Annotated in this window: 48 protein-coding genes and 1 pseudogene (1 of these 49 cut by a window edge); 30 read left to right on the top strand and 19 right to left on the bottom strand. The window is 69.3% G+C overall.

Features of this window, described 5'->3' with window-relative positions; translation table 11 throughout:
- Window positions 1-472, top strand: the 3' portion of a protein-coding gene (locus BMZ45_RS07505; protein ID WP_091634573.1) for a phage baseplate assembly protein V. 83 nt of this gene lie to the left of the window's left edge; 472 of the gene's 555 nt are visible here — the last part of the coding sequence; its start codon lies off the left edge, out of view; its stop codon occupies window positions 470-472.
- A 43-nt stretch (window positions 473-515) separates the two neighbouring features.
- On the top strand, window positions 516-836 hold the full coding sequence (locus tag BMZ45_RS07500; protein WP_091634570.1) for a hypothetical protein: 321 nt from the start codon (window positions 516-518) through the stop codon (window positions 834-836).
- A 13-nt stretch (window positions 837-849) separates the two neighbouring features.
- Here BMZ45_RS07500 and BMZ45_RS07495 read toward each other — a convergent pair whose 3' ends face one another.
- Window positions 850-1,695: a helix-turn-helix domain-containing protein gene (locus BMZ45_RS07495; RefSeq protein ID WP_091634568.1), complete on the bottom strand. Its 846-nt coding sequence runs from the start codon at window positions 1,693-1,695 to the stop codon at window positions 850-852.
- Between the two features lie 81 nt (window positions 1,696-1,776).
- Here BMZ45_RS07495 and BMZ45_RS07490 point away from each other — a divergent pair, with 81 nt between their 5' ends.
- Window positions 1,777-2,181, top strand: coding sequence for a hypothetical protein (locus BMZ45_RS07490; RefSeq protein ID WP_091634564.1), 405 nt, complete (start codon window positions 1,777-1,779; stop codon window positions 2,179-2,181).
- Window positions 2,182-2,473: 292 nt separating this feature from the next.
- Here BMZ45_RS07490 and BMZ45_RS07485 read toward each other — a convergent pair whose 3' ends face one another.
- Window positions 2,474-3,661: an NAD(P)/FAD-dependent oxidoreductase gene (locus BMZ45_RS07485; protein WP_091634561.1), complete on the bottom strand. Its 1,188-nt coding sequence runs from the start codon at window positions 3,659-3,661 to the stop codon at window positions 2,474-2,476.
- Window positions 3,662-3,665: 4 nt separating this feature from the next.
- Window positions 3,666-4,223, bottom strand: a complete 558-nt coding sequence (locus BMZ45_RS07480) for a YaeQ family protein (RefSeq protein ID WP_091634559.1) — start codon at window positions 4,221-4,223, stop codon at window positions 3,666-3,668.
- A gap of 91 nt (window positions 4,224-4,314) precedes the next feature.
- On the opposite strand from BMZ45_RS07480, the gene BMZ45_RS07475 reads away from it, so the two are divergent.
- Entirely contained in the window at window positions 4,315-5,202 is an 888-nt protein-coding gene (locus BMZ45_RS07475) for a pseudouridine synthase (protein ID WP_091634556.1), read from the top strand.
- A gap of 21 nt (window positions 5,203-5,223) precedes the next feature.
- On the opposite strand, the gene BMZ45_RS07470 is transcribed toward BMZ45_RS07475, so the two are convergent.
- The 5 genes from BMZ45_RS07470 to BMZ45_RS21570 all read right to left on the bottom strand — a co-directional run bounded on the left by BMZ45_RS07470 (window position 5,224) and on the right by BMZ45_RS21570 (window position 11,202).
- Window positions 5,224-5,979, bottom strand: a complete 756-nt coding sequence (locus BMZ45_RS07470; protein ID WP_091634553.1) for a type 1 glutamine amidotransferase — start codon at window positions 5,977-5,979, stop codon at window positions 5,224-5,226.
- Between the two features lie 656 nt (window positions 5,980-6,635).
- Window positions 6,636-8,717 (bottom strand): DEAD/DEAH box helicase, encoded by a 2,082-nt coding sequence (locus tag BMZ45_RS07465; protein ID WP_091634550.1) that lies wholly within the window; start codon window positions 8,715-8,717, stop codon window positions 6,636-6,638.
- 304 nt (window positions 8,718-9,021) lie between these two features.
- The gene (locus tag BMZ45_RS07460) at window positions 9,022-10,374 is read right to left on the bottom strand and encodes a metal-dependent hydrolase family protein (protein ID WP_091634548.1); all 1,353 of its coding nucleotides are present in this window, start codon (window positions 10,372-10,374) and stop codon (window positions 9,022-9,024) included.
- Between the two features lie 52 nt (window positions 10,375-10,426).
- Complete coding sequence (locus BMZ45_RS07455) at window positions 10,427-10,915, bottom strand: YaiI/YqxD family protein (protein WP_091634545.1); 489 nt, start codon at window positions 10,913-10,915, stop codon at window positions 10,427-10,429.
- Between the two features lie 128 nt (window positions 10,916-11,043).
- A complete protein-coding gene (locus BMZ45_RS21570; RefSeq protein ID WP_175488979.1) occupies window positions 11,044-11,202 on the bottom strand; it encodes a hypothetical protein in 159 nt (52 codons plus the stop codon).
- Between the two features lie 115 nt (window positions 11,203-11,317).
- Here BMZ45_RS21570 and BMZ45_RS07450 point away from each other — a divergent pair, with 115 nt between their 5' ends.
- The 9 genes from BMZ45_RS07450 (at window position 11,318) to BMZ45_RS07410 (ending at window position 20,807) form a co-directional block, all read left to right on the top strand.
- Window positions 11,318-11,995 (top strand): glutathione S-transferase, encoded by a 678-nt coding sequence (locus tag BMZ45_RS07450; protein WP_091636322.1) that lies wholly within the window; start codon window positions 11,318-11,320, stop codon window positions 11,993-11,995.
- 1 nt (window position 11,996) lies between these two features.
- Window positions 11,997-13,553: a protein adenylyltransferase SelO gene (locus BMZ45_RS07445; RefSeq protein ID WP_091634543.1), complete on the top strand. Its 1,557-nt coding sequence runs from the start codon at window positions 11,997-11,999 to the stop codon at window positions 13,551-13,553.
- A gap of 1,180 nt (window positions 13,554-14,733) precedes the next feature.
- The gene (locus tag BMZ45_RS07440; protein WP_091634540.1) at window positions 14,734-16,638 is read left to right on the top strand and encodes an ATP-binding cassette domain-containing protein; all 1,905 of its coding nucleotides are present in this window, start codon (window positions 14,734-14,736) and stop codon (window positions 16,636-16,638) included.
- Between the two features lie 99 nt (window positions 16,639-16,737).
- Window positions 16,738-17,310, top strand: coding sequence for an SRPBCC family protein (locus tag BMZ45_RS07435; RefSeq protein WP_091634538.1), 573 nt, complete (start codon window positions 16,738-16,740; stop codon window positions 17,308-17,310).
- Entirely contained in the window at window positions 17,307-18,014 is a 708-nt protein-coding gene (locus BMZ45_RS07430; RefSeq protein WP_091634535.1) for an AraC family transcriptional regulator, read from the top strand. Before BMZ45_RS07435 ends, BMZ45_RS07430 begins: the two co-directional genes overlap by 4 nt.
- Window positions 18,015-18,055: 41 nt before the next feature.
- Window positions 18,056-19,162 (top strand): hypothetical protein, encoded by a 1,107-nt coding sequence (locus BMZ45_RS21565; RefSeq protein WP_091634532.1) that lies wholly within the window; start codon window positions 18,056-18,058, stop codon window positions 19,160-19,162.
- 31 nt (window positions 19,163-19,193) lie between these two features.
- Window positions 19,194-19,790, top strand: a complete 597-nt coding sequence (gene thpR / locus BMZ45_RS07420) for an RNA 2',3'-cyclic phosphodiesterase (RefSeq protein ID WP_091634530.1) — start codon at window positions 19,194-19,196, stop codon at window positions 19,788-19,790.
- Window positions 19,787-20,173, top strand: coding sequence for a hypothetical protein (locus BMZ45_RS07415; protein WP_091634528.1), 387 nt, complete (start codon window positions 19,787-19,789; stop codon window positions 20,171-20,173). The genes thpR and BMZ45_RS07415 overlap by 4 nt, the downstream gene beginning before the upstream one ends.
- 25 nt (window positions 20,174-20,198) lie before the next feature.
- Window positions 20,199-20,807 (top strand): YdeI/OmpD-associated family protein, encoded by a 609-nt coding sequence (locus BMZ45_RS07410; protein WP_091634525.1) that lies wholly within the window; start codon window positions 20,199-20,201, stop codon window positions 20,805-20,807.
- 37 nt (window positions 20,808-20,844) lie between these two features.
- Here BMZ45_RS07410 and BMZ45_RS07405 read toward each other — a convergent pair whose 3' ends face one another.
- Window positions 20,845-21,735 carry an endonuclease/exonuclease/phosphatase family protein gene (locus tag BMZ45_RS07405; RefSeq protein WP_091634523.1) on the bottom strand — a complete coding sequence of 297 codons (891 nt, stop codon included), beginning with the start codon at window positions 21,733-21,735 and terminating at the stop codon, window positions 20,845-20,847.
- A 2-nt stretch (window positions 21,736-21,737) separates the two neighbouring features.
- Complete coding sequence (locus BMZ45_RS07400; protein ID WP_091634520.1) at window positions 21,738-23,504, bottom strand: M14 family metallopeptidase; 1,767 nt, start codon at window positions 23,502-23,504, stop codon at window positions 21,738-21,740.
- Between the two features lie 181 nt (window positions 23,505-23,685).
- Between BMZ45_RS07400 and BMZ45_RS07395 the strand changes: the two genes are divergently transcribed.
- The 3 genes from BMZ45_RS07395 (at window position 23,686) to BMZ45_RS07385 (ending at window position 26,719) form a co-directional block, all read left to right on the top strand.
- The gene (locus BMZ45_RS07395; RefSeq protein WP_091634518.1) at window positions 23,686-24,315 is read left to right on the top strand and encodes a glutathione S-transferase family protein; all 630 of its coding nucleotides are present in this window, start codon (window positions 23,686-23,688) and stop codon (window positions 24,313-24,315) included.
- 148 nt (window positions 24,316-24,463) lie between these two features.
- On the top strand, window positions 24,464-26,092 hold the full coding sequence (locus tag BMZ45_RS07390; RefSeq protein ID WP_091634515.1) for a POT-type proton-dependent oligopeptide transporter: 1,629 nt from the start codon (window positions 24,464-24,466) through the stop codon (window positions 26,090-26,092).
- 24 nt (window positions 26,093-26,116) lie between these two features.
- Window positions 26,117-26,719, top strand: coding sequence for a rhomboid family intramembrane serine protease (locus BMZ45_RS07385; RefSeq protein ID WP_091634512.1), 603 nt, complete (start codon window positions 26,117-26,119; stop codon window positions 26,717-26,719).
- A 302-nt stretch (window positions 26,720-27,021) separates the two neighbouring features.
- Here BMZ45_RS07385 and BMZ45_RS07380 read toward each other — a convergent pair whose 3' ends face one another.
- Window positions 27,022-27,219 carry a hypothetical protein gene (locus BMZ45_RS07380; protein ID WP_139215427.1) on the bottom strand — a complete coding sequence of 66 codons (198 nt, stop codon included), beginning with the start codon at window positions 27,217-27,219 and terminating at the stop codon, window positions 27,022-27,024.
- 258 nt (window positions 27,220-27,477) lie between these two features.
- On the opposite strand from BMZ45_RS07380, the gene BMZ45_RS21105 reads away from it, so the two are divergent.
- The 5 genes from BMZ45_RS21105 (at window position 27,478) to cfa (ending at window position 31,756) form a co-directional block, all read left to right on the top strand.
- Window positions 27,478-28,434: a transcriptional regulator gene (locus BMZ45_RS21105; RefSeq protein WP_175488978.1), complete on the top strand. Its 957-nt coding sequence runs from the start codon at window positions 27,478-27,480 to the stop codon at window positions 28,432-28,434.
- A gap of 61 nt (window positions 28,435-28,495) precedes the next feature.
- Entirely contained in the window at window positions 28,496-28,768 is a 273-nt protein-coding gene (locus tag BMZ45_RS07365; protein ID WP_057159140.1) for a GNAT family N-acetyltransferase, read from the top strand.
- Window positions 28,769-28,847: 79 nt separating this feature from the next.
- Window positions 28,848-29,561: a pseudouridine synthase gene (locus BMZ45_RS07360; RefSeq protein WP_091634501.1), complete on the top strand. Its 714-nt coding sequence runs from the start codon at window positions 28,848-28,850 to the stop codon at window positions 29,559-29,561.
- 97 nt (window positions 29,562-29,658) lie between these two features.
- Entirely contained in the window at window positions 29,659-30,492 is an 834-nt protein-coding gene (locus BMZ45_RS07355) for a DUF3298 and DUF4163 domain-containing protein (RefSeq protein WP_175488977.1), read from the top strand.
- A gap of 103 nt (window positions 30,493-30,595) precedes the next feature.
- Window positions 30,596-31,756, top strand: coding sequence for a cyclopropane fatty acyl phospholipid synthase (cfa, locus tag BMZ45_RS07350; protein ID WP_091634498.1), 1,161 nt, complete (start codon window positions 30,596-30,598; stop codon window positions 31,754-31,756).
- A gap of 77 nt (window positions 31,757-31,833) precedes the next feature.
- On the opposite strand, the gene BMZ45_RS07345 is transcribed toward cfa, so the two are convergent.
- Window positions 31,834-33,273, bottom strand: coding sequence for an amino acid permease (locus BMZ45_RS07345; protein ID WP_091634496.1), 1,440 nt, complete (start codon window positions 33,271-33,273; stop codon window positions 31,834-31,836).
- A gap of 157 nt (window positions 33,274-33,430) precedes the next feature.
- Between BMZ45_RS07345 and BMZ45_RS07340 the strand changes: the two genes are divergently transcribed.
- The 3 genes from BMZ45_RS07340 (at window position 33,431) to BMZ45_RS07330 (ending at window position 36,414) form a co-directional block, all read left to right on the top strand.
- Window positions 33,431-34,492 (top strand): hypothetical protein, encoded by a 1,062-nt coding sequence (locus BMZ45_RS07340; RefSeq protein ID WP_217643168.1) that lies wholly within the window; start codon window positions 33,431-33,433, stop codon window positions 34,490-34,492.
- Between the two features lie 82 nt (window positions 34,493-34,574).
- Window positions 34,575-34,880, top strand: coding sequence for a hypothetical protein (locus BMZ45_RS07335; protein WP_056174225.1), 306 nt, complete (start codon window positions 34,575-34,577; stop codon window positions 34,878-34,880).
- Window positions 34,881-35,100: 220 nt separating this feature from the next.
- Complete coding sequence (locus BMZ45_RS07330; protein ID WP_175488976.1) at window positions 35,101-36,414, top strand: glycerophosphodiester phosphodiesterase family protein; 1,314 nt, start codon at window positions 35,101-35,103, stop codon at window positions 36,412-36,414.
- 593 nt (window positions 36,415-37,007) lie between these two features.
- Here the strand turns inward: BMZ45_RS07330 and BMZ45_RS07325 are convergent.
- Together BMZ45_RS07325 and BMZ45_RS07320 are read right to left on the bottom strand one after the other, a co-directional pair.
- Entirely contained in the window at window positions 37,008-37,859 is an 852-nt protein-coding gene (locus BMZ45_RS07325) for an NAD-dependent protein deacetylase (RefSeq protein WP_091636312.1), read from the bottom strand.
- A 250-nt stretch (window positions 37,860-38,109) separates the two neighbouring features.
- Window positions 38,110-40,314, bottom strand: coding sequence for a M3 family metallopeptidase (locus BMZ45_RS07320; RefSeq protein WP_091634493.1), 2,205 nt, complete (start codon window positions 40,312-40,314; stop codon window positions 38,110-38,112).
- A 253-nt stretch (window positions 40,315-40,567) separates the two neighbouring features.
- Here BMZ45_RS07320 and BMZ45_RS07315 point away from each other — a divergent pair, with 253 nt between their 5' ends.
- From BMZ45_RS07315 to BMZ45_RS07300, 4 genes are all read left to right on the top strand, one after another.
- A complete protein-coding gene (locus tag BMZ45_RS07315; RefSeq protein ID WP_091634491.1) occupies window positions 40,568-40,948 on the top strand; it encodes a VOC family protein in 381 nt (126 codons plus the stop codon).
- A 76-nt stretch (window positions 40,949-41,024) separates the two neighbouring features.
- A complete protein-coding gene (locus BMZ45_RS07310; RefSeq protein WP_254776577.1) occupies window positions 41,025-43,109 on the top strand; it encodes an amidohydrolase family protein in 2,085 nt (694 codons plus the stop codon).
- A 1,021-nt stretch (window positions 43,110-44,130) separates the two neighbouring features.
- Window positions 44,131-46,443 (top strand): TonB-dependent receptor, encoded by a 2,313-nt coding sequence (locus BMZ45_RS07305; protein WP_091634485.1) that lies wholly within the window; start codon window positions 44,131-44,133, stop codon window positions 46,441-46,443.
- 168 nt (window positions 46,444-46,611) lie between these two features.
- Window positions 46,612-47,094 carry a glutathione peroxidase gene (locus BMZ45_RS07300; protein ID WP_091634483.1) on the top strand — a complete coding sequence of 161 codons (483 nt, stop codon included), beginning with the start codon at window positions 46,612-46,614 and terminating at the stop codon, window positions 47,092-47,094.
- A gap of 314 nt (window positions 47,095-47,408) precedes the next feature.
- On the opposite strand, the gene BMZ45_RS07295 is transcribed toward BMZ45_RS07300, so the two are convergent.
- Entirely contained in the window at window positions 47,409-48,605 is a 1,197-nt protein-coding gene (locus BMZ45_RS07295) for an acyltransferase family protein (protein WP_091634481.1), read from the bottom strand.
- A 154-nt stretch (window positions 48,606-48,759) separates the two neighbouring features.
- Here BMZ45_RS07295 and BMZ45_RS07290 point away from each other — a divergent pair, with 154 nt between their 5' ends.
- Window positions 48,760-49,695: a LytTR family DNA-binding domain-containing protein gene (locus tag BMZ45_RS07290; protein ID WP_091634478.1), complete on the top strand. Its 936-nt coding sequence runs from the start codon at window positions 48,760-48,762 to the stop codon at window positions 49,693-49,695.
- A gap of 7 nt (window positions 49,696-49,702) precedes the next feature.
- Here BMZ45_RS07290 and BMZ45_RS07285 read toward each other — a convergent pair whose 3' ends face one another.
- From BMZ45_RS07285 to BMZ45_RS07270, 4 genes are all read right to left on the bottom strand, one after another.
- The gene (locus tag BMZ45_RS07285) at window positions 49,703-50,296 is read right to left on the bottom strand and encodes a TlpA disulfide reductase family protein (RefSeq protein WP_091634476.1); all 594 of its coding nucleotides are present in this window, start codon (window positions 50,294-50,296) and stop codon (window positions 49,703-49,705) included.
- The gene (locus tag BMZ45_RS07280) at window positions 50,293-51,102 is read right to left on the bottom strand and encodes a ferredoxin--NADP reductase (RefSeq protein WP_091634473.1); all 810 of its coding nucleotides are present in this window, start codon (window positions 51,100-51,102) and stop codon (window positions 50,293-50,295) included. Before BMZ45_RS07280 ends, BMZ45_RS07285 begins: the two co-directional genes overlap by 4 nt.
- Window positions 51,103-51,189: 87 nt before the next feature.
- Window positions 51,190-51,990 (bottom strand): hypothetical protein, encoded by an 801-nt coding sequence (locus BMZ45_RS07275; RefSeq protein ID WP_091634470.1) that lies wholly within the window; start codon window positions 51,988-51,990, stop codon window positions 51,190-51,192.
- Window positions 51,987-52,610, bottom strand: a complete 624-nt coding sequence (locus BMZ45_RS07270; protein WP_091634467.1) for a hypothetical protein — start codon at window positions 52,608-52,610, stop codon at window positions 51,987-51,989. Before BMZ45_RS07270 ends, BMZ45_RS07275 begins: the two co-directional genes overlap by 4 nt.
- A 178-nt stretch (window positions 52,611-52,788) precedes the next feature.
- On the opposite strand from BMZ45_RS07270, the pseudogene BMZ45_RS07265 reads away from it, so the two are divergent.
- Window positions 52,789-55,098, top strand: a pseudogene (locus BMZ45_RS07265) (Tex family protein); the annotation flags it as partial.
- Window positions 55,099-55,383 lie beyond the last annotated feature (285 nt).

The following is a 55,383-nucleotide window of genomic DNA, read 5'->3' as shown; positions in this document are numbered from 1 at the left end:
GCTCGACAACGTCGACCCGCTGCGCCTGGGACGGGTCCAGGTGCAGGTGCCCGACGTGTTCGGCGCGGGCAACGGCCGCTGGGCGATGCCTTGCGTGCCCGTGGCCGGCCATCAGAGCGGCGTGTTCCTGCTGCCGCAGGTCGGCGCGCCGGTCTGGGTGGAGTTCGAGCAGGGCGACGCCGAGCTGCCGATCTGGGTGGGCGGCTACTGGGTCGATGCGGCCGAACTGCCGCCGCTCGCGCACGCGGGCCTGGCGATCGCGCCCAGCCTGGTGTTGCAGACGTCTGGGCAGAACGCGATCGCGATCTCCGACCTGCCCGGGCCCGACGGCGGCATCCTGCTGCGCACCCAGAGCGGGGCGATGATCGCGATCAACGAAGCCGGCATCACCATCAGCAACGGCCGCGGCGCCAGCATCGTGCTGGCCGGGCCGATGGTGTCGGTGAACGAAGGTGCGTTGACGGTGGTATGAGCCTGCGCACGGCCATCGACAGCGCTGACGCGAGGCCGCGCGCATGCCCGGCGCGTTGATGCACGTGGGCGCGGCCGTCACCTGCGCGCACGGCGGGCCGGCCACGCCGACCGCGCCCTACACCCGCGTGACCTTGAGCGGGCGCGCGGTGATCACGGTCGCCGGGTCCTACAGCATCGCCTACTGCAACCTGCCCAGCGCCGCCGCCGCGTTGCGCTGCGTGGCCGGGCAATGGCTGACGGGCAGCACGCGCGTGCTCGCCGGCGGACGCGCGCTGGCCTTGGACAGCAGCCCCTCGCTATGCGTGCCCAACGGCGCGCCGATGGTGGTGCTGGATTGCCAGACCCGGGTGAGCGCGATCTAGTCGCCGCGCGCGTCTAGTTCGCCGCCTCGGCTTCGGCGGCTTGCAGCGCGCGCAGCGCCTGCGCGGTGGCGGCATCGGCGGGGAAGAAAGCTTCGATGGCGAGCTCGGCCAGGGTCACGTCCAACGGCGTGCCGAACACGGTGGTGGTGCTGATGTAGGCGTGCTCGCCGCCGTCGGCGCTGCGCAAGCGCAGCGGCACCGCGACGCTGAGCGTGGTGGGCGGTTCGACCTCGTCGGCATCCGCGCAGGGGTAGGCGGCGAGTTCGTCGTGCAGCTCGCTCAGCACCGGATCGCCGGTGGCGTCGGCCTGATGGCGCAGGCGGTGCAACAGGTGCGCGCGCCACTGCGCCTGATTCACGATCAAGGGCGCCAGGCCCTGCGGGTGCAGGCTCAGGCGCAGCACATTGATCGGCGGCTGCAGCAGGTCGGCGGGTATGCCCACCAGCATGCGTTCGATGGCGCGGTTGGCCGCCAGCAGGTTCCAGTGGCGGTCGATGGCCAGCGCGGGGTAGGGCTCGTGCCCGTGCAGCACCAATTGGATCGCCGCGTGCGCTTCGTGCAGCGCGGGATCGTCCAGCGAGCGCTGCGCGTACATCGGCGCCAGCCCGGCCGCGGTCATCAGCTGGTTGCGCTCGCGCAAGGGCACGTCGAGGCGGTCGGCCAGGCGCAGCAACATCGCCCGGCTCGGCAGCGAGCGTCCGGTTTCGATGAAGCTGACGTGGCGGGTGGAGATGTCGGCCATGCCGGCCAGATCCAATTGGGTCAGGCGGCGGCGCTGGCGCCAGTCGCGCAATTGTTCGCCTACGGGTCGGGTCGCGTTCATGGCCGAACGATAGCCCAGGGCGACGGGTTCGGACATGACCTCGCAGGTAATCGACCGGCGGCGGGTCCTGCGCTGAGATAGCGGCGAACCCAAACCGACCCAAGACAGGAGCACGCCATGAATGCCGTCGCCCACGCCCCTTCCTCCCATCTGTTGCGTCGTGCGATACGGCTCGACGCCATCGGCAGTTCGGCCCTGGCCGCGCTGTTGATCGCCGCCTCCGCACCGATGTCGCAGTGGCTGCATCTGCCGCAGGGTCTGCTGTTGGGCGCCGGCCTGCTGATGCTGCCCTACGTCGCCTATCTGGGCTGGCTGTTGACGCGCGAGCGGATCTCCGCGCCGCAGGCCTGGTCGGTGATCGCGATCAACGCCTGCTGGGCCATCGACAGCGCGATCCTGCTGCTCAGCGGCTGGGTTTCGCCGAACGCATCGGGCCTGGCCTTCGTGATCGCGCAGGCGCTGGCGGTGGTGGTGTTCGCCGAGCTGCAGTACTTCGGCCTGCGCAAGCAGCAGCGCGGCTGAGCGGGGCCCGGATCTCCCTCTGCCTTCATGTAGGAGCGGCGCAAGCCGCGACCGCGTCACTTCGCTGCGGCGATGGCGCGGTCGAAGGGATGGATGACGGTCGCGGCTCGCGCGGCTCCCACCCCAAAGCGCAGCGCCCCTTGCTTGCTGTGGGAGCGGCGTGAGCGGCGAAGGATGTGTCAGATCGAGGCGAGATTCGGCCTCTTGGTGCTTCGATCGCGGCTCACGCCGCTCCCACAGAAGGCGGAGCTCTGCTCCCACAGCAAGCGCGGAGCCGGTAGCGGCCTTCGGCTCAGACCGCGATGCCGGCCGCGTGCCCCGAGGCCCAGGCCCACTGGAAGTTGTAGCCACCCAGCCAGCCGGTCACGTCGACCACTTCGCCGACGAAATGCAGGCCCGGCACGCGCCGCGACTCCATGGTGCTGGAAGACAGCTCGTCGGTGTCGACGCCGCCCAGGGTGACCTCGGCGGTGCGGTAACCCTCGGTGCCGCTGGCGACCAGGGCCCAGTCCTGCAGCGTCGCCGCCAGCTGCTTCAACTCCGGCGGCGTGTACTGCTTCATCGGCTTGTTGCTCAGCCACAGCTCGCACAGGCGCTGGGCGAAGCGTCGCGGCATCGCATCCGACAGCACCGTCTTGAGTTCGGCGGCCGGGCGTTCGAGTTGCTGCGCGCGCAGCCAGGCCGCGGCGTCCTGGCCGGGCAGCAGGTCCAGGCGCAGTTCGTCGCCGGGCTGCCAGTAGGACGAGATCTGCAGGATCGCCGGACCGCTGACGCCGCGGTGGGTGATCAGCATCTGATTGCTGAAGCTGCGGCCGTTGCAGCGCGCGGTCACCGGCAGGGCGACGCCGCTGAGGTCGGCCAGGCGTTCCTGATGCTTGCCGCTGAGGGTCAACGGCACCAGGCCCGCGCGCGTGGGCAGCACGTTATGGCCGAACTGGCGGGCGAGTTCGTAGCCGAAACCGGTCGCGCCCATGCTCGGGATCGACAGCGCGCCGGTGGCGACCACCAGCCGCTTTGCCGCGAAAGCGCCGCGCGTGGTGTGCAGGCGGAACGGCGCCTCGCCGTCGGCGTGCAGCACGCGTTCGACGCTGCACGAGGTCTCGATGCGCACGCCCGCGTCCGCGCATTCGTCCAGCAGCATCTTGACGATCAGCTTGGACGACACGTCGCAGAACAGTTGGCCGAGTTCCTTCTCGTGGTAGGCGATGCCGTGGCGTTCGACCATATCCACGAAATCGGCCGGCGTGTAGCGCGCCAGTGCCGACTTGCAGTAATGCGGATTGGCCGAGATGAAGTTGGCCGGGCCGGTGCCGGTGTTGGTGAAGTTGCAGCGCCCGCCGCCCGACATCAGGATCTTCTTGCCGACCCGATTGGCGTGCTCGATCACCAGCACGCGTTTGCCGCGCTGGCCGGCGGTCAGCGCGCACATCAGCCCGGCCGCGCCGCCGCCTAGGATCAGGACGTCGTAAAGCTCCGCCATGCGTTCAGGCGGCCTGCGTGCCCACGCCCTGGCGCACCGACGGCGTCAGCGTGAGCGCCACGCGATCGTTGCTGAGCGCGACTTCGCCGTCCTGGATCTGGCAGTCGAGGCGGAAGCTGCGTTCGACCATCGCCGCCATCGCCTCGACCGAGTCGCTGTCGATGTCGAGCACGGTGAGGTTCTTCAGGCGGCGCAGGATGGCGACGTTCTTGTCCCACCAGATATCGGCCGCGCGCCCGCCGTAGTTGACCACCACGACCTGGCGCGCGCGCCCGCAGGCCTTGCGGATGCGCGACTCGTCGGGCTGGCCGACGTCGATCCACAGCTCGATGTCGCCGGTGTAGTCGCGCAGGGCGAGGTCGGGCTCGTCCTCGCTGCTCAGGCCTGGGCCGAATTCCAGCCGCTCGTGCGCGTTCAGGGCGAAGGCGAGCATGCGCACCATCAGCCGCTGCTGGGTTTCCGAGGGGTGCTGGGCCAGGGTCAGGGCGTGGGCGGCGTAGTAGTGCCGGTCCATGTCGCTGATTTGCAGTTCGATCTTGACGATGGTGGCGTTGGGCGCCATGGACGGACCTGCGGAGTGAAAAACAGCGCGCATTCTAGGCCCTGCGCGCCAGCGCCGCCTGAGCGGGGGCCCGCTGGGCGAGAATGCGCGCATGCCGGCATCCCCTTTCGAGCCCGTCGACGGCGTCGTCGCCAGTCGCCTGCAACTGCCACCGGGCCCCTGGGCGACCGTGCTGGACGGCCTGTGCGCGCGCTTCCCGGCGATCGACCGCGCGCAATGGCGCGAGCGTTTCGCGCGCGGGCGCGTGCTGGACGCGCAGGGCCGGCCGCTGGCGGAGGATGCCCCGTACCGGGTCGGCGCCGAGATCCGCTACTTCCGCGAGGTCGCCGCCGAGGTCGAGATTCCGTTCCAAGAGCGGGTGCTCTACGCCGACGCCCATCTGCTGGTGGTCGACAAGCCGCACTTCCTGCCGGTGGTGCCTTCCGGCGGCTACGTCAGCCAGACCTTGTTGGCGCGCTTGCTGCGCCGCTACGGCAACGCCGAACTGACGCCCTTGCATCGGCTGGATCGCGCCACCGCCGGGCTGGTGCTGTTCTCGCTCGATGCGCGCACGCGCTCGGCCTATCAGGCGCTGTTTCGCGAGCGCCGCATCGTCAAGCGCTACGAGGCCTTGGCCGCGCCCTTGCCGCTAGCGACGTTTCCGTTGGAGCGCGCCAGCCGCCTGGAGGCGGGCGAGCCGTTCTTCCTGATGCGCGAAGCCGAAGGCGCGCCCAACAGCCTGACCCGGATCGAGGTGCTGGAGCGCGGGGATGCCTGTTGGCGTTACGGCTTGGAGCCGGTGAGCGGCCGCAAGCACCAGTTGCGCGTGCACATGGCCGCGCTGGGAGCGCCCATACTCAACGACCCGTTCTATCCTTTGCCGGCCGAGCGCGTGGCCGACGACTACGCGCAGCCCTTGAAGCTGCTGGCGCGGTCGCTGGCGTTCGTCGATCCCGTGGATGGCAGCCAGCGGCGCTACGAAAGCCGCCTGTCGCTCTAGCGCTGCGATTGGCAGGCAGGTTCACAGCCATTCGCGCGAGGGCAGGGTGTAGCGGCGCTGAGGGCGGCCGACCAGGTCCAGAAAGTTGTTGAACACCGCGTCGGCGCGCAGTTGCATGCCGGCGATGTGGGCGGCGGTATGGGCGCGGATCGCGGCCTCGCTGGTGCCGTGGCCCAGCTCTTCCAGTTCCTGCCGATAGACCGGATTGGCCAGCCAGCGCTCGATCAGCGGCACGTCCATTTCCAGATGAAACTGGAAGCCGTAGGCGTTGTCGCCCCAGCGGAAGGCCTGCTGCTCGCAGCTGTCGGTGCGCGCGAGATGGGTGGCGCCTTGCGGCACCTCGAAGCTGTAGCGATGCCACTGGAACACCGGCGCGCTCTCGGCCAGCGGCGCCAGCACCGCGTCGTCGCGGCCCGGTTCGGTCGCGTGCAGCGGATACCAGCCGATCTCGGGCTGGTGGTGGCGCCGCACCGGCGCGCCCAGCACGTGCGCGAGCAGCTGCGCGCCCAGGCAGATGCCGAGGATGGGTTTGCCCTGTTCCAGCATACGCTCGATCGCCAGCAGCTCGGTGCGCAGATGCGGGCGCTGGGCCTGGTCTTCGACGTTCATCGGACCGCCGAGCACGATCAGGCCGCGGTAGCGGTCGACATTGGGCTGGGCGTCGGGATCGCGGTCGAAGTTGGTGAAGCGGATGCGGTGCCCGCGCCGACGGATCAGCGGGTCCAGCGTGCCCAGCGGCTCGGCGGCGACGTGTTGGAAAACCAGGATGCGGGGCATGGGGGACGAGGCGGCGGCTTACCTCACGACTATGCCAAAGCCGGGGCGTGCGTAGCGAGGCTTGGCTTATGACGATTGGTTCGCTGAAGGCGGTGGGCGGCTGAGGACGCCTCAAGCTTGCGCCGGCGCTTCGGGTGCGCGCGCCCTCATCCGCCCTCCGGGCACCTTCTCCCGCAAGCGGGAGAAGGGACAGCAAGGACGCCTGCTCGCTTTAGCCCCTCTCCGGTAAGCGAGAGAAGGGACGCCAAGCTCGTCTGCTCGCTTTAGCCCCTCTCCCGCAAGCGGGAGAGGGGTTGGGGTGAGGGCGCGCGTGGCCTCAAGCTTGCGCCGGCGCTTCGGGTGCGCGTGCCCTCATCCGCCCTCCGGGCACCTTCTCCCGCAAGCGGGAGAAGGGACAGCTAAGGTCGTCTGGTTGCTTTAGCCCCTCTCCGGTAAGCGAGAGAAGGGACGCCAAGTTCGCCTGCTCGCTTTAGCCCCTCTCCCGCAAGCGGGAGAGGGGTTGGGGTGAGGGCGCGCGTAGCCTAAAGCTTGCATCGCCGAGTTCGATTCGCACGCTCTTATCCGGCCGCAGCCTGTCCTGAGCCACTCCCAGGAGGCACCTTCTCGACTTTGTGCTCCCTTCGGCCGCCGCAAGCGCGAGAAAGGAGCCAGCCGCCTCAGCGCGGATCGCGCGGCTTGAACGGCTTGCGCGGACCCGCGCCGTGCGGCTTGCCGCCACTGGGACGCGGACCGCCGGGGCCACGCGCACCCGGACCGCCCGGGCCGCCCGGACGACGGCTACGGCCGCCCTCGGTGTCGGCCGGACCCGCGCGCTGGATGCGCAGCGGCTGGCCGGCCACGCGCACCTTCTTCAGATGCTCCATCAACTCGCGCGGCATGCCTTCGGGCAGGTCGACCAGGGTGTAGTCGTCGCGGATGTCGATGCGGCCGATGTAGCGGCTTTCCAGGTCGGCCTCGTTGGCGATCGCGCCGACGATGTTGCCCGGCTGCACGCCGTGGCTGTGGCCGACCTCGATGCGGAAGGTTTCCATGCCGACTTCGGGACCGGCCTGCGGCGGGCGCGGGGCGCGCTCGCGTTCCACGCGCGGCGCCGGCGCTTCGTCGTCGAAGAAGGATTCGGCGGCGTTGACCGAACGCGGTGCGGGCGGAGTGAACTGGCGCGTCTCATGGCGGTGCGCGGGCGGCGCATCGTCGCGCGGCGCGTAGCTGCGCTCCTGGGCCGGGCGCGGCGCATCGCTGCGCGGGTGCTCGCGGCGGTGGGCGCCGGCGTTGGAGGCGTTGTCGCGCTCGACGAACTTGCGCGTGGCCGCGCCGCGGTGCTCGCGCGGGCCCTCGCGCTCTTCGCGCTGGTAGCGTTGCGCGGCCGGCGGCGGGGTCAGCAGCAGCGGGTTATCGCCCTGCACCAGCTTGGCCAAGGCCGCGGCGATCTCCACCGCGGGCACGTTCTTCTCGCGCTCGTAGCGCTCGACCAGATCGCGGAACAGGCTCAGGTCGGTGCTTTCCAGCGCATCGCTGATGCGGCCGAGGAAGCGCGTCACGCGCTGTTCGTTGACGGTCTCGACGCTGGGCAGCTCCATCGGCTCGATCGGCTGGCGGGTGGCGCGTTCGATCGCGCGCAGCATGCCGCGCTCGCGCGGGGTCACGAACAGGATCGCCTCGCCCTTGCGCCCGGCGCGGCCGGTGCGGCCGATGCGGTGCACGTAGCTTTCGGTGTCGTAGGGGATGTCGTAGTTCAGCACATGGCTGATGCGGTCCACGTCCAGGCCGCGCGCGGCCACGTCGGTGGCGACCAGGACGTCGATCTTGCCGTCCTTGAGGTTCTGGATGGTCTTCTCGCGCTGCGCCTGCTGCACGTCGCCGTTGATGGCGGCTGCCGAAATGCCCCGGGCGGACAGCTTCTCGGCCAGTTCCTCGGTGCCCAGCTTGGTGCGCGAGAACACGATCATGGCGTCGAAGGTCTCGGCTTCCAGGATCCGGGTCAGCGCATCGAGCTTGTGCACGCCGCTGACCGACCAGTAACGCTGGCGGATGTTGGCCGCGGTGGTGGTCTTGGCCTTGATCGCGATCTCGACCGGTTCTTTCAGGTAGGTCTGGGCGATGCGCTTGATCGGCGCAGGCATGGTCGCCGAGAACAGCGCGACCTGACGCGATTCGGGGGTCTTCTTGAGGACGCTCTCGACGTCGTCGATGAAGCCCATGCGCAGCATTTCGTCGGCCTCGTCCAGCACCAGGCAGCGCAGCTCGGACAGGTCCAGGGTGCCGCGGTCGAGGTGGTCGATGACCCGGCCCGGGGTGCCGACCACCACGTGCACGCCGCGCTTGAGCGCCTGCAGCTGCGGGTAGTAGCTCTGGCCGCCGTAGATCGGCAGCACGTGGAAGCCGGGCAGGTGCACGGCGTATTTCTGGAAGGCCTCGGCGACCTGGATCGCGAGCTCGCGCGTGGGCGCCAGCACCAGGGCCTGCGGCTTGAACTGCTTGGGATCGATCTGGGCCAGGATCGGCAGCGCGAACGCGGCGGTCTTGCCGGTACCGGTCTGGGCCTGACCCAGTACGTCGCGGCCTTCCAGCAGCGGCGGAATGGTGGCGGCCTGGATCGGCGAGGGCGACTCGTAGCCGACGTCGGACAGCGCGCGCAGCAGCGGCTCGGACAGGGCGAGGTCGGTGAACTTCAGCGACGGCGCCTCGGCACTGGCGGGGTCGGAAGGGGCGGAACTGGAACTGGGCGTCTCGGCGCTCATGGGGCGGCTCGGCAGCGCCGGCGGAGGCCGGTCGGAAGACCGCCTAGTGTACCGGACACGGGTGGAGCACCGGCTCAGCGGCGCGGAAACCGCCTGGAAATGCGTGGTTTTCCGGGCCTGGCTGCGGTCTGCGCGCTGAATCGTCGTTCAGTTCCCCCTTTGGAAAAGGAGGGCTAGGGGGGATTTGCGCGAAGGCGATCGGCTGCGTCCGCTTAAAAGCAAAAGCAAATCTCCCCCAACCCCTCTATTTCAAAGAGGGAGACGAGCCAAAGATGGGAGGGCCGCGGCGGGCGATATCCGCGCCTCAGCGCGCCCGGGCGTCCTTCTCGACCCGCCCGTCCTTCATCACCCACTCGACCCGCTTGAGCACGGTCACGTCCTGCAGCGGGTCGCCGCTCACCGCGATCAGATCGGCGCGCTTGCCCGGTTCCAGGCTGCCGACCTGGTCGGACAGGCCCAGCAGGTCGGCGGCATTCACGGTCGCGGCCTGGATCGCCTGCGGCGCGCTCATGCCGTGGGCGACCATGAGCTCGAATTCGTCGGCGTTGCGGCCGTGCAGGCTGACGCCGGCGTCGGTGCCGAAGGCGATCTTCACGCCGGCCGGCACGGCCACTTCCAGGGCCTTGCCGGTGATGCCGATGCGCCACTCGATCTTGGCCCGCACTTCGCCGGTATAGGCCTGCGGGTTCCTGGCCAGGCGTTCCTTGTAGCCGTTGACCGTCGACAGCGTGGGCACGTAGTAAGCGCCGGTCTTGCGGAACAGGGCGATGTCCTCGCGGTCCAGCAGGGTGCCGTGCTCGATCGAATCGGCGCCCGCGCGCAACGCGACCGCGATGCCGTCGGCGCCATGCGCGTGCACCGCGACCTTCTTGCGGTACAGGTGCGCGGTTTCGACGATGGCGCGCGCCTCGTCGTCGAACATCTGCTGGCCCAGGCCGGCGCCGATACGGCTGTTGACGCCGCCGGTGGTGGCGATCTTGATCACGTCGACGCCGCGCGCGATCTGCCGGCGCACCGCGCGCCGGCAGTCGTCGGCGCCGTCGCAGGTGTTGCCGTGCACGTCCAAGGCGGCGTGCAGGTCCTCGCGAAAGCCCAGGGTCGGGTCCATGTGGCCGGCGGTGGTCGAGATCGCCGAACCGGCGTCGAGGATGCGCGGCCCCGGCAGCTTGCCGGCCGCGACCGCGTCGCGCAGGGCCAGGGTCACGCCGTCGCTGTCGCCCAGGTTGCGCACCGTGGTGAAGCCGGCATGCAGGGTCTTGCGCGCGTTGACCGCGGCTTCGAAGGCGTGGTCGGCGACGCTGCCGGAGACGCTGTCGAGCTGGCCTTCGACGCCGGCTTTGTCCGAGACCAGGTGCACGTGGCAGTCGATCAGGCCCGGCAGCACGTAGCGGTCGCGCAGGTCCAGCACGGTCGCGTCGGCGGGCACGCCGGCGAACGCGGCAGCGTCCTGGTAGCCGTCGCGCACCGCTTCCACGCGTCCGGCGCGCAGCAGCAGGGTGCTGGCGCCGCGCGGCGCCTGGCCGGGGCGGTCGAGCAGGCGGCCGGCGTGGACCAGGGTCCAGTCGGCGTTCTGCGCGGATGCCGCCAAGGGCAGACAGGCCAGCAACGCGGGCAGGCACCAGGCGGACAGAGCGGGGCGGCGCGGGTTCGGGGTCATCGTCGGGCTCGGCTGGACGTGTAGACCCGAGCATACCCGCGCGCGCCGGGCTTCAAGCGCGACTTCGCGCCAGCCAGCGATCGAGTTGGTTGGCGAAGGCCTGGCGATCGCGCGCATGGAACACCGGCGGGCCGCCGGTCTGCACGCCGGCGCCGCGCAGTTCGTCCATGAAATTACGCATCGACAGGCGCTGGGCGATGTTGTCGGCGGTGTAGAGGTCGCCGCGCGGATTCAGCGCGACCGCGTGTTTTTCCAGCACCAACGCGGCCAGCGGGATGTCCTGGGTGACCACCAGGTCGCCGGCGGCGACGCGCTGCACGATCTCGTTGTCGGCCACGTCCAGGCCGGACGGCACCTGGATCGCGCGCACGTAGCGCGAGCCGGGCGTGCGCAGCCACTGGTTGGCGACCAGGGTGACCTGGATGCGCGCGCGTTCGGCGGCGCGGAACAGGATCTCGCGGATCACCCCGGGGCAGGCATCGGCATCGACCCAGATCTGCAGGCCCGGCGGCGGCGCGGCAGGGTCGGGGGCGTCGGTCATCGGAAGAGGATTCGCGGGCGCGGCCGTGGCGGCTGCGCCGGGGGAGGCGGGGCGGACAGCGGGGTCCGCGCGCCTGCGCTGGCTGAGACGGGGCGGGCGACCGACGTCGCCTCGGCCCGGGGCAGGGCTCAGCCGTTGCCGCGTTCGCCGTCGCGGGGGCCGCCGCTGGGATCGGCCGGCGCGCCGGTGTCCTTGGCCGCGGCCTTCTTGGCCGCCTTTTCGTCCTGCTTCTTCTTCTTGGCGATCTCGCGCTGGCGCTTCTCGAACGAGTAATTGGGCTTGGCCATGTATGGCGATCTCGATGGGGAATGCCGCCAGTCTAGGCCATGCGCGCCCCGGGAGCCGAATCGCCGATCGGCGGCGACCGCTACCATGGGCCCGGACCCCACCGCCCAGGCCCTCATGATCCGCGTCCATCATCTGAACAATTCGCGCTCGCAGCGCGTGCTCTGGCTGCTGGAAGAGCTGGAACTGCCCTACGAGGTCGTGCGCTATCAGCGCGACGCCCAGACCATGCTGGCGCCGCCGGAACTGCGCCGCATCCACCCGCTGGGCAAATCGCCGGTGCTGGAGGACGGCGAGCGGGTCCTGGCCGAGTCGGCCGCGATCCTGGAATACCTGGCCGAACGCTACGACGGCGAGCATCGCTACAGCCCGCCGCCGGCGCCGCTGGACGCGCCCGAACGCCTGCGTTGCCGCTACTGGCTGCACTACGCCGAGGGCTCGGCGATGCCGCCGCTGCTGCTGAGTCTGGTGTTCGCGCGCCTGAAACGCGCGCCGATGCCGTTCTTCGCCAAGCCGGTGGCGCGCGGGATCGCCGACAAGGCCATGTCCAGCTTCGTCGGACCGCAGCTCAAGCTGCACCTGGACTACATCGAGGCCGAGCTGGGCCGTCACGCCTGGTTCGCCGGCGAGCGCTTCGGCATCGCCGACATCCAGATGAGCTTCCCGGTCGAGGCCGCGGTCGCGCGCGCGGGTGGCGACCGCCCGCACATGCGTGCCTTCCTCGAACGCATCCACGCCCGGCCCGCCTACCAGCGCGCGCTGGAGCGCGGCGGCCCCTTCGACGTGCTGGGCTGAGATGCTGGCTTTCGACTTCGACAACGCCTTCGTCCGCGAACTGCCGGCCGACCCCGAAACGGCGCCAGGCGTGCGCCAGGTGCAGGGCGCCTTGTATTCGCGCGTGCAGCCGACGCCGGTGGCGGCGCCGCGCCTGCTCGCGTACTCGGCCGAGATGGCCGCGCGCCTGGGTCTGGACGAGGCCGCGCTGCGCTCGCCCGAGTTCGCCCAGGTGTTCGGCGGCAACGCCTTGCTGCCCGGCATGCAGCCGTTCGCGTCCAACTACGGCGGGCATCAGTTCGGGCATTGGGCGGGGCAGTTGGGCGACGGCCGCGCGATCAGCCTGGGCGAGGTCGTCAACGCCGCCGGCGAGCGCTGGGAGCTGCAGCTCAAAGGCGCGGGCCCGACCCCGTATTCGCGCAGCGCCGACGGCCGCGCGGTGCTGCGCTCCTCGGTGCGCGAATTCCTGTGCAGCGAGGCCATGCATCACCTGGGCGTGCCGACCACGCGCGCGCTCAGCCTGGTCGGCACCGGCGAAGCCGTGGTGCGCGACATGTTCTACGACGGCCACCCCAAGGCCGAGCCCGGCGCGGTGGTGTGCCGGGTCGCGCCTTCGTTCCTGCGCTTCGGGCATTTCGAACTGCCGGCCTCGCGCGGCGACAACGCGTTGTTGCGGCGACTGGCGGACTTCTGCATCCGCCGCGACTTCCCGCAGCTGTCGGGCAGCGGCGAGGCGCTCTACGCGGCCTGGTTCGCGCAGGTCTGCGAGCGCACCGCGGTCACCATGGCGCATTGGATGCGGGTCGGCTTCGTGCACGGGGTGATGAACACCGACAACCTGTCCATCCTCGGCCTGACCATCGACTACGGCCCTTACGGCTGGATCGACGACTACGATCCCGATTGGACCCCCAACACCACCGACGCCGGCGGCCGCCGCTACCGCTACGGCGCCCAGCCGCAGGTGGCGTATTGGAATCTGTCGCGCCTGGCCGGCGCGCTGTCGCCGCTGTTCGCCGACGTGGCACCGCTGCAGGACGGCCTGCGCCGCTACGTCGAGGCCTGGAACGCGGCCGAGCGCGACACGGTCGCGCGCAAGCTCGGCTTGCAGGCCTGCGGCGACGAGGATCTGGCGCTGATGGATGCGCTGCGCGAATTGCTGCGCGCGGCCGAGATCGACATGACCTTGTGGTTCCGCGCCTTGTCCGACTGGGACGCCGAGGCCGGCCTGCGGCCGTTCGCGGATGCGTTCTACGACCCGGCCAAGCGCGCCGAGCACGAACCGGCGCTGCTGGCCTGGCTGGCCCGCTACCGCGCGCGCCTGGCCGAGGACGCGCTGCCCGCGCCCGAGCGTCAGGCGCGCATGCGTGCGAGCAATCCGCGCTACGTGCTGCGCAATTACCTGGCCCAGCAGGCGATCGACCGCGCCGAGCAGGGCGATGCGGACGGCGTGACGGAGTTGCTGGAGGTGATGCGCCGCCCCTACGAGGATCAGCCCGGCCGCGAGGCCTACGCGCAACGCCGCCCGGACTGGGCGCGCGACCGCGCGGGCTGTTCGATGCTGTCCTGCAGCTCCTGAAGTCGGATGCCGTCGCGGCAGCGACGGTCGGCTCGACGGCGGCGCAAGCCGCTGCTCCCACAGGAAGCAGGGGCGCGGTTTTGCGAGTGGTCGCGCGCGCTCGAGGTCTCGGGGTAGGAGCGGCGCAAGCCGCGACGCGCGAACTCGAAGGCCGGCGACGCTGGGGTGTGTGGTGACGTGGTCGCGGCTTGCGCCGCTCCTACCTCTAGGCGCGGCGGATCAGCACCTGCTCTCTGTGGGAGCGGCGTAAGCCGCGATTCGTCGGTGGGCGCCGGTGGCGCTGGGGTGTGCGGTGGCGCGATCGCGGCTTACGCCGCTCCTAGCCTCCAGGCACCGTGGCTCACCGCCCGCTCCCACAGGAAGCAGGGGCGCGGCCTTGCGAGTGGTCGCGCGCGCTCGAGCTCTCGGGGTAGGAGCGGCGTAAGCCGCGACGCGCGAACCCGAAGGCCGGCGACGCTGGGGTGTGTGGTGACGTGGTCGCGGCTTGCGCCGCTCCTACCCCTGGGCTCGGTAGATCAGCGCCTGCTCTCTGTGGGAGCGGCGTAAGCCGCGACGCGCGAACTCGAAGGCCGGCGACGCTGGGGTGTGTGGTGACGTGGTCACGGCTTGCGCCGCTCCTACCCTTAGGCGCGGTAGATCAGCGCCTGCTCTCTGTGGGAGCGGCGTAAGCCGCGATTCGTCAGTGGGCGCCGGTGGCGCTGGGGTGCGCGGCGGCGCGATCGCGGCTTACGCCGCTCCCACAGGAATCGGGGGCGCGGTCTTGCGAGTGTTTGCGCGCTGCTACCCCGAGGCGTGGGGCATGCCGACGAATAGCGTCAGCGGGCTCGGTGGCTGGGCCCGGCTTGCTTGAGGGTCCTGAAGCACGCCCGCGCACAGGCGCGGGCGGCGGGGTGGATCGGCGATCCGGCCGGCCGCGGGGGCCGGCGACGCGCGATCAGGTCGGCGCAAAGCCCTTGGTGGCCTTCTTTTCGTTCTTCTCGGCGCGCTTTTCCTTGATCGTCTTGGTCGGTTTCTTCTTGGTTTCTTTCTTGCGGTCCAAGCCCTTGCTCATGGCAGGCTCCTCGATTCGGTGACGGTGGCCGCAGCACCATGCCGGCGGCGAGGCCCCAGTATGCGCCGCGCCGGCATCCGGCGCGCGCCCGGACCGCGCCGGAGCGTGCGCCCCGGCTACAATGGTCGGATGCCTTTGATCACCGTTCAGAACGTCGACTACAGCGTCGGCGGCCCGCTCCTGCTCGAAAACGTCGAACTGTCCATCGAACCTGGCGAACGCATCGCCCTGATCGGTCGCAACGGCGCGGGCAAGTCCACGCTCATGAAACTGCTGGCCGGGGAGATCCAGCCCGACGACGGCCGCATCCTGGTCGACGGCGGCCGTCGCGACGGCAATACCCGTATCGCCCGGCTCGAACAGGAAGTCCCGCCCGGCGCCAACGGCACCGTCTTCGACGTGGTCGCCGACGGCCTGGGCGAGCTCGGCCACTGGCTGGCCGAATACCACCACCTGACCCACGCCGACCACTACGACGCCGACGCGGTCGCCGCGGTCCAGACCAAGATCGAGGCCGCCCACGGCTGGGGCCTGGATCAGCGGGTCACCGAAACCCTGGCCCGGCTCGACCTGGACGGCGAAGTCGAGTTCTCCGGCCTGTCCGGCGGCATGAAACGGCGTGTGCTGCTGGCGCGCGCGCTGGTCTCGGCGCCGGATCTGCTGCTGCTGGACGAGCCGACCAACCATCTCGACATCGAAGCCATCGACTGGCTGGAACAGTTCCTCAAGTCCTGGCAGGGCGCGCTGGTGTTCGTGACCCACGACCGCCGCTTCCTGCGCGCGCTGGCGACCCGCATCGTCGAGATCGACCGCGGCCAGGTCACCAGCTGGCCCGGCGACTGGGACAACTACGTGCGTCGCCGCGAGGAGCGCCTGAACGCCGAAGCGCAGGAGAACGCGCGCTTCGACAAGCTGCTGGCGCAGGAAGAGGTCTGGATCCGCCAGGGCATCAAGGCCCGCCGCACCCGCGACGAAGGCCGAGTGCGCCGCCTCAAGGCGATGCGCATGGAACGCCAGGCCCGGCGCGACACGGTCGGCAACGTGCGCATGGACTTCGCCCAGAACGAAGCCTCCGGCCGCAAAGTCGTGGAGACCAAGGCGGTGTCGTTCGATTTCGGCGGCAAGCCGCTATTGCGCGACGTGTCCACCACGATCTTCCGCGGCGACCGCATCGGCCTGATCGGGCCCAACGGCAGCGGCAAGACCACCTTGCTCAAGGTCCTGCTCGGCGATCTGCAGCCCAAGTCCGGCGAAGTGCGCGAAGGCAGCAAGCTGCAGGTCGCCTACTTCGACCAGTACCGCGCGACCCTGCGCGAGGACTGGAACGCGATCGAGAACGTGGCCGAGGGCCGCGAGTTCGTCGAGGTCGGCGGCAAGAGCAAGCACGTGATCGGCTATCTGCAGGATTTCCTGTTCACGCCCGAACGCGCGCGCGCGCCGATCACCCGCCTGTCGGGCGGCGAGCGCAACCGCCTGCTGCTGGCCAAGCTGTTCGCGCAGCCGTCCAACCTGCTGGTGATGGACGAACCGACCAACGATCTGGACGTGGAAACGCTGGAACTGCTGGAAGAGCTGCTGGGCGACTACCCCGGCACCTTGCTGCTGGTCAGCCACGACCGCGACTTCCTCGACAACGTGGTGACCTCGACCCTGGTGATGGAAGGCGAGGGCCGGGTCGGCGAGTACGTGGGCGGCTATACCGACTGGCTGCGGCAGCGGCCGGTGGCCTCGGTCGGCGCGGCCAAGCCCGCCGCGAGCGCGCTCGGCGCCGGCAAGCCCGAGCCGGCCAAGGCCGAAGCCGCGGCGCCGGCGGCCAAGCGCAAGCTCAGCTACAAGGAAGCGCGCGAGTTGGAACAGTTGCCGTTGCGCATCGAGCAACTGGAAACGCGCCTGGCCGAACTGACCGAGCAGATGAACGAGCCGGCGTTCTACCAACGCGACAGCGCCGCGATCAACGCGCACAACGCGACCCTGGCGCAGACCCAGGCCGAGTTGGACGCCGCGTATGCACGTTGGAGCGAACTGGACGCCTGAGGCCGCGCCGACCCCAACTTCCGTCGCTTGCGCGGCGGCCGGGCCGCGGTTCCTAATCGCCGCATCGGCCCGTCGCGGCCAGGCGAGAGGAGGGCGGCTATGGGTCGGATCGCAATCGCATGCGCCGCGGCGCTGCTGCTGATCGTCGGCGGCACGGCCACGGCCGCGGTCAAGGACGTCGCCGCGAACGGCTTCAGCATCGAGAACGAGCAGGTCGTGCCGGTCGACCCCGCCACCGCCTGGAAGGCGCTGGTCGGCGACGTCGATCGCTGGTGGCCGAAGGACCACACCTGGTGGGGCAAGGCGTCGCGGCTGTCGATCGAGCCGCGCGCCGGCGGCTGCTTTTGCGAGGTCGGCCTGGACGGTCGGCAGCAGGCGCTGCACATGACCGTGAGCTTCGTCGATCCCGGCAAGACCCTGCGCCTGCTCGGCGGGCTGGGCCCGCTGCAGGGCATGGGCTTGAACGGCGCGATGGAATTCCGGCTGGCGCCCGTCGACGGCGGCACCCGCATCACCCTGGCTTACCGCGCCGGCGGCTACACCCCGGACGATCTGAGCAAGTTCGTGCCGGTGATCGACAAGGTCCAGGGCCTGCAACTCGGCGGTTTGGCCGACTACCTGCGCAAGCCCGAGGCGCGCGGCGCGGGCGGTGCTCAGGAGCCGCCCAAGTGAAGTCGATCGGCAGCGCCTACCGCACCCGCCACGAGCGCGGCGCGACCTTGGCGACCCATCGGCATAGCGCGCCGTATGCCGCGCTGGTGCTGGACGGCGACTACACCGAATCCAGTCTCGACGGACCGCTGCCGTGCCGGCCGGGCACCCTGGTGCTGCACCCGGCCTTCCACGCCCACGGCGACCGCTTCGGCGGACTCGGCGCCAGCGCGATCAATATCGAACTCGCAGCCGGCAGTTTCGAGCCGGCCGCCAGCGCCTGGGAAGTGCACGACCTGCGCGAGGCGGTCGAGGTGTTCGAACGTTGCCCGCAGCGCTTGTCGGAACTGCTGGCCTGCGCGCGTCCGCAGGCCGCGCCCGAGCTGCCGGACTGGCAGGGCGAACTGCTGCGCGGCATGGCCGAGTCCGAACACGAGATCGGCGTGCTCGCGCGCCGGCTCGGGGTCTCGGCCGAGCACGCCAGCCGCGCGCTGAGCCGCAGCTACGGCATGTCGCCGCGCGCGCTGCGCCGCGAAGCGCGCTGGCGCCACGCCTTGCGACTGCTGGGCGGCGCGCTGCCGCTGGCCGAGGTGGCCGCGGTCGCGGGCTTCGCCGATCAGAGCCACCTGCACCGCATCGTGGTCGCGCATGCCGGCTGCACGCCGGCGCGGCTGCGGCGCCAGATCAAGTACGTACAAGACCGGCAGCTCGCCATCGCGGCCTAATGGCTCCAACGCGCACCCCCAGCGCTTATGGAGTTCTCGCGATGAAACCTTCCCTGTTGTCCGCCGCGATCGCCACGCCGCTGCTGCTGGCCTGGGTCTTGGGCGGCGCCGCCGCGCCGCCGGCGCCGTTGCCGGAAACCAGCGGCCCGCTCGCCGCCAAGGCGGTCAGCGATGCGCTGGGCGCGTCCCTGCGCGCCGACGTGCCGACCGCGTTGACCGCCCTGCAGGCGGCGCCGGTCGAACAGTTCAACGCCAAGGACGTGGCCTTCCGCAGCTGCATGCTCGATCGTCATGGGCGTAGCGCGCCGCCGCCGCCGCCGACGGCGGCCGACGTCAGCGACCCCTACGCCCGGCGCGTGCTCGAGATCTATCAGCGCTATTGGTGGCACGCGGTGCGCGACCCGGCCCAGCGCCCGGCCCTGGACGCCCAGCTCAAGGCCGATCTGGCCGCCACCATCGGCGAGAAGCCGCCGGCCGACGGCGACGAAGCCTTCGATGCCATGAACGAGCGCATCAACGCCAAGTTGCGCGCGGCTGGCCTGCATCCCTTGCAGGGGCGCACGCCGCCGCTGTACGACCTGTTCCTGTGGGGCGAGCAAGAAGTGCAGGAGCACGTGGTCGAACTGCCCGGCGGCGAACGCCAGCCGGTCAAGGTGTTCGTGATGGACGGCTGGCTCAGCCGCGGCTGGAGCCACTACACCGCCTGCAGCTACACCGGCGCGGCCGGCTGGGCCAAGCCCGAAGGCCTGTACGCCGTGCGCGCGGCTTACGGCGACCTCAAGGGCGAGGATTTCCAGGTCAGCTTCCTCGGCCACGAATCCCAGCACTACGCCGACCTGAAGCGCTGGCCGGACATGCCGCCGTGGATGCTGGAGTACCGCGCCAAGCTGGTCGAACTGGCCAAGGCCGACGTCACCCGCATCAAGCTGCTCGACCGCTTCTACCGCGCCCAGGACGACGAGCCCGATCACCCGCATCCCTATGCGAACAAGCGCGTGATCGCCGATGTGTCGGCCAGGTTGGGACTGCCTGCCGGCACCGATCTGCGCCAGGCCGATCCGGAGGCGGTGCGCCGCGCCGCGCGCGAGGTGCTGATCGAGGACAGCCGCAAGCGCGAGGCGGAATCGCCGGCGGCGCCGAAGAGCTGAGATCGCCGCGCGCGGGCGCTAAACTGACGGCATGCAACAAGACTCCTTGTTCGGCCCGGCGCCTGCGGCGCGTTCCGATATCCATCGTTTGTTCTTCGCGCTGATGCCGGACACGGCCACGCGCGAGCGCATCGCCGGCCTCGCGCCGGCCTTGCGTCAGCGCTACCAGGGCGGTGGGCGCCTGATCGGCGCCCACCGTTATCACCTGACCCTGCAGTTCCTCGGCGATTTCGACGCGCTGCCGCAGGCCATCGCCGAGCGCGCCGCCGCGGCCGCGCAGACCCTGCATCTGCCCGCGTTCGATCTCACGCTGGATCGCGCCGGCAGTTTCCGCAACGCCGCCATCCCGTGGTGGCTGGGTTGCGAACACCCCGCGCCGGGCCTGACCGAATTGTGGGAACGCCTGGGCGTGGCCCTGGCCAAGGCCGGCGTGCGCATCGAATCCGGCCATCGCGCGCATGCGCCGCACGTGACCATCCTGCGCGACGCCGAGCGCGCGCTGGCGCCGACGCCGATCGAACCGATCGTGTGGCGGGTGGACCGTTTCGTGCTGGTGCACAGCTTGCTGGCCGTGCAGGGGCGGTCCCACTACGAGCACCTGGGCGAATGGACGCTGGCGCAGGCATGAAGATCCTGGCAACCGCCGTGCTGGCGGCCGCGATGCTGTCGGCCTGCGGCGCGAATCCATCCATGCAAGGCCACTGGGCGGTGGACATCGACGCCACCGTCGCCGAAGCGCGCCGCCACGGCCGCAGCGAGCGCGAGATCGCCTTCCTGCGCGAGCTCTACGGCCGCGGCCTGCTCGAAATCACCGACGACGCCCTGGTGATGCGCGTGGTCGGGGTGCCCGACGCGGTCGCGCGCAACTACCGCGAGCTCGAGCGCGACGGCGACTGCCACCGTCTGCAGGTGCAGGGCAGCGCGCCCAGCCACCGTTACTGCCTGCGCGACGGGCGTTTGATCGTCGACGATCCCGGTGCCATGCTCAGCCTGGTGTTCAAGCGCCAGTGAGCCGCGCCGGCGCCAGGAGCCCGTCATGCCCCAGCACGACCCGCGCATCGACGCTTACATCGCCCAGGCCGCCGAGTTCGCGCGGCCCCTCCTCGAACACGTGCGCGCCGTGGTGCACCAGGCCTGCCCGGAAGTCGAGGAGACCCTGAAGTGGGGCATGCCCAGCTTCGTCTACCACGGCCAGATCCTGTGCGGCATGGCCGCGTTCAAGCAGCACGCCAGCTTCGGTTTCTGGCAGGGCGCCAACATCGTCGGGCCGGACGGCCGCAAGGGCGAGGAGGCCATGGGCCAGTTCGGGCGCCTGACCCGGCTCGCCGATCTGCCCGGCAAGCGCGAGCTAGGCGGCTACGTGAAGCAGGCGATGGCTCTGCTCGACGCCGGCGTGAAACGGCCCACGACCAAGAGCGCGCAGCCCAAGCCGCCGCTGGCGGTGCCCGAGGACCTGGCGGTGGCGCTGAAGAAGAACGCCCAGGCGCGCAAGACCTTCGAGGCTTTCCCACCCAGCCACAGACGCGAGTACGTGGAGTGGATCGTCGAAGCCAAGCGCGAGGCGACCCGGCTCAAGCGCGTGCAGCAGGCCGTGGAATGGCTGGCCGAAGGCAAGCACCGCAACTGGAAGTACATGCAGCGCTGAGCCGCGCCCGAGCGGTTCGCGCGTCGACGCGTATCCGTCACGGAGCCGTCGGCGGCGTCATGCGCAGCACGGCATGCAGGCCGTAGTGGTCCGAGGCCCATACGCCGTCCGCGTCGGGCCGGTTGAACAGAATCTCGGCCTGGTTGGGCGCGAACGCATCGGGCTGGTACCAGATGTGATCGATGCGCAGGGGCGCGTACTGATTGAGGTTGAGCGTGCTGTGCTCGCGCGCGTCGTCGGCGATGCCCGGATGCAGGGCGCCGTAGGCGTTGCGGAAACGGCGGCCGAACTCGGCGAACTCGGGCGCATGCTCGGCTGCGTTGAAATCGCCGGCGACCAGGCTGGGCGCGCCGCCGGCCGTGGCGTCGATATAGGCCAGCAGGTCGTCGATCTGGCGCTGACGGATCGCGCCGCCTTCGGGCTTGTAGTGCAGGTGGGTGGCGTAGACGTTGACGACGCGTCCGTCCACTTCGATGCGGGCGTGGGCGACGGTGCGGTAGTCGTCGGCCGGCTGCAAGGGCTTCCAATCGAAGGCCAGCACCGGGCGTCGGCTCAGGATCGCGTTGCCGTAGCGGCGCGGCGCGTCGGCGGCATCGACCGAGACGAAGTAGGCGCGATAGCCCAGCGCAGCGGCCAGGCTCTGGGCCTGGTTGGGCAGAGCCGGGTGTTGCAGCACCTCCTGCAGCGCGATCACGTCGGGCTGCAGGCGGCGCAGTTCGGTCACGATCTGGCGCTGGCGCGCCGGCCAGTCGCTCTTGTCGTGCCAGAGGTTGAGGGTGACCACCGAGAGCCCGCCGTCGGCCGGCGCCGAACGCGCCTGCGGTTCGGCGGCCTGCGAGGGCGCGGCCGCGAGTGCCGCCAGCACGGCGACGCCGCGCAACAGCCGCGCGCTCAGGTGCCGCAGCGTCGGCCAGCCGCTCGCCGCCATGCTCAGCGCGGCACCGTCGCGATGCGCAGCACCGGATACAGGCGGTAGCTGTCGTCCCAGGACGAGTGGCGACGATAGAAGAACTCCAGGCGCGCCTGCGGGTCCTTGGCGAAGGCCGGATCGGACTTCAGCTTCTGCTCGAACGCGGCCTTGAGCTTGGGATCGGCGGCGAGCATCTCGCGCGCGACTTCCTCGGCCACGTAGTCCTCCATGTACTCCTTGCGCTCGAAGGCGTTGTTGAACTCGCCCCAGGCCGCCAGCGCGTCCGGCGCCTGCGGCTCCAGCAGAGCCATCGCCAGGCGCGCCTTGGGCTGGGCGATCGGCACGAACAGCGCGCCGGCGCCGACGTTGCGCAGTTCCGGCTTCCACTCGCCGCTGGCGGTGAGGCGCTGGTGGCCTTCCACCGACTGCGCGCCGAACTCGGCCTTGTCGGCGCGGAAGGTTTCGACCCGCGCCTTGGGCAGGGCGCCGTCGAGGCGACGGTAAGCGATGCCGTGCTGGTCGAGCTTGGCCGCGACCCAGCCGGCGTGCGCGGCCGGCACCAGGTAGCCGCCGTGCGGCGCCTTGACGGTGAGGCTGGGCTGGACGTCGTCCTTCATCGGGATGTTCCAGACCTGCGGCGTGGTCTCGTCGTAGCGCGTCATCAACGCGCCGGAAATCTCCGAGGGCGTGCGCGTGTAGGCGTAACCGCGGAAGGCGACGGTGCGGGTCTTGGGGCCGGCCTTGTAGTCCAGCGCCACCGGCTGACCGCCGAGCTTGCTCGCGCGCTGATCGGCGGCGGCGGTTTCGCGCTGCCAGGCCGCGCCCTGCGCGCCGACCAGTTCCATCAGCGCGACCACGGTGTTGCGGGTGATGCGCACGCGGGTCGGGTAGTCCTTCCAGGAATGGGTTTCGACCAGCATCGCCAGGCGGTTGCGCAGCTGGAAATAGCCGTGCGAGAAGCGCGGCGGGGCGACGCCGTCTTCGAAGCCGGAACTGGGATCGTCGTTCTGCACGAACGAGGGGTAGTAGGGCAGCGGCAGCGAGCCCTGCGCGGCCAGGCGCTGGATCACGCCGTCGCGCAGCGCGGTGCCGGCCTTGCGCAGCGCGGCGTCGCCGGACTTCACCGGCTCGACCTGGATCGACACGTCGTGTTCGAACTTGGCACCGTCGGTCACGTGCAGATCGACGTAGACCAGCGGGTCCCAGGCGTCGACCAGCTTGAGCATGGACTGCATCTCGATGCTGTCGGCCTTGAGGTAGTCGCGGTTGAGGTTGTAGTTCTGGGCGGTGGTGCGCCAGCCCATTTCCTCGGGGCCGCGCTGGTTGGGGCGGTTCCAGCGCGCAAAGCGCTCGTGGCCGTCGACGTTGAACACCGGCACGAACAGCAGCACCTGCCTGGCCAGCGCGCCCGGCGCGGCGGCGCCGTCCAGGGCTTCGCGCAGGGCCAGGAAGCCGGCGTCCTTGCCGTCGATCTCGCCGGAGTGGATGCCGCCCTGGATCAGCATCACCGGCAGGTTCTTGGCCCTGGCCGCCTGCGGGGTGAAGGCGCCGGCCGGGGAGACGATCAGGACCTTCATCGGCCGGCCCTCGGGCGAGGTGCCGAAATCGCCGCAGCGCACCGCGTCGGGATAGCGCTGCGCGTAGGCCTCGCACAGCGAGATCACTTCGTCGTAGCGGCCGGTCTTGGTGAAACCGCTGCGTTCGGCGACGGTGCTCAGCGCGGTGTCGGCGGCGGCGACGGGCAGGGCGCTGGCGAGCAGCGCGGCGAGCAAGAAGGTACGGGTCATGCGGGTCTCTCTCCCAGGTCTGCCCGCATGGTAGCGGAGCCTCCGCGCCGCGGCTGTGCATGGTTGGCACACTGCTGACAAGCGGTGTCAGCACATTCGAAACGCAAGGCGCGCGCTCCACGCGGCTGCGTACGGACCGAGGCCTGGCTTAGACTGCTCGGCCGTCTCCAGGGATGTCCGCATGTACGCGCTCTACTACTCTCCCGGCGCCGCCAGCCTGGTCGTGCATTGGCTGCTGATCGAGCTGGATCAGCCGCACGAATTGCGCCTGACCGACATCGACAGCGGCGCGCACAAGCGCGCGGACTATCTGGCCCTGAATCCGGCCGGCCGCATTCCGACCCTGCTGGTCGACGGCCAGCCGCTGCATGAGACCTGCGGCCTGTTGTTGCTGCTCGGCGATCGCCACCCCGAGTCCGGCTTCGCGCCCGCGCCGCATGACCCGCGTCGCGGCGCCTACTACCAGTGGATGCTGTATCTGGCCAACGCGGTGCAATCGCCGCTGCGGCTGTGGTGGTACCCGGGCGACGTCGTAGGCGCCGACCCCGACGCGGTGCGCGCGAGCGTGCGCGAGCGCGTCGAGGCGGCCTGGCAGCACATCGACGCGCACCTGGCCGCGCACGGGCCCTATCTGCTGGGCGAGGGTCCCGGCATCGCCGATTTCTACCTGACCATGCTGATGCGTTGGACCCGCAACATGCCGCGCCCCGGCCACGACTGGCCGCACTTGGGCGAGCTGGCCCGACGCATGAAGGCACGCCCCTCGTTCCGCACCCTGTACCAGCGCGAAGGCCTGAGCGAATGGGCCTGAACGCCTAGGCCCCGGCGGCGCCCGGCTGTGCCGTATCTGGCCGCAGGCGGCGCTGGCCTTGCCCGGCCGAGCGGCCGGGCCGCCCCAGGCGGAGCGGCGGCGACGATCGGTTAGGCTTAGCGGACCGCAACCGCAGGACCGCCCGTAGATGAGCCAAGCCGCCACCGCCAGCGCCGATTCGCAGGGGCGCATGCCCCGCCAGATCGCCTACATCATCGGCAACGAGGCGGCCGAGCGCTTCAGTTTCTACGGCATGCGCAACATCCTGACCTCGTTCCTGGTCGGGACCCTGCTGCTGGCGTCCACCTCCGACCTGGCCGAGCGCGAGCACCTGGCCAAGGAGGTGTTCCACAGCTTCATGATCGGCACCTACTTCTTCCCGCTGCTGGGCGGCTGGCTGGCCGACCGCTATTTCGGCAAGTACAACACCGTCATCTGGTTCTCGCTGATCTACTGCGCCGGCCACGCCTGCCTGGCCTTGTTCGAGCACAGCCAGACCGGGTTCTACACCGGCCTGTTCCTGATCGCCTTCGGCGCCGGCGGCATAAAACCCCTGGTGGTGTCCTTCGTCGGCGACCAGTTCGACCAGAGCAACAAGGCCAAGGCCAAGCTGGTGTTCGACGCGTTCTACTGGACGATCAACTTCGGCTCGCTGTTCGCGTCCTTGCTGATGCCGATCTTCCTGCGCGAGTACGGCCCCAGCGTCGCCTTCGGCATCCCCGGCGCGCTGATGTTCCTGGCCACGCTGATCTTCTGGCTGGGCCGCCACCGCTACGTGCGGGTGCCGCCGACGCGCGACACCCCGGATCCGGATTCGTTCTTCAACGTCGCTCGCACCGCGCTGACCACGTCGGCGCCGGGGCAGGGCAACCCCGGCGTGATCGTCGCCGGCCTGGGCGTAGCGCTGGCGCTGGCCGCGGCTTCGCTGAGCTTCGTGCCGGCGATGGGTTTCGTCAAAAGCGTGTGCCTGGCGCTGGGCCTGCTGATCGGCTTCGGCGGCTACGGCATCTCGCTGCAGTTGGACCGCGCGCGCGGCAAGCATTCGGCGGTGGCGGTGGATGGGGTGCGCGCGGTGCTGCGCATCGTGATCGTGTTCGCCCTGGTCACGCCGTTCTGGTCGCTGTTCGACCAGAAGGCCTCGACCTGGGTGCTGCAGGGCCAGAAGATGGTGGTGCCGACCGACCTGTGGTGGTGGCCGACCTGGCTGATCTCCGGCGAAGGCGGCGCGCGCGCCGCGGCCTCGCAGATGCAGGCGATCAATCCGCTGCTGGTGATGCTGCTGATCCCGTTCAACAACCTGGTGCTGTACCCGGCGTTGCGCCGGATCGGCCTCAACCCGACCCCGCTGCGGCGCATGGGCTTCGGCATCGCGATTTCCGGCCTGTCCTGGATCGTGGCGGCGGTGCTGCAGCTGTACCTGGACGCCGGCCATCCGATGTCGCTGTCCTGGCAGATCCTGCCCTACATCCTGCTGACCCTGGGCGAGGTGCTGGTGTCGGCGACCGCGCTGGAGTTCGCCTACAGCCAGGCGCCGCAGTCGATGAAGGGCGTGATCATGGCGCTGTGGTACCTGACCAGCACCTTCGGCAACCTGTGGGTGATGCTGACCAACGCGGCCGTGCGCAACGCCACGGTGACCGCTCACATCGCCGGCACGGGGCTTAGCGAGAATGCCTTCCTGATGTTCTTCTTCGCCGGATTCGCCTTCGTTGCGGCGGCCGCGTTCGGGCTGTACGCGCGGCGCTATCCGATGCAGGACCATTACCGAGCCGCCTGACGCAACACCGCGAGACCCGACCCGATGCTGACCTTCGTCCTGATCGCCGCGACCATGCTGGTGTCGTGGCTGGCGTTCGAGAACCCCAAACTGCAGCAGCGGCTGATCCTGTGGCCGCCCGCGATCGAGCGCCGTCACCAGTACGATCGCTTGCTCACCCACGGCTTCATCCACGCCGATTGGCCGCACCTGCTGTTCAACATGCTCACGCTGTACTTCTTCGGCCGCAATATTGAGGTCGCGATGAACGTGCTGGCTGGCCCGGCCGTATTCGTGTTCTTCTATCTGTCGGCGATCGTGGTGGCGATCCTGCCCAGCTATCTGCGCCATCGGCGCGACGCCAACTACAGCAGCCTGGGCGCCTCGGGCGGCGTGTCGGCGGTGCTGTTCGCCTCGATCCTGCTGCAGCCCTGGACCTTCATCTACATTCCGATCCCGATACCGGCGATCGTCTACGCGGTCGGCTACGTGGCGTATTCGTTCTGGATGGACAAGCGCGGCGGCGACGGCATCAACCACAGCGCCCATCTGTCGGGCGCGATCTACGGCGTGCTGTTCATGCTGCTGATGGATCCGCGGGTGGCCCCGTACTTCCTGCAGCAGCTGAGCAACCCCCCATTCCGTTGACCGCGTCCGGGCGGAATGCCGCCTTCAGAAGCCGCTAAGGGGCAGGAACGGGTGGTAGTAGGCGTTGCCGTCCTTGCGGGCCACCAACAACGGGTGATCGCCGACGGATAGGTAATGGTCGTACGCGCGCTCGATGTGCGCCGCGCGCAGCGCGATCGCTCGCTGCGTGCAGCGCGGCCATCTATCGGGCGCGATCTACGGCGTGCCGTTCATGCTGCCGATGAAACCTGGAATCGGTCCGTGCTCCAGCAGCCGCTAACGAGCCCCAACTCCGACGATCGCGCCCTTCCCCTGAGAGGGTGTCAGGCGGCCCAGCGGCTTTCGATGCGGGGCAGGGCTTCCAGTTCCGGAATGCTCTCGCCGTAGGCTTCGGCCAGGCGGCCGTAAATGGCGGCGTCGAGCTGCATCAGCTCCTGGGCATCGCCTTCGCCGGTGCGGACCAGCTCGTACATGCGGGTGACCAAAGCGTCATCGCTGACGGTATTCATGGGTAGGTTCATGGACATGCGCCTTCTCCTCTCACTTTCCCTTTCTGGTAACGGAAAGAACGCAGAAACCATGCCAGCGTTTGTGGCGGCTATCACCCCGAAAATGTGACGCACGGTGTCAACGCTGGCCGTTCAGGGCCGGCCGGGGCTGACGCGCTGGGGCGGCCGGGCGGGGCGCCGCTCACCCGGCTTGAATGCCCGCCGTGCTACCACCGATACAGCGGTGGCACCGCGCCGCCGCCCCCTCGGAGACGCCACAGGAGGCAAGGCATGGCGACCAAGAAAGCCGCCAAGACCGTCAAGAAGGCGCCCGCCCGCAAGGCGGCGGCCAAGAAAACGGTACGCAAGACCGCCGCGCGCAAGGCGCCGGCCCGCAAGACCGCGAAGAAGGCGGCCAAGAAGACGACCCAGCAGGTCGTCAAGAAAGCGGTCAAGCAGACCGCGAAGAAGGCGGTGAAGAAGGCCGCGAAGAAGACCGCGAAGCCGGCGGCCAAGAAGGTCGCGGCCAAGCAGGCGGCGAAGAAGGTCAAGCGCAGCGCGGGCAAGGCCGCCACGGCACGGCCCGCGGCCAAGCCGGCGCCGGCCAAGAAAGTCGTCAAGCCGGTCGCGGCCAAGAAAGCCGCCGCCAAGTCCGCGTCCGCCAAGCCTGCCGTCGCCAAGCCGCCGGTGGCCGTGCAACGGCCCGCCGTCGTCCGGCCCACGCCACAGCGCAGCCCGGTGGCTGCGCCGGTCCAATCCAAGCCCACGCGCGCCGCGCCGGCAGCCAAGGCCGTCCCCAAGCCGCGCGCCGAGCCAGCGGTCACCGCACCCGCCGCGACCTCGGCCGTCGCCGTGCCGGCGCTGGGCGCAGCCAAGCCGGCCGCGCGCGCGCCGGTGGAGCAGCCAATGGCGGCCTCCGCGCCGGTGCCGGCGGCCGCGCCGCGCGCCACCGTGCCGCCGGCCGAGGACGCTGCGGCCGAGGCCGAGCGCAGCCGTCCGATCACGCCCGAGCAGGCCCTGGCCAACACCCGCCAGTTGCTGGAGGCCAAGCAGGAACACGATCGTCAGCCGCCGCCCTGGCAGCAGTTGGACCCGCAACACGGGCAGGCCCCGAAGCAGGGCACGGAGTCGCCGGGCGCCGTCGCCAAGGCCGAGGAGCTGCACGCCGCCGAGAGCCGCATGCAGGCGATCCAGGGCAGCATCGGCACCCAGGATCGACGCAACCAGGGCAAGCGCGATAATCGCTGACCCGAGCACCGCGCCGGGGCCCGCCATGCGCGGGGCCCGGCGCCCCCCACCAGGAACCGCTATGCCCGATATCCACCACGACGCTCCCAGCGGCCGCTTCTCGACCACGGTCGACGGCGAGCTCGCCTACCTGGACACCCGCCTGGACGGCCACCATCTGGTGATTACCCACACCTGGGTGCCGGAGGTGATCGGCGGGCGCGGCATCGCCGGCGGCCTGGTCCGGGCGGCGTTCGAACATGCCCGTGCCGCCGGCCTCAAGGTTCGGCCGGCCTGCTCCTACGCGGCGGCCTGGATCGAGCGCCATCCTGAATTTTCCGACCTGCTGGGCTGAGCCCGACGCTGCACCGCGGCCCAAGGTGTGACAGCATGCGCGCCCGTCCCAGACTGGCGCGCCCCGCGTCCGATTCCGCATGCGCCTGAACAAACACATCAGCGACACCGGCCACTGCTCGCGCCGCGAGGCCGACCGCCTCATCGCCGAGGGCCGGGTGGCCGTGAACGGCGTGCGCGCCCGGATCGGCGCCGAGGTCGGCGAGGACGACGAGGTCCTGGTCGACGGCCAGAAGCTGCGCACCCGCGCGGCGATCAAGGGCCAGCGCCAGCATGTCTACATCGCCCTCAACAAGCCGACCGGGGTGACCTGCACCACCGAGTCCACGGTCAAGGGCAACATCGTCGACTTCGTCGGCCACGAGCGCCGGATCTTCCCGATCGGGCGCCTGGACAAGGAGTCCGAGGGCCTGATCCTGCTGACCAGCAACGGCGACATCGTCAACGAGATCCTGCGCGCCGAGAACAAGCTGGAAAAGGAATACCTGGTGGCGGTGAACCACGAGGTCACCCCCGAGTTCCTGCGCGGCATGAGCCGCGGCGTGCCGATCCACGGCCAGACCACGCTGCCGTGCAAGACCGGCAAGCTCAACCGCTTCGGATTCCGGATCGTGCTGGTGCAGGGCCTGAACCGACAGATCCGGCTGATGGCCGAGCACTTCGGTTTCCGGGTCAAGCAGCTAATGCGGGTGCGCATCGGTAACGTCAAATTGGCATACCTCAAGCCCGGCCAATGGCGCAATCTGACCGACGCCGAACTGCAGGGTTTGCTGCCGCACCGCAGCCAGTGGTGATCGGCCGCCGCGCCTAGCGCGAATTCGGCGCGCGTGTGCATGCGGGCATCACGGTTTCGACGATAATGTCCGCGGGAACACCAAAGGATTGCCCCCAATGAAGTCCGTTATCGCCCGGCGCGCCATCGCCGTCACTGTGCTTTGTCTGGCCATGGCCGCGTGCAAGCGCGAGGCCGCCGCCCCGACCACGGCCGCCGCCCCGGGCACGACGCCCGCGGCCGGCACGCCCGCGGCCGTCCCCGTGGTCGAGCTCAAGGACGTGGTCGAGACCACGCCCGACTACATCATCGGCATCAGCTACCAGACCCCGGCGGCGAAGTACCCAGGCCTGGCGGCCGAGCTCAAGCGCTACGCCGACGCCGCCCGCACCGACCTGATCGAAGCCGCGCAGGCGCGCAAGAAAGGCGAGGGCAGCGCGCCCTACGACCTGTCGTTGAATTTCACCGAGGTGCTGGATTCGCCGACCCTGGTGGCGGTGGCCGCCGAGGGCAGCAGCTACACCGGCGGCGCCCATGGCTCGCCGCTGATCGCCCGCTTCGTGTGGCTGCCGCAGCAGAACCAGATGCTCAAGGCCACCGACCTGGTGCCCGACAAGAAGGGCTGGGACGCGATTTCGCGCTACGTGCGCGAGCAACTGCATTCGGCGCTGTCGCAGCGCGTCGACGCCGACGACCTGGCCCCGGCCGAGCGCGCCGAGGTGGTCGAAAGCGCCGGCCGCATGATCGACGACGGCACCGACGCCGACCCGGCCAACTTCGCCTTGTTCGAACCGGTGGTCGCGGTCGACGGCAAGCTCACCGCGCTGCGCTTCGTGTTCGCGCCCTACGAGGTCGGTCCGTACTCCGACGGCACCCAGACCGTGGAAGTGCCGGCCAGCGTGCTGCTGCCGTTCGTGGCGCCGGCGTACAAGGCGCTGTTCGCGGGGAGCTAGTCGCTATCGGCGGGTAACGAGTGGCGAGCAAGGGTAACGAGCGCGGCTCACTCGTTCCTGTTTCCTCGCTACTGGTTCCTCGCTACCGCAACCGGAGCCCGTCATGCCCGCAACGCTGCGCAATCGGGTGGTCGCTCTACTGGCGCTGGCCGACGTCCAGGTCGGCGGCGAGCGTCCCTGGGACATCCAGGTCGACGACGAGCATTTCTATTCGCGCGTGATCGCGCAGGGTTCGCTCGGCCTGGGCGAGTCCTACATGGACGGCTGGTGGCGTTGCGAATCGCTGGACGGGATGCTGTTCCGGCTGCTGCGCGCGCACGTGGACGAACGCGTGCACGGCTGGAGCGCGCTGTTCGACGGCCTGCGCGCGCACCTGGTCAATTTGCAGAGCCGCAAGCGCGCGTTCATGGTCGGCGAGCGCCACTACGACCTGGGCAACGATCTCTACCGCGCCATGCTGGGGCGGCGCATGGTCTACAGCTGCGGCTACTGGCGCGACCGCGAGGGCGCGCCGCTGCAGGACCTGGACGCGGCCCAGGAGGCCAAGCTGGACCTGGTCTGCCGCAAGCTCGGCCTGGCGCCGGGCATGCGCGTGCTCGACATCGGGTGCGGCTGGGGCGAGGGCCTGAAGTTCGCCGCCGAACGCTACGGCGTGAGCGGCGTGGGCGTGACCATCTCGCGCGAACAGGCCGAGTACGCGCGCGAGCTCTGCGCCGGCCTGCCGGTGGAGATCCTGCTGCAGGACTACCGCGACCTGCAGGGCGATGCGTTGGGCGGTGGCCGCGCCGACGGCCGCTTCGACCGGGTGTTCTCGCTGGGCATGTTCGAACACGTGGGCGTGCGCAACTACGCGATCTATTTCGACGCCGCGCGGCGCGCGCTCAAGCCCGACGGCCTGTTCCTGCTGCACACCATCGGCGGCAACCAGTCGGTCACCCACACCGATCCCTGGATCGGCAAGTACATCTTCCCGAATTCGATGCTGCCCTCGGCGCGCCAGATCGCCGAGGCGGTCGAGCAGCGCTACGTGATCGAGGACTGGCATAACTTCAGCGCCGACTACGACCTGACCCTGCAGGCCTGGCGCCGCAACGTCGAGCGCGCCTGGCCGGAGCTGGACGCGCGCTACGACGAGCGCTTCCGGCGCATGTGGCGCTTCTACCTGGCCGGCGCCATGGCCAGCTTCCGCAGTCGCCACGCCCAGCTGTGGCAGCTGGTGCTGTCGCCGGAGGGCGTGCCGGGCGGGTATGTCGCGCCTCGCTGAAGGCGAGGAGTGAGCGTAGAGGAGTGAGAAGTGAGCGTAATGCTTTTGCTCACTTCTCACTTCTCACTTCTTACTTCTTACTTCTGTTCCAAGGCCAGCTTGCTGTGGCGGATGCCATAACCGAAATACACCAGCAGGCCCAGCGACAGCCAGATCAGGAAGATCAGCCAGGTGATCGCCTGCAGCTCCGACAGCAGCCAGATCGAGAAGCCGATGCCGATGATCGGGATCAGCGGCACCAGCGGGGTGCGGAAGGCGCGGTGCAGGCCCGGCTTGCGCACGCGCAGCAGCCACACCGAGGCGCAGATCACGATGAAGGCCGAGAGCACGCCGATGTTGACCAGCTTGGCGACCTCGCCGATCGGCAGCAGGCCGGCGACCAGGGCGGTGAACACGCCCAGCACCACGGTCGGACGGTGCGGGGTGCCGTAGCGCGGGTGGATCTTGGCGAACCAGGCCGGCAGCAGGCCGTCGCGCGACAGCGAGAACCAGATTCGCGCCGCGCCCAGCATGAAGGCGAACAGCACGCTGGCGATGCCGACCACGGCCGAGAACGCGATGGTCTTGGCGATGAAGGGCAGGCCCAACGCGGCGAAGGCGTCCGACACCGGCGCGTCGCCACCCAGGGTGGAGTAGTGGGCGATGCCGGTCAGCACCAGCGACACCGCCAGGTACAGGATCATCGACACGCCCAGCGACAGCAGCACCGCGCGCGGCAGATCGCGTTGCGGGTTCTTGGATTCCTCGGCCGCCGTGGTCAGGGTGTCGTAGCCGAACACCGCGAAGAACACCACCGCCGCGGCGGTGCCGACGCCGGCCAGGCCGAAGTGGCCGACGCCGTCGGCGCCGATCACGCGTTCGGGAATGAACGGCGTCCAGTTGGCGGTGTCGATGTAGAACACGCCCACGCCGATCACCAGCAGCACCGCCAGCACCTTGATCGCCACGATCAGGGTGTTGAAGCGCGCGCCCCATTCGGTGCGGAACACCAGCAGGGCCGACACCGCCAGGGTCACCGCGGCGGCGATCACGTTGAACACGCGGCCTTCGCCGGTACCGATCGCGCCCTGCGCCCAGACCGGCAGATGGATGCCCACGCCTTCCAGCAGCACCTGCACGTAGCCGGACCAGCCTATCGCCACCACCGCCACGATCAGCGCGTATTCCAGCAGCAGGTCCCAGCCGATCAGCCAGGCCGGCAGTTCGCCCAGGGTCGCGTAGCTGTAGGTGTAGGCGCTGCCGGTGACCGGGATCATGCCGGCGAACTCGGCGTAGCACAGCGCCGCGGCGGCGCTGGCGATGCCCGCGATCAGGAACGACAGCGCGACCGCGGGGCCGGCGTTCTCGGCGGCCTGATGGCCGGCGAGCACGAACACGCCGACGCCGATGATGCCGCCGATGCCGATCGCGGTGAGCTGCCACAGGCCCAGCACGCGCCGGAAGTCCGAGCGCTTGCCGATATCGGCCTGAAGTTGCTCCACCGACTTGTGCCGCAAGATACGCGCCAACAGGCTCATCCGCTGTCCTCCCCAATGATCGCCGCATCATAGCCGCTGTCGCCCCGGACGGTGGCGCATGGGCGGTTCGATACGGCCAGTGCCCGGGCCTCACGGCCGCGCCGATGCCGCGTTTTTCCTGTCACCACGCCAACAGGCGCACGACAGGAGAGATTGAATGAGCATCCGATGGAACCGCACCTTTTCCGACCTGATCCGGCGCAGTCGCCCGGCGTATTGGGGCAACTGGGCGCTCAATGCCCAGATCCGGCCCGGCGCGGTGGGCATCGTCGATGCCGAAACCGGCGACTTCCGCCTGGTCCGCGAGCAGTTGCCCAATGTCGAGCTGCTGCACACGGCGACCTCGAGCTCCTGGCAGCTGATGTCCGAGCGCGTCTCGCGTACCGAGGCCAGCGTCGACGTGAGCGCCGAGGCCACCGATCCGGATTCGGGCATCAAGGGCGAGGCCGGGCTGGAAGTGAGCTGGTCGATGGCCAACAGCAACTCGATCGCCTCGGAGTTCTCGCTGCGCCAGGAGTCCTTCCTGCGCGATCTCACGGTGGTCGAGCGCAGCGTCGACTGGCTGGCCGAGCAGGCCCAATCGGTCGGCTTCGGCGGCAACGGCCAGATCGCCCAGGGCTTCGGCGTGGTCACCAACGTGATCTTCGCCAACAGCGGCCTCAATGTCGGCTCGCAGTCCAGCGACGCATCGTTCTCGATCGCCGGCCGCGCCAGCGCGGTGCAGGAGATGCTGGGCGGCGCCAGTGGCAAGGGCTCGTTCAGCTCGATCCGCAAGGCCCGCGACGTCGACCGCCACCTGTGGCCGGACCAGGCCAACACCCGTCCGGTCGAGCCGGTGCCGATCGCGTATTCGTTCGCGTCCTTCGACGGACGCCTGCTGATGCCCAACTGGATCGGCAAGCTCGGTGGCTTCCAGATCTTCTTCAACAACCGTCCGGGCAGCACCTACATCACCCGCATCCTGCTGACCTACAACACGCCCAGCGGCCCGCGCCGCGAGCAGTTCGAGATCAGCGGCGGCCTGTCGCGCACGATCGGCAACATCCCGCTCGACGCCACCGACCTCAACCTCGACGTGACCTTCGTCGGCATGATCAATTCCGATCGTTACCGCCGCCATTGGGCGCGTCCGCTGGGGCAGTGGTTGACCGGCCAGCGCCACATCGAGATGTCGGGCGTGTGGCCCGGCGCCACCCATTTCTCGGTGCTCGAAGAGTGATCGCCGCCGCGGCCGTCATGGCGGCCGCGGCCTTCCCCGTCCAGATTCCGCGCAAGGGTGCCGTGCGCCCGGAGCCATCCGCATGACTTACACCTACGTCAACGAAATCAGCGCCAAGAAGATCTCCAAGCTCGGCGATCCGGTCACGGCCGAGGCCCGGCTGCAGGCCATCGACACCCTGTGCACCGAGACCGAGCCGACCGAGGGCGACCAGGTCAACCAGTGGCTGCTGGTGCTGAAACAGAACGGCATCGTCGCTCAGAAATGGAAGAGCAGCCTCAACGGCATCGAGATCTATCCCGGCGGCAAGCGCAGCGAGGACCGCCTGGCGATCACCGTGGCCGACGGCACGGTGACCGCGGTCAACGCCTGGATCAGCGAACACTGAGGCAGGCGCGGCCCTGCGCGAGGCCGGGCCGTGGGGCAGGGCCGGCCGCGTGCGCGGGCGTTGTCGCCGCCTGCGCGCGCGGCCGGCGCGGAATGCGCCGGCCGTCGCAGTCCGGCGATCGCGCGCATGCACGGTCAAGTGCGCGCAATGTTCGGCCGCGAGCATGGCGATGCCGGCACACAGGGGCGCCGGCCTTCCCCCATGCCCGAGGTTGTCCGCCATGACCCCGCATTGCACTAAGCTGGCCCGACTGTTCGGTGCCGTGCTGTTCGCCGCCGTCAGCGCCGCCGCCTGCGCCGAGATGCCCACCGTGACCGACCGCTCGTCCGACCGCGCCGCCGACCGGCATGCGCCCGACCGCCACGGCCTGATCGTGATCGGCCACCGCGGCGCCAGCGGCTACCGTCCCGAACACACGTTGGAGTCCTACCGCCTCGCGATCCGCATGGGCGCCGACTTCATCGAACCCGACCTGGTCGCGACCCGCGACGGCGTGCTGGTCGCGCGCCACGAGAACGAAATCTCCGGCACCACCGACGTCGCCGCGCATCCCGAGTTCGCCGCGCGCCGGGTCACCAAGACCATCGACGGCGTCGCCGTGACCGGCTGGTTCACCGAGGATTTCACCCTCGCCGAGCTCAAGACCCTGCGCGCCAAGGAGCGCATCCCGGCGATCCGTCCGGCCAATGCGCGCTTCGACGGCATGTACCAGATCCCGACCTTCGCCGAGGTGGTGCGCCTGGCCCAGCGCGAGAGCCGCGGCGGCCGCCGCATCGGCATTTATCCGGAAACCAAGCATCCGACCTATTTCGCCCACGAAGGCTGCCGCCTCGACGGCACGCCGATCGCGACCTCGCTGGGCGCCAAGCTGATCGAGACCCTGGTGGCGGAAGGCTTCACCGATCCGCGCCGCGTCTATATCCAGAGCTTCGAGGTCGAGAATCTGATCGAGCTCAAGACCCGGATCATGCCGCGCGCCGGCGTCGACCTGCCGCTGGTGCAGCTGTACGAGGACTTCCAGAGCCGCCGTCCCTACGACCTGGCGTATCACCTCGCGCGCGGCGACGAACTGGGCGCGATCTACGGCGACTTGAGCCAACAGATCGAAGGCGGCCTCGGCGCGAACACGCGCTACGCCGACTTCGCCACCGAGCCGGCGCTACGCTGGATGAAGGCGCATTACGCCAGCGGCGTCGGCCCGTCCAAGAGCAGCCTGCTGACGCGCCTGGCGCTGGACCCGAAGGTCGACGCCGACGGCGACGGCAAGGCCGAACTGGGCACGCGCAACACCGGCGTGGTCCATCCCATGCTGGCCTGGGCGCTGAAGGCGGGCCTGGTGGTGCATCCCTATACCGTGCGCGCCGAGGAACCCTTCCTGACCCAGGGCCCGAACGGCATCGCCCAGACCGCGCTGGCCGAAGCCGTGCAGCTGTACGGCCTGGGCGTGCAGGGCTTCTTCATCGACCAGCCCGACATCGGCGTGGCCGCGCGCGACATCTTCCTGGACCTGCATCGCCCGCTACGCGAGCGGTGAGGACAACGCGAAGCGGCTTCAGTCGAAGCGGCCACTCGCTCCTCGGTGCTTGCGTCGCATAGGACCCGACGCGGTCGCGGCACGCGCCGCTCCTACCCCGCAGCGGCAGACCTCCGCGAGCTACCTGTAGGAGCGGCGCAAGCCGCGACCGCGACAACGCGAACCACCGCGTGGCTTCAATCGAGGCGGCCACTCGCCCCTCGCTGCTTGCGCCGCACCGGACCCGACGTGGTCGCGGCACGCGCCGCTCCTACCCGAGGCAGGGAGTGGCTGCGCGTGTTTGCAGGGTTTTCTGTAGGAGCGGCGCAAGCCGCGACCGCGACAACGCGAACCACCGCGTGGCTTCAATCGAGGCGGCCACTCGCTCCTCGGTGCTTGCGTCGTACCGGACCCGACGTGGTCGCGGCACGCGCCGCTCCTACCCGAGGCAGGGGCGGCTGTGCGTATTTGCAGGGCTTTCTGTGGGAGCGGCGTGAGCCGCGATCGCGTCATGCACACTATTGCGCGGGTGGCCGTAGTTGCGCGATCGCGGCTTACGCCGCTCCCACAGGAGGCAAGAAGGCAGGCTGTTGGCACGAGGCGCAAGTACAGCGTCACGCCGCCAGCGCGATATCCAAGGTCGCCGCGCAATCCGCTTCCAGCTTGAGCGTCGCGATATCGTCGGCGCGGGTCACGCCGCGATTGAGCAGGGCCAGGGGCAGGCCGGCCTCGCGCGCCGCGCGCGCGAAGCGGAAGCCGGAATACACCATCAGCGAGGAGCCCACGACCAGCATCGCGTCGGAGGCCTGCAAGGCCTCGTGGGCGGCGGCGACGCGCGCGCGCGGCACGTTCTCGCCGAAGAACACCACGTCGGGCTTGAGCAGACCCGCGCAGACCTCGCAGCGCGGCGGCACGAAATCCTCGAAGCGCACGCCTTCCAGATCGGCGTCGCCGTCGGGTGCGCTGCGCGCGCTCAGCGCCGTCCACTCGGGATTGTTCGCCGCCAGTTCCTCCTGCACGTCCGCACGCGGACGGCGCGCGCCGCAATCCAGACACACCGCCTCGTCCAGGCGCCCATGCAGGTCGATCACTTCGGTGCTGCCCGCGCGCTGGTGCAGGCCGTCGACATTCTGGGTCAGCAGCCGCGACAGCCCGCCGCGCGCCTGCCAGCGCGCGAGCGCGGCGTGGGCCGGGTTCGGCTGCGCGCGCGCGAAGCCCGGCCAGCCGACGAAGCTGCGCGCCCAATAGCGCGCACGCGTCGCCGCCTCGCCGACGAAGGCCTGATAGGTGACCGGCGGCTTGCGCTGCCATTGGCCGTCTTCGCCGCGGTAATGCGGAATCCCCGACCCGGTGCTGACGCCCGCGCCGGTAAGCACGAACACGCGACGATGCCCGTCCAGCCAATCGCGCAGGGCCTGTGCGGCCGCGTGCGGGTCGTGGCGGTCGGAGTCGGGTAGGGCGGTCATGGCGCCCATTCTAGAGCGGCGGGTCGGGCTGCTTCGAGGTGGCGAAAAGCAAATCTCCCCTAACCCCTCTTTTTCAAAGAGGGGGACTGTGCCGGAGAGGAACCGCTACGACGCAACGCCGCCGCATTTGCTTCAGCCTCCCCCTTTGAAAAAGGGGGATTGAGGGGGATTTGCTCTTCGCCTTCCTGACGACCGCCCAAAAAAAACCGCCCGGATCGCTCCGGGCGGTTGCGGTGCGTAAACCGGAGGATTACTCCTTGGAGCCGGTCTTGACCGGGCTGCCGCCGGCCGGCGCGGTCAGGCCGCGGCGCTCCAGCAGCGGCTGGATCTGCGGTTCGTGGCCGGAGAAGTCGCGGAACAGCTGCAGCGCGTCTTTGCTGCCGCCCTGCGAGAGCAGGGTGGCGCGGAAGCGGTCGCCGTTCTCGCGGGTCAGGCCGCCGTGCTCCTTGATCCACTTGACCGTGTTCGCGTCCAGCACTTCCGACCAGATGTAGGCGTAGTAGCCGGCCGCGTAGCCGCCCATGATGTGGCTGAAGTACGGGGTCTTGTAGCGCGGCGGGACCGGCGCGTAGCTGACGCCGTCCTTCTGCAGCGCCGCCGCTTCGAAGGCCATTACGTCCTTGGCCGCCGGGACCTGGTCCGGGCTGCCGATCTGGTGCCAGTTCTGGTCCAGCATCGCCGCGCCGAGGTACTCGGTGGTGGTGAAGCCCTGGTTGAACTTGGACGCGGCCAGGACCTTGTCCAGCAGCGCCTGCGGCATCGGCTCGCCGGTCTGGTAGTGCTTGGCGTAGTTGGCCAGGATCGACGGCCAGTCGGCCCACATCTCGTTCACCTGCGACGGGAACTCGACGAAGTCGCGTGGCACGTTGGTGCCGGAGAAGTAGGGGTACTTCACGTTCGAGAACATGCCGTGCAGGGCATGGCCGAACTCATGGAACATGGTGGTGACCTCGTCCCAGGTCATCAGCGTCGGCTTGCCGGCCGGCGGCTTCGGGATGTTGAGGTGATTGGCCACCACCGGCAGCGTGCCGTACAGCTGCGACTGGTCGACGTAGGAGTTCATCCAGGCGCCGCCGCGCTTGCTGTCGCGGGCGTACATGTCGGCGATGAAGATCGCCAGCTGCTTGCCGTTGGCGTCGAACACGTCGTACACGGCGGTGTCGGGGTGGTACAGCGGCAGGTCGGTGCGGCGCTTGAACTTCAGGCCGTAGAGCTGGCCGGCGGCGTAGAACACGCCGTTCTCGAGCACGTTGTTCATCTCGAAGTACGGCTTGAGCTGCGCTTCGTCGAACGCGTACTTCTCCTGGCGCACCTTCTCGGCGTAGTAGGCCCAGTCCCAGGGCTCGAGCTTGAACGAGGGCTGGCCCTTGGCGGCCTGCTCCTTGTCGATCATGGTCTGCAGATCGGCGGCTTCGCGCTTGGCGTTGGCGACCGCGGCCGGGGCGAGCTGGCCGAGCATGTCGTTGACCGCCTGCGGGGTCTTGGCGGTCTCGTCCTCGAGCACGAAGGCGGCGTAGTTCGGGTAGCCCATCATCTTCGCGCGCTCGGCGCGCAGCTTGACGACCTTGGCGACGATGGCGGTGTTGTCGAACTCGTTGCCGCGGCTGCCGCGCGCGACCGAGGCGCGGTACAGCTTCTCGCGCAGGGCGCGGTTGTCCAGATCGGTTTCCGGAGGCTGGCCGGTGGTGTTGAGCAGGGTCAGCACGTACTTGCCGTCGAGCTTGCGGGTCTTGGCCGCTTCGGCCGCGGCGGCGATGCGCTCGTCGGACAGGCCGGCCAGCTCTTCCTTGGTGTCGACGGTGATCGCCGAGGCGTTGACCTCGCCCAGCACGTTCTGGCTGAACTTGGTCGCCAGGCCGGCGAGCTCGGCGTTCATCGCCTTGAGCTTGGCCTTGTCGGCCTCGGACAGGTTGGCGCCGCCGCGCACGAAGTCGGTGTAGTAGCGCTCGATCAGGCGCACGCCCTGGGCGTCGAGTCCGAGCGAGTCGCGGGTTTCGTACAGCTTCTTCACGCGCGCGAACAGCTTCGGATTCAGCGCGATCGCGTCGCGGTGCGCCGACAGCTTGGGCGCGTACTCGGCCTGCAGCTTTTCGCGGGTCGGGTTGGTGTCGGTGCCGACCAGGTTGAAGAACACCGAGGTCGAGCGGCCGAGAATGCGGCCGGACTGCTCCAGCGCGATGATGGTGTTGTCGAAGGTCGGCGCGTCGGCGTTGTTGGCGATCGCTTCGACTTCCTTGATCTGGTCGGCCATGCCGCGATCGAAGGCCGGCGCGAAATCGCTGTCCTTGATCTTGTCGAACTGCGGGTACTGCAGCGGCAGCGGGCTCTCGGCGTAGAACGGGTTGGCGGTTTGCGCGCTCACGGCGGTGTCGGCCTTTTTAGCGGGGGACGCGGCATACGTGGGGGCGGTGACGCTCAATGCCACGGCCAGCGCCAGGGCGAGGGGGTGCTTCATCGGACGGACCTCGTCGAAAGGAACCCCGAAGCCTACCGGATGGGGTTCGCGCCGACGTATGACTAAAGGCATGGTTGCCGTGGACCGGCCGCTGCGGCAAGGCCGGATCCGCCGGGCACCGGCCTGAACCGGCGACTTCAGGCACATACGCGCCCGCGGCCCTGGCTTACACTGCCGGGCACGCACAGGCCGGGGCAGGGCGCATGGGACAGCGCGAGGAAGGGCGTGGATCGCGGCATCGCCGGGGGCGGGCATGAGCCCTCCGCCGGTCCGCGCCTACACCCCCATGCCGCACGCCGCCGACGTGCTGCGCGCGGCCGCGTTCTACGCCCATCTGGGCTTCGAGATCGAAAGCCGCCATCACGACGAATGTCCGGACCGGCGACTGGTCCGGGCCGCGCTGCAGTATCCCGGCGGCGCCGAGCTGATGCTGGTGCTGGCCGACGGCCCGGTCGACGCCGGCGTGCAGGCGGTGCTGTTCTACGTCTACTGCGACGACGTCGCCGGCATGCACGCGCACCTGCGCGCGACCGGTTTGAGCGGCGGCGAGATCGGCTACCCCTTCTATCGCCCCAACGGCGAGTTCCGCGTCGCCGATGCGGACGGCTACGTCTGCATGATCACCCACAGCTGAGCGCGCGGTCACATCCGCGACCGCGCGCGCGTCCTTCATCCACCTCCCCGAGACGAGCGACACGACGATGACCTTAGTGCTGAAGACGTCCGCGATCCCCCCTTCGATGCGCGCGCGCCGCGCCCTGGGCCGGCTGGCCCTGGGGTTGTGCCTGAGCGCCTGCTTCGTCAGCAGCGCGCTGGCGGCCGAGACCACGCGTTACCTGGCCCTGGTCGACGGCGGCAAGCAGGCCGGCCACCAGACCGTGACCCGCGCCGATGACGGCAGCATCGCGGTCGACTTCATCTTCAAGGACAACGGCCGCGGCCCCGAGCTCAAGGAGAGCTACACCCTCGCCGCCGATGGCACCTACCAGACCTATGCGGTCAAGGGGACCTCGACCTTCGGCGCGCCGGTGGACGAGAGCTTCTCGGTCGCCGACGGCAAGGCCAAGTGGAAATCCACCTCCGACCAGGGCGAGCAGGCCGCCGCGCCGGGTGCGCTGTACTCGCCGCTGGGCGGCACGCCGGCCGGCTTCAGCGTCGCCCTGGCCGCGCTGAGCAAGCGCAGCGACGGCAAGCTGCCGTTGATCCCCAGCGGCAATCTGACCGTGCGCAAGGTCGGCGAAGCCGAGGTCGTGCGCGACGGCAAGAAGCAGAAAGTGCAGCTGGTCGCGATGACCGGCGTCGGCCTCACCCCGACCTTCGCCTGGGCCACCCAGGGCGAAAACCCGCGCCTGTTCGCCTACATCTTCCCGGGCTTTCTGCAGTTGATCGAGGAGGGCTGGCAGGGCAACGCCGACGCCCTGGAAACCCAGCAGAAAGTCGCCGAGGGCGAAGCCCTGGTCGATCTGCGCAAGCGCCTGGGCCATCCCATCGCCGGCAGCACGCTGATCCGCAACGCGCGCGTGTTCGACAGCGAGCACGCCAAGCTCGGCCCGTTCTCCGACGTGCTGCTGCGCGACGGCCGCATCGTCTCGGTCGAGGCCGGCGGCGCGACCAAGGTCAAGGCCGACCGCACCATCGACGCCGGCGGCAAGGTGCTGCTGCCGGGCCTGTTCGACATGCACGGCCACGTCGGCCGCTGGGACGGCGGGCTCAACCTCGCCGCCGGCGTCACCACCGTGCGCGACATGGGCAACGACAACGCCACCCTGCAGCAGATCCTGGGCGAAATCCGCGAAGGCAAGCTGATGTCGCCGGACGTGGTGCCGGCCGGCTTCATCGAAGGCGAGAGCAACTTCTCGGCGCGCAACGGCTTCGTGATCAAGGACATCGACGGCGCCAAGAAGGCGGTGGACTGGTACGCCGAGCACGGCTATCCGCAGGTCAAGATCTACAACTCCTTCCCTAAGGACCTGCTGCGCGACACCGCCGCCTATGCGCACAGCAAGGGCCTGCGCGTGAGCGGCCACGTGCCGGCCTTCATGCGCGCCCAGGACGTGGTGGAGCAGGGCTACGACGAGATCCAGCACATAAATCAGGTGCTGCTGAACTTCTTCGTCGACGACAAGACCGATACCCGCACCCTGACCCGGTTCTACCTGGTCGCCGACAAGACCGCCGGCCTGGATTTCGATTCCAAGCCGGTGCAGGACTTCATCGCCCTGCTGGCCAAGAAGCAGACCGTGATCGATCCGACCCTGACCACCTTCGACTTCCTGCGCCAGCGCCCGGGCGAACTGTCGCAGGCCTACGCCGCGGTCGCCGCGCATCTGCCGCCGGACCTGCAGCGCGGCCTGCGCGTGGCCGAGATGAACATCCCCGACGACGCCACCGCCGCGCGCTACAACCGGTCCTACGAAAAGTTGGTCGAGTTCGTCGGCCGCCTGTACAAGGCCGGCGTGCCGATCGTGGCCGGCACCGACGCGATCCCGGGCTTCACCCTGCAGCGCGAACTCGAGCTGTACGTGCAGGCCGGCATGACCCCGTCGCAGGCGCTGCAGATCGCGACCTGGAACGGCGCCAAGTACTCGCGCACCCTGGAGGACCGCGGCTCGATCGCGCCGGGCAAGCGCGCCGACCTGATCCTGATCGACGGCGACCCGACCGCCAACATCGCCGACATCCGCAAGGTCGCGCTGGTGCTCAAGGGCGAGGTCGCCTACTACCCCAGCGAGATCGACGAAGCGCTGGGCATCAAGCCCTTCGCCGCGCCGGTAAAGGTCGGCGGCGCGCAGTAAGCGCGGGCGCGTGAACCGTCGCCGGAAAGGCGGCGGTCCATGTCCAACCGAGTCTCGTTTTGGGGCTGGAGCGGCATCGCGAGGGATTTCCTTCGCTCTTCGGCCGCGATCGCGCGCCGGCGACCGCCTGCGGAGGCGCGCATGCCTGCGCAATCGCGACGCACGTCGCTCCCACCCGCAGCGACACCATCCGAGCCCGAATGCTCCGCGCCCAGGGGTAGGAGCGGCGCAAGCCGCGACCGCGTCGTTTCCGCTGCGGCGTCAGCCTCGTTAGGCGATTCGAGAGTCGGTGACGGCGGCTTGTTTAAGGTCTGCCGAGTCCTAGGGCTCGTGCTTGCGGGCGCTTCTTCGTCGGCCCGTTCGGCGGCGCGCGCGATTCGACCGGCGTCGGCCCATGGGATTCTGGGGCGCGCCCGCGCCGCTCCCGCAGACAGCGACGGCGTCCTAGCCCGAGCGCTCCGCGCCCATGGGTAGGAGCGGCGCAAGCCGCGACCGCGTCGTTTCCGCTGCGGCGCCAGCTTCGTTAGGGGATTCGAGAGTCGGTGACGGCGGCTTGTTTAAGGTCTGCCGGGTCCTAGGGCTCGTGCTTGCGGGCGCTTCTTCGTCCGCCCGTTCGGCGGCGCGCGCGATTCGACCGGCGCCGGCCCGTGGGGTTCGCGGTCGCGGCTTGCGCCGCTCCTACCCCGAGCGGGCAAGGGTTTCTGAAGATAAATGTAGTTATTTCATTCAGTTACGCGATTTTTAGCGCGTTATTTTTCAATCGCGATCTGGCCAAACCATGTGCCGAATCCGTGCCTAAACGCATACCACCGAGTACGGACTCTTTAATGCTTTGGTAACATTCGCCCGTCAAAGAGCCGCCACCGGCGCGGGCAGTCCGCGCTACGGCCGTCAGGGGACGGTCGGACCGACGTCATAGTCGTCCCGTCGCCGAGCCGCATGCCAGGCGCATGCGTTGCCCGGCTTCTTACGAACCCAGGCCGCCCGATCCGGGCCGCCGCTTTCATCGAGACCCCCCGCCATGCGTCAGCACGTCCGTGCTCCCCGCAGCCATGCCCTGGCCATCGCCGTCGCGATCAGCCTGACTTCCGCCGCCGCTTTCGCGCAGGACGCGCCCGCCACCGCCGAGACGGCGCCCGCCGCCGAATCCGAGGCCAAGACCCTGGACGCGCTGATGGTCACCGCGCAGCGCCGCGTCGAACGCGCCAAGGACGTGCCGATGGCGCTCACCACCGTCGACGCCGAGAAGCTGCACGTGCTCGGTTCCGGCGGCGGCGACATCCGCTTCCTGTCCGGCCGTCTGCCCAGCCTGAACATCGAGTCCTCGTTCGGCCGCGCCTTCCCGCGCTTCTACATCCGCGGCCTGGGCAACACCGACTTCGACCTCAACGCCTCGCAGCCGGTCTCGCTGGTGTACGACGACATCGTGCTGGAGAACCCGCTGCTGAAGGGCTTCCCGGTGTTCGACATGGAGAACGTCGAACTGCTGCGCGGCCCGCAGGGCACGCTGTTCGGCCGCAACACCCCGGCCGGCGTGGTCAAGTTCGAATCGGCCAAGCCGACCCGCGAGCTGGAAGGCTACGGCCAGATCGCCTACGGCAGCCACGGCACCACCAATATCGAAGGCGCGATCAGCGGCCCGCTGGGCCCGAACTGGTCGGCGCGCGCCTCGGTGCTGTACCAGCGCCGCGACGAGTGGGTGACCAACACCAACCCGAACGCCCGCACCAATCCCAAGCTGGAAGGCTACGACGAGTCGGCCGCGCGCCTGCAGCTGCAATACGACGGCAGCGAGACCTTCCACGCCCTGTTCAACGTGCACGCGCGCCACCTCAACGGCACCGCGCGCCTGTTCCGCGCCAACATCTTCAAGCCGGGCACCAACGACCTGGTCGCCGGCTTCGACGACAGCAAGGTCGCCATCGACGGGCGCAACTTCCAGCAGCTCGACACCTTCGGCGCCAGCGCGCGTCTGAGCTGGGACTTCGGCAACGACCTGACCCTGTACTCCATCACCGGCTACGAGACGGCCGATTCGCTCAGCCGCGGCGACATCGACGGCGGCGTAGGCGCGGTGTTCGCGCCGCCCTCGGGCCCTGGCTTCATTCCGTTCTCGGCCGAATCCGCGGACGGTCTGCCCGATCATCGCCAGTGGACTCAGGAATTCCGCCTGGAGTCGAACTACAGCGGCCCGCTGAACTGGCAGGCTGGCCTGTTCTATTTCGACGAAGACATCACCGTCGACAGCTTCAACTACGACACGATCTTTGCCGCCGGTGCGCGTGCCGGTTGGGCGCAGCAGAAGCAGCGCAACAAGGCCTGGGCGGCCTATGGTTCGCTGGACTACGACGTGACCGACAAGCTGACCCTGCGCGGCGGCCTGCGCTACACCCAGGACAAGAAGGATTTCACCGCCAGCGTGCTGGAAAGCGCGCCGTTCGGCGCGCCGGTGTCGGGCCCGTTCCCGGTCCACACCGACGTCGACGACGTCAGTTGGGACGCCAGCGCGGTCTACCAGGTCACCCCGGACGTGAACCTGTACGCCCGCGTGGCTAAGGGCTTCCGCGCGCCGTCGATCCAGGGCCGCCTGCTGTTCCAGGTGCCGCCGCAGCCGTCGGTGGCCGACGCCGAAAAGGTCATTTCCTACGAGGCCGGCGTCAAGGCCGACTTGTGGGACAAGCGCGCGCGCCTGGGCTTCGCGGTGTTCCATTACAACGTCGACAACCAGCAGCTCAACGCGGTCGGCGGCGGTGCGAACCAGACCATCCTGGTCAATGCCGACAAGACCGTGGGCCAGGGCTTCGAGCTGGACTTCGACGCCTATGTCACCGACAACCTGATGATCACGCTGGGCGCGAGCTACAACGACACCGAGATCAAGGACAGCAATCTGGCGGTGGCGGTCTGCGGCGCCAGCAACGGCAATCCGGCGCACTGCACGGTTACCGATCCGACCACGGTGGTGGGCGGTACCACGTTGGCGTTCATCAACGGCAACCCGCTGCCGCAGGCCCCTAAGTGGGTCTACAACCTGACCGCGCGCTATTCGCTGCCGGTCGGCGACGGCGGCGAGTTCTTCGTCTACACCGACTGGGCCTACCGCAGCGAGATCAACTACTTCCTCTACGAGGCCAAGGAGTTCCGCGGCAAGGCCCTGGTCGAAGGCGGCCTGCGCGTGGGCTATGGCTGGGACAACGGCAAGTACGAAGTCTCGCTGTACGGCCGCAACATCCTCGACAAGGTGCAGGCGGTCGGCGCGATCGACTTCAACAACCTGACCGGCTTCGTCAACGAGCCGCGCATCGTGGGCGTGGAGTTCAAGGCCGGCTTCTGATCCAGGCCCGCCCGGTTGCAACGCGAACGGCCCGCCCAGTGCGGGCCGTTCGTTTTTTTGCCTGGCGCGGGCAGGGCAGCGACGTTGCCGCGGCCTTGACCGTCGGCCCGCTAGGCTGTCGCCCGTGCGAAGCGCTATCGTGCGTCCAGCCCCCTCGGAGCCTGTCCCATGACCACCGCCTACGACTTCACCGCCACCGACATCGACGGCCAGCCGCGCTCGCTGGACGAGTACCGCGGCAAGGTGCTGCTGATCGTCAATGTCGCCTCGCAGTGCGGCTTCACCCCGCAGTACACCGGTCTGGAACAGTTGGAGCGCAAGTACTCGGCGCAGGGCTTCGAGGTGCTGGGCTTCCCCTGCGACCAGTTCGGCCACCAGGAACCGGGCAACGAGGCCGAGATCAAGGAGTTCTGCTCGCTGACCTACGATGTGAGCTTCCCGCTGTACGCCAAGGTCGACGTCAACGGCGACCAGGCGCATCCGCTGTGGAAATGGCTGAAGGACGAGAAGGGCGGTTTCCTCGGCATCGATGCGATCAAATGGAACTTCAGCAAGTTCCTGGTCGGCCGCGACGGCAAGGTCATCAAGCGCTACGCCCCGACCGACAAGCCCGAATCGATCGCGTCGGATATCGAGAAGGCGCTGGCCTGAGCCGTTGTTGCTCTCGTTTTGGGGTAGCAGCGGCGTGAGCCGCGACCGCGCAATCGCCAAGGCCCGCGCCGCTTCGGTCGAGCCGGAGCCGCGGCGCCACGCCCTCGCCCTGTGTGGGAGCGGCGTCAGCCGCGATAGCGACACAGCGAGGGTCTGCGCTGCTCCACGGAGGGCGACGATCCGCTAGTCGTTGCTTGCGCCGCATCGGCGTTTGCGCGATCGCGGCTGACGCCGCTCCCACAGGAAACGGCGTCGCTTTAGGTCCCTAAGCGCAGCGCGATGTCCTTAAGCGCTGCGCGATGACGCGAGAGCCCTCAAGCCGCGTCGTTCGCCGCTTGCAGGCCGGTCGCCGCGATCGCCTGGCGGCGCGGCTGGACCCGCGCCTTGAGCCCGAAGCACGGCCGCAGCAGCGGCACCCGGCGAATGATCGCGTGCAGGCCCCAGCAGCCCAGCACCGTGCCCACCACCACGATCAGCGGTTCACTCACCGGGCCCAGGTGCAGCGGCAGGATCCAGTAGGCGATCAGCACGATCAGGCTCTGGTGCAGCACGTACCAGGGATAGACCGCCTCGTTGGCCCAGGGCAGCCAGCGGAACGGACGGTTGAGCAGCACGTGGCCCCAGCCCAGGATCGCGGAGATCGCGAACCAGATGTACAGATTGCGCAGCAGCCACACGCTGTTCTGCAGCAGATCCGGAATCTCGTCGGGCAGCACTTTCACCAGGGTCAGATAGAACGCGAACAGCCCCAGCGCCAGGCTCAGCGTCCACTTGCGCAGCCGCGCCAGCTCGTTCCACAGGCCGCTGTCGTTGCCCAGCCAATAGCCGTACAGGAACACGCTGAAGTAGATCGCGTGGCGGTACCAGTCGTGGATCAGGTCGCCGGTTTCCTCGAAGTGCGGCTGCAGCAGCATGGTCGCCACGGCCAGCGGCAGGGCCGGCAGGATCACCAGCTTCCAGCCACGCAGGCCGGTCACCAGCGCATGCAGGCGCCGGCCCAGGCCGTTGCGGAACAGCGGCAGCAGGGCGGCCAGGGCGATGGTGTAGACCCACAGGTAGGCCAGGTACCACAGGTGGTTCCAGGTGAAGCCGTACTCCCAGCCGTCGAAGGCGTCCTTGGGCCAGGGCTGGAACTGGTAGTAGCGCAGCAGGAAGTCGACGAAGCCCGGCTCGACCAGGCCGTTGGCCACGCCCTGGGCGTAGGGCTGGATCGGCACCACCACCAGGCAGCCGAAGGTCAGCGGCAGCAGCAGGCGCCAGCTGCGCTGGGCCACGAAGCGCCCCAGCGAGGTGCCGCGCAACAGGAAGTGCACCGACAGGCCCGAGATCAGGAAGATCAGGTCCATGCGCCAGCGGTTCATGAACAGCATCGGCAACTGCAGCGTCTCGGACAGATGGGTGCTTTTCAGATGCCAGTCCCACTCGGCGACGTAGAGCATGGCGCAGTGGTAGAGGATCAGGAAGGCGAAGGCGATCGCGCGCAGGGCGTCGATGTCGTGGCGGCGTTGCATGGTCGGTCCGCGGCAGTGAAGGTGCGGCCAGCCTTGCCGCAGCGGGCGCCGCGCGCAGCGTCCAGGTGACCGACGGCGAGCCCGCAGGGACGAATCGCGGGCCCTGGGGACGGCCGGTTGCCGCGCCCGCACCCGCACAGGCGAGAATGCGCGCATGAACTACGAACCGACCGCGGCCCGGACGGCCGACGCCGACACCGCCATCCCGCCGGCCCAGCCGGTCGCGCCGCTCAGCGCCTGGGACCGCTACCAGCCCTGGCGGCGCACCGCCGAGATCGCCAGTTGGGTGCTGCTGTTCGTGGCCAACGCGATCGGCGGCACCCTGACCACCATCATCGACATCCACCGCGCCGGCCTGGACATCCCCGATTGGGCGCCCGCGGTGTGGGAGGCGACCAGTTGCCTGGTCGCGCTGTGCCTGGTCCCGGCCCTGGTCTGGTACACGCGCCGGGTGCCGCTGCGTTTCGACGGCTGGCGCCGGGCGCTGGCCCTGCATTTGCTCGGAAGCGTGATCTGGTCGCTGCTGCACGTGAGCCTGATGGTGAGTCTGCGCAAGCTGATCTACGCCGGGCTGGGCGAGACCTACGACTACGGTTCCTGGACCATGGGCTTCGTCTACGAGTACCTCAAGGACGCGCGTTCCTACGTCTATATGGTGCTGTGGATCGAGGCCTACCGCCTGCTGATGCGGCGTTGGCAGGGCGAGGCCAGCCTGCTGGCGGCGCCCGACGACCTGCCCGAGCCGGCCGTGCCCGAGCGCCCCGAGCGCTTTCTGGTGCGCAAGCTGGGCAAGGAGTTCCTGATCGCGGCCGGCGAGGTCGAATGGCTACAGGCCTCGTCCAACTACGTGAACCTGCACCTGCGCGGGCGCGACTATCCGCTGCGCACCACCATGGCCACCATCGAGGCCCAGCTCGACCCGGCGCGCTTCGTGCGCGTGCACCGTTCTTATATGGTCAACCTGGATTGCGTGGGCGAGATCGAACCGCTGGAGAGCGGCGACGCGCGCATCACCATGCGCGACGGCACCCGTATCCCTTGCAGCCGGCGTTATCGCGGCGTGCTGCGCCAGGACCGGCGCGCGGCCTGAGTCGGGCTCAGTCGCGGCCGGCCGTCGCGGCCGCCGGCGGCAGCAGGGCGTGCAGCTCGCGCACCAGGCGTTCGACCTTTTCCGGCGTGTAACCGCGTTGCACGTGCGCGATCCGGCCGCGTGTGTCGATCAGAAAGGCATTGGGCACCGCGCGCACGCGGTAGTAACGCGCCACCGTGCCCGGGTCGCGCAGGGTCAGCAGATCCAGGCCGGGGTTCAGACGCAGGAAGGCTTCGTAGTCGCGCTGCGGTTCGGCGTAGTTGATCGCGACGATCTGCAGGCGCTCGCGGCCGAACCCGGTTTGCAGGGCCGACAGCTGCGGCAGCTCGCGCCGGCACTGCTCGCACCAGCCGGCCCAGAACACCACCAGCACGACCTTGCCGCGGTACTGGCTGACCCGGATCGACTTCCCGTCGCGGTCCAGCCCCAGCCAATCGGGCGGCAGGTCGCCGACCTGCGGGCCCTGCGCGGTCGCGGGTTTGGCCGGGTCCGTCGCGGCCTGCGCCGACAGCGCGGCCGCGCCGCACAGCAGCGCCAGCATCGCTGTGAACAGCCAGCCTCGCAGCGTATCGGTGAGCGGCGAGGGCGGGCGTGCGCTCATTTCTCGACGAACGCGCGCTCGTACACGTATTGGCCGGGCGTGCCGATGCGCGGCGCCGCGCTGAAGCCGCGGCCGTCCAGCAGTTCGCGGAAATCGGCCAGCATCTGCGGGCTGCCGCAGATCATGGCGCGGTCGTGCTCGGCGGCGAGCGGTTCGATGCCGAGCTGCTCCATCATGCGGCCGCTGGCCATCATCTCGGTCAGGCGCCCGCGTTGATCGCGGCCGACGAAGTCGAAGGCCTCGCGGCTCACCGCCGGGTAGTACCGCAGCTTGGCCGCGATCTGCTCGCCCAGGAATTCATGCTTGGGCAACTCGTTGACGATGTAGTCGCGGTAGGCCAGGTCCTGCGCGCTGCGTACGCCGTGGCAAAGGATCACGCGCTCGAAGCGTTCGTAGGTCTCCGGGTCCTTGATCACCGACAGCCACGGCGCGAAGCCGGTGCCGGTGCCCAGCAGGTACAGATTGCGGCCCGGGTGCAGGTCGTGGATCAGCAGGGTGCCGGTGGGCTTGCGGCCGATCAGCACCTCGTCGCCGGGGCGGATTTCCTTCAGGCGCGAGGTCAGCGGGCCGTTGGGCACCTTGATGCTGAAGAACTCCAGTTGTTCTTCCCAGTTCGCGCTGGCGATCGAGTACGCGCGCAGCAACGGCTTGGACGAACCGTCCGCCTGCGGCACCTGCAGTCCGATCATCACGAACTGGCCGTTGTCGAAGCGGAATCCGTCGTCGCGGGTGGTGGTGAAGCTGAAGTAGTCGTCGGTCCAGTGACGGACGTCCAGCACCGTCTCGGTGCCAAAAGCGGAGGACATGTGGGGCAGGGCTGTGGAGCTGGGAGCGCATTGTAGCCGATTGATGAGATTGACTCTCATCTGTCTGGCATCGGCGGTGGTGGCGGTTCAGACCGCCGCCACCATGTCGGCGGCCAGCGCGGCGATGGTCTCCGGGCCCGCCCAGGCGGGATCGAGTTCTCTGCCGATCCGGGGGTAGGCGCCGATCCGATAGGCACGGCCGAAACTGAGGGCCCCCTCGCTGAAGCCTTCGTAGCAGACCATCGCGTGACGGCTGCCGGGCGGGTTGGCGGGCAGATGGGGCTGTTGCGTCGCGGGCCAGGCATTGAGCGATATGTCGAAGCGAGTGGCGACGGCCTGGCGCGCGATGCCGATCGCGATATCGGTCGCGTGGCATTTGAGCTCCAGCGCCATCAACGCCGGCATCCTATGACCGCCCTCGGTGCCGCCGCCGGCGGCGATGCGCGCACGTTCCTCGTCCACGGCGCCCGGGCGCAGCAGGGCGATATCGAATTCGTGCCCGACACCGCTGCGACCGGTGAACGTGAGCGAGTTGTGCAGTTGCGCGATCGGCTGCGCGTTTCGGTAGAGGGCGATGTACCCCGGACTGTCGGCGCCCATGCCGAGCAGGCCGGGGCTGCCGCGAAACACCGCACGGTCGCTACTCTTGGCCGCAGCGCCGGAGCCGAGATGCCAACAAGCGTGGTACGACGCCAGCGCACGGGTTTTCAGTTCCTCCACCAACGCGGCCGAGAACGCCAGCATCACCCAGGCTTCGTAGCACTTGCCTTTCTCGTGGTTCTTGTTGCTGTGGCGCAGGTGGCGATCCTTCACGTGCGCGCCTAGTGCGTCGGCGATCCGGCCGACTTCCGCGATGGCCTGGTCGATGTCGAAGGCGACCTTGCTCATAGGTTCATGCCTCGGTCGTAGCGGGCTTCGTCGTCCGGATCGACGTCGGGCTCGAGGTCGGCTTCGCGGTAGTAGTCGGGCTCGATCTCCACCAGCATCGCCTCCTGTTCGAGCGGCTGTATCCAGGTATCCGCATCGGCGCCGTAGGCGACGACCGTCGATTCGAAACTGGCGGCCACCGCCGCGCCCCCGGGGCTTCCGCCCTGGTCGGGTTCGCGCAGGGGGTTGCCGGCGCCGGATTCGGGATCGTCGGGAGTGAACTGGGCGAGGATGCGGCGCAATTGCCATGCGAGCCGCTCGATCAGCGGTTCCAGCTCGGCGCGCTGTTCGATCACGCGCTCGTGGACCAGGCGTTGCGAAGGCGCCTCGGCGCTGGCGACGAACATCCGCTCCCAGTGCATGCCGACCGGTTCGGCCAGACGCGCGGCGATATCCCATTGCATGCGGATCGGCAGCACCAGCATCGTCTCGATCGAGCGCGCCACGAACACGGTCGCCTGGGCCGTGTCGACCGCGAAATCCTGCAAGCGCAGACGCGCGCGGATGTCGATGGCCGTGACCGGAAAAGGATCGGAAATGGCCCGCAGCAGCGCCAGGGCCGGGGGCAGGGCGGTCGCCATGGTTCGCTCCGTGAACGCAGCCAGCGGTTCGCGCGATATAGCACGAATCCCGCGGCTGCGGCGACGGCGCGGAATCGGCCCCGCTTCCGCGCCCGCTGTCAACGGGTTTCCCCTGCCGCCCGGCGTTGCGACAATCGGTCCAGCCCGCAGCTAGCGGGTGCCAGACCGATTGGAAGCAATGCAAGACACGACCTCGAAGTCCGCACCGCAGATCGCCGAACAGATCGCACGCACCATCGCCGCCGAGATCGGCGCGCAACCGGCCCAGGCCCGCTCCGCCATCGCCCTGCTGGACGAGGGCGCGACCGTGCCGTTCATCGCGCGCTACCGCAAGGAGGTCACCGGCGGGCTCGACGACACCCAGTTGCGCGATCTCGAAGGCCGCCTGCGCTATCTGCGCGAGCTCGAGGACCGCCGCGCCGCGGTGCTGGAGAGCATCGCCGAACAGGGCAAGCTCACCGACGCCCTGCGCGCCGACATCGAGGCCGCCGACAGCAAGGCGCGCCTGGAAGATCTGTACCTGCCGTACAAGCCCAAGCGCCGTACCAAGGCGCAGATCGCGCGCGAGGCCGGCCTGGAACCGCTGGCCGACGGCCTGCTCGCCGATCCGACCCTGCAGCCCGAGGTCTACGCCGCCGAATTCGTCAGCGAGGAAAAGCAGGTCGCCGACGTCAAGGCCGCGTTGGACGGCGCGCGCGCGATCCTGATGGAGCGCTGGGGCGAGGACGCCGCGCTGGTCGGCGAGCTGCGCACCTGGTTGCACCAGACCGGCGTGATCCGTGCGCGCGTGGTCGAGGGCAAGGAGAACGAGGGCGCCAAGTACCGCGACTATTTCGACCACGCCGAGGGGCTGGCCAAGATTCCCTCGCACCGCTTGCTGGCGCTGTTCCGCGCGCGCCGCGAGGAAGTGCTGTACCTGGATCTGGAGCCCACCACCGATCCCGCCGCCGGCCACGCCTACGGCGAAGGCCGCGTCGCCCTGCATGCCGGCGTCGCCGACCGCGGCCGCGCGGGCGACCGCTGGCTGCTCGACGCCTGCCGCATGACCTGGCGCGCCAAGTTGCACCTGCACCTGCTGCTGGACCTGTTCGGGCAGGCGCGCGAGAAGGCCGAGGCCGAAGCCATCGACGTGTTCGGCGACAACCTCAAGGATCTGCTGCTGGCGGCGCCGGCCGGTCCGCGCGCTGTGCTCGGCCTGGATCCGGGCCTGCGCACCGGCGTCAAGGTCGCGGTGGTCGACGCCACCGGCAAGCTGGTCGCTACCGACACCATCTATCCGCACGAGCCGCGCAAGCAGTGGGATCAGTCGCTGCATACGCTGCGCGCGCTGTGCGCCAAGCACGCGGTCGAGCTGATTTCGATCGGCAACGGCACGGCCTCGCGCGAAACCGACAAACTGGCCGGCGATCTGATCAAGCTGGCGCCGGAGCTGAAGTTGACCAAGATCGTGGTCAGCGAGGCCGGCGCTTCGGTGTATTCGGCGTCCGAGTTCGCGGCCAAGGAGTTCCCCGGCCTGGACGTGAGCCTGCGCGGCGCGGTCTCGATCGCGCGGCGTCTGCAGGATCCGCTGGCCGAGCTGGTCAAGATCGAGCCCAAGGCGATCGGCGTCGGCCAGTACCAGCACGACGTCGATCAATACCGTTTGGCGCGCGCCCTGGACGCGCGCGTCGAGGACTGCGTGAACGCGGTCGGCGTGTACGTCAACACCGCCTCCGCCGCGTTGCTCGCGCGCGTGTCGGGCCTGTCCAGCACGGTCGCCGAGAACATCGTGCGCCACCGCGACGAGAACGGCCCCTTCGTCTCGCGCAAGGCGCTGTTGAAAGTGCCGCGCCTGGGCGAGAAGACCTTCGAACAGTGCGCGGGCTTCCTGCGCATCGTCGACGGCGAGGAGCCGCTGGACGCGTCGGCGGTGCACCCGGAGGCCTATCCGGTGGTCGAGCGCATCGTCCGGCAGTGCGGCCGCGAGGTGAAGCAGCTGCTCGGCGATCCGCAATTCGTGCGCGGGCTCAAGGCCGAGCAGTACACCGACGAGACCTTCGGTCTGCCGACGGTGCGCGACATTCTCAAGGAAATGGAGAAGCCCGGCCGCGATCCGCGTCCCGAGTTCAAGGCCGCGCGTTTCGCCGACGGCGTCGAGGATCTCAAGGACCTCAAGGTCGGCATGATCCTGGAAGGCGTGATCAGCAACGTCGCCGCGTTCGGCGCCTTCGTCGACATCGGTGTCCACCAGGACGGTCTGATCCACATCTCGGCGCTGTCGGACAAGTACATCAAGGACCCGCGCGAGGCGGTCAAGGCCGGCGATGTGGTCAAGGTGCGGGTGCTGGAGGTCGACATCGCGCGCAAGCGCATCGCGCTCACGCGCCGTCTCGACGACGCGGTGCCGGCGCCGCGCCCGCCGGGCGGGGGCGATCGTGCCGGTGCGGATCGCGGTGGTCCACGCGGCGGCGATGGCGGCCGCGGCGGGCGTCGCGAGCAGCCCGCGCGCGGCGGTTCGTTCGCGCCGGCGGGTAAGGGCAATGCGCCGATGGGCGGGGCGTTGGCTGATGCGTTCGCGCGGGCCAAGCAGAAGAACTGATTCCGCGACTGCTTCAGGCGTCCTCCTTTGGAAAAGGATGAAGCTGTGCGGCTTACGAACCGCAGGTTCGTGCGCGGCTGAACGCCAGCAGGCTGTGCCTGCTGGCCGGGCGGGTTGGGGAGGATTTGCTTTGGCTTTGCTTTTGTCTCTTCGTCATGAAGGTCAAAGGCTTCCGCCTGCTGCGCATGCGGGTCA

The sequence above is a fragment of the Lysobacter sp. cf310 genome (assembly GCF_900114355.1).
Classification (GTDB): Bacteria; Pseudomonadota; Gammaproteobacteria; order Xanthomonadales; family Xanthomonadaceae; genus Lysobacter.
Note: the sequence above shows the minus strand (reverse complement) of the source record. Positions and strands in the feature narration are given on the sequence as shown.

Bases quoted from the DNA above. Each gene is read 5' to 3' on its own strand.
- BMZ45_RS07280 (WP_091634473.1), bottom strand. From the start codon at position 51,102: ATGTCCTCCGCTTTTGGCACCGAGACGGTGCTGGACGTCCGTCACTGG.
- BMZ45_RS07330 (WP_175488976.1), top strand. From the start codon at position 35,101: ATGACCCCGCATTGCACTAAGCTGGCCCGACTGTTCGGTGCCGTGCTG.
- BMZ45_RS07460 (WP_091634548.1), bottom strand. From the start codon at position 10,374: ATGACCCCGAACCCGCGCCGCCCCGCTCTGTCCGCCTGGTGCCTGCCC.
- BMZ45_RS07395 (WP_091634518.1), top strand. From the start codon at position 23,686: ATGTACGCGCTCTACTACTCTCCCGGCGCCGCCAGCCTGGTCGTGCAT.
- BMZ45_RS07485 (WP_091634561.1), bottom strand. From the start codon at position 3,661: ATGGCGGAGCTTTACGACGTCCTGATCCTAGGCGGCGGCGCGGCCGGG.
- BMZ45_RS07345 (WP_091634496.1), bottom strand. From the start codon at position 33,273: ATGAGCCTGTTGGCGCGTATCTTGCGGCACAAGTCGGTGGAGCAACTT.
- BMZ45_RS07300 (WP_091634483.1), top strand. From the start codon at position 46,612: ATGACCACCGCCTACGACTTCACCGCCACCGACATCGACGGCCAGCCG.
- BMZ45_RS07475 (WP_091634556.1), top strand. From the start codon at position 4,315: ATGCCGGCATCCCCTTTCGAGCCCGTCGACGGCGTCGTCGCCAGTCGC.
- BMZ45_RS07405 (WP_091634523.1), bottom strand. From the start codon at position 21,735: ATGGCGGCGAGCGGCTGGCCGACGCTGCGGCACCTGAGCGCGCGGCTG.
- BMZ45_RS07315 (WP_091634491.1), top strand. From the start codon at position 40,568: ATGAGCCCTCCGCCGGTCCGCGCCTACACCCCCATGCCGCACGCCGCC.
- BMZ45_RS07465 (WP_091634550.1), bottom strand. From the start codon at position 8,717: ATGAGCGCCGAGACGCCCAGTTCCAGTTCCGCCCCTTCCGACCCCGCC.
- BMZ45_RS21105 (WP_175488978.1), top strand. From the start codon at position 27,478: ATGGCGACCAAGAAAGCCGCCAAGACCGTCAAGAAGGCGCCCGCCCGC.
- BMZ45_RS07480 (WP_091634559.1), bottom strand. From the start codon at position 4,223: ATGGCGCCCAACGCCACCATCGTCAAGATCGAACTGCAAATCAGCGAC.
- BMZ45_RS07360 (WP_091634501.1), top strand. From the start codon at position 28,848: ATGCGCCTGAACAAACACATCAGCGACACCGGCCACTGCTCGCGCCGC.
- BMZ45_RS07385 (WP_091634512.1), top strand. From the start codon at position 26,117: ATGCTGACCTTCGTCCTGATCGCCGCGACCATGCTGGTGTCGTGGCTG.
- thpR (WP_091634530.1), top strand. From the start codon at position 19,194: ATGCAACAAGACTCCTTGTTCGGCCCGGCGCCTGCGGCGCGTTCCGAT.
- BMZ45_RS07435 (WP_091634538.1), top strand. From the start codon at position 16,738: ATGGGTCGGATCGCAATCGCATGCGCCGCGGCGCTGCTGCTGATCGTC.
- BMZ45_RS07355 (WP_175488977.1), top strand. From the start codon at position 29,659: ATGAAGTCCGTTATCGCCCGGCGCGCCATCGCCGTCACTGTGCTTTGT.
- BMZ45_RS07305 (WP_091634485.1), top strand. From the start codon at position 44,131: ATGCGTCAGCACGTCCGTGCTCCCCGCAGCCATGCCCTGGCCATCGCC.
- BMZ45_RS07415 (WP_091634528.1), top strand. From the start codon at position 19,787: ATGAAGATCCTGGCAACCGCCGTGCTGGCGGCCGCGATGCTGTCGGCC.
- BMZ45_RS21570 (WP_175488979.1), bottom strand. From the start codon at position 11,202: ATGGCCAAGCCCAATTACTCGTTCGAGAAGCGCCAGCGCGAGATCGCC.
- BMZ45_RS07400 (WP_091634520.1), bottom strand. From the start codon at position 23,504: ATGACCCGTACCTTCTTGCTCGCCGCGCTGCTCGCCAGCGCCCTGCCC.
- BMZ45_RS07295 (WP_091634481.1), bottom strand. From the start codon at position 48,605: ATGCAACGCCGCCACGACATCGACGCCCTGCGCGCGATCGCCTTCGCC.
- BMZ45_RS07445 (WP_091634543.1), top strand. From the start codon at position 11,997: ATGCTGGCTTTCGACTTCGACAACGCCTTCGTCCGCGAACTGCCGGCC.
- BMZ45_RS07325 (WP_091636312.1), bottom strand. From the start codon at position 37,859: ATGACCGCCCTACCCGACTCCGACCGCCACGACCCGCACGCGGCCGCA.
- BMZ45_RS07390 (WP_091634515.1), top strand. From the start codon at position 24,464: ATGAGCCAAGCCGCCACCGCCAGCGCCGATTCGCAGGGGCGCATGCCC.
- BMZ45_RS21565 (WP_091634532.1), top strand. From the start codon at position 18,056: ATGAAACCTTCCCTGTTGTCCGCCGCGATCGCCACGCCGCTGCTGCTG.
- BMZ45_RS07440 (WP_091634540.1), top strand. From the start codon at position 14,734: ATGCCTTTGATCACCGTTCAGAACGTCGACTACAGCGTCGGCGGCCCG.
- BMZ45_RS07340 (WP_217643168.1), top strand. From the start codon at position 33,431: ATGAGCATCCGATGGAACCGCACCTTTTCCGACCTGATCCGGCGCAGT.
- BMZ45_RS07335 (WP_056174225.1), top strand. From the start codon at position 34,575: ATGACTTACACCTACGTCAACGAAATCAGCGCCAAGAAGATCTCCAAG.
- BMZ45_RS07450 (WP_091636322.1), top strand. From the start codon at position 11,318: ATGATCCGCGTCCATCATCTGAACAATTCGCGCTCGCAGCGCGTGCTC.
- BMZ45_RS07455 (WP_091634545.1), bottom strand. From the start codon at position 10,915: ATGACCGACGCCCCCGACCCTGCCGCGCCGCCGCCGGGCCTGCAGATC.
- BMZ45_RS07470 (WP_091634553.1), bottom strand. From the start codon at position 5,979: ATGCCCCGCATCCTGGTTTTCCAACACGTCGCCGCCGAGCCGCTGGGC.
- BMZ45_RS07290 (WP_091634478.1), top strand. From the start codon at position 48,760: ATGAACTACGAACCGACCGCGGCCCGGACGGCCGACGCCGACACCGCC.
- BMZ45_RS07270 (WP_091634467.1), bottom strand. From the start codon at position 52,610: ATGGCGACCGCCCTGCCCCCGGCCCTGGCGCTGCTGCGGGCCATTTCC.
- BMZ45_RS07490 (WP_091634564.1), top strand. From the start codon at position 1,777: ATGAATGCCGTCGCCCACGCCCCTTCCTCCCATCTGTTGCGTCGTGCG.
- BMZ45_RS07380 (WP_139215427.1), bottom strand. From the start codon at position 27,219: ATGAACCTACCCATGAATACCGTCAGCGATGACGCTTTGGTCACCCGC.
- BMZ45_RS07320 (WP_091634493.1), bottom strand. From the start codon at position 40,314: ATGAAGCACCCCCTCGCCCTGGCGCTGGCCGTGGCATTGAGCGTCACC.
- cfa (WP_091634498.1), top strand. From the start codon at position 30,596: ATGCCCGCAACGCTGCGCAATCGGGTGGTCGCTCTACTGGCGCTGGCC.
- BMZ45_RS07410 (WP_091634525.1), top strand. From the start codon at position 20,199: ATGCCCCAGCACGACCCGCGCATCGACGCTTACATCGCCCAGGCCGCC.
- BMZ45_RS07285 (WP_091634476.1), bottom strand. From the start codon at position 50,296: ATGAGCGCACGCCCGCCCTCGCCGCTCACCGATACGCTGCGAGGCTGG.
- BMZ45_RS07275 (WP_091634470.1), bottom strand. From the start codon at position 51,990: ATGAGCAAGGTCGCCTTCGACATCGACCAGGCCATCGCGGAAGTCGGC.
- BMZ45_RS07500 (WP_091634570.1), top strand. From the start codon at position 516: ATGCCCGGCGCGTTGATGCACGTGGGCGCGGCCGTCACCTGCGCGCAC.
- BMZ45_RS07365 (WP_057159140.1), top strand. From the start codon at position 28,496: ATGCCCGATATCCACCACGACGCTCCCAGCGGCCGCTTCTCGACCACG.
- BMZ45_RS07495 (WP_091634568.1), bottom strand. From the start codon at position 1,695: ATGTCCGAACCCGTCGCCCTGGGCTATCGTTCGGCCATGAACGCGACC.